General features: G+C 65.0%; 53 protein-coding genes, 1 other RNA gene and 1 pseudogene (1 of these 55 cut by a window edge). 29 read left to right on the top strand and 26 right to left on the bottom strand.

Going from position 1 to position 55,804, the window contains the following annotated elements; translation table 11 throughout:
• Window positions 1-747, top strand: the end of a protein-coding gene (locus N7590_RS01620) for an aminotransferase class III-fold pyridoxal phosphate-dependent enzyme (protein ID WP_279935008.1). Its footprint begins 750 nt before the window's first position; the window shows 747 of its 1,497 coding nt (coding positions 751-1,497); the start codon falls outside the window, past its left edge; the stop codon is at window positions 745-747.
• Window positions 748-848: 101 nt separating this feature from the next.
• Complete coding sequence (locus N7590_RS01615; protein ID WP_006434211.1) at window positions 849-1,442, top strand: TIGR00730 family Rossman fold protein; 594 nt, start codon at window positions 849-851, stop codon at window positions 1,440-1,442.
• 19 nt (window positions 1,443-1,461) lie between these two features.
• Here N7590_RS01615 and N7590_RS01610 read toward each other — a convergent pair whose 3' ends face one another.
• A complete protein-coding gene (locus N7590_RS01610) occupies window positions 1,462-4,305 on the bottom strand; it encodes an EAL domain-containing protein (protein ID WP_164242441.1) in 2,844 nt (947 codons plus the stop codon).
• Between the two features lie 247 nt (window positions 4,306-4,552).
• On the opposite strand from N7590_RS01610, the gene N7590_RS01605 reads away from it, so the two are divergent.
• From N7590_RS01605 to N7590_RS01585, 5 genes are all read left to right on the top strand, one after another.
• Window positions 4,553-5,071, top strand: coding sequence for an RNA polymerase sigma factor (locus N7590_RS01605; protein ID WP_230078993.1), 519 nt, complete (start codon window positions 4,553-4,555; stop codon window positions 5,069-5,071).
• Window positions 5,068-6,084: a hypothetical protein gene (locus N7590_RS01600; protein ID WP_279935005.1), complete on the top strand. Its 1,017-nt coding sequence runs from the start codon at window positions 5,068-5,070 to the stop codon at window positions 6,082-6,084. The genes N7590_RS01605 and N7590_RS01600 overlap by 4 nt, the downstream gene beginning before the upstream one ends.
• 40 nt (window positions 6,085-6,124) lie before the next feature.
• Window positions 6,125-6,721: a YigZ family protein gene (locus N7590_RS01595; protein ID WP_053451288.1), complete on the top strand. Its 597-nt coding sequence runs from the start codon at window positions 6,125-6,127 to the stop codon at window positions 6,719-6,721.
• Window positions 6,714-8,486: an ABC transporter transmembrane domain-containing protein gene (locus tag N7590_RS01590; RefSeq protein ID WP_164087928.1), complete on the top strand. Its 1,773-nt coding sequence runs from the start codon at window positions 6,714-6,716 to the stop codon at window positions 8,484-8,486. Before N7590_RS01595 ends, N7590_RS01590 begins: the two co-directional genes overlap by 8 nt.
• Window positions 8,487-8,562: 76 nt before the next feature.
• Window positions 8,563-8,757: a hypothetical protein gene (locus N7590_RS01585; RefSeq protein ID WP_005416191.1), complete on the top strand. Its 195-nt coding sequence runs from the start codon at window positions 8,563-8,565 to the stop codon at window positions 8,755-8,757.
• A gap of 250 nt (window positions 8,758-9,007) precedes the next feature.
• On the opposite strand, the gene N7590_RS01580 is transcribed toward N7590_RS01585, so the two are convergent.
• From N7590_RS01580 to N7590_RS01570, 3 genes are all read right to left on the bottom strand, one after another.
• A complete protein-coding gene (locus tag N7590_RS01580; protein WP_164242443.1) occupies window positions 9,008-10,132 on the bottom strand; it encodes a prephenate dehydrogenase in 1,125 nt (374 codons plus the stop codon).
• Window positions 10,129-11,037 carry a pyridoxal kinase gene (pdxY, locus tag N7590_RS01575; RefSeq protein WP_164242444.1) on the bottom strand — a complete coding sequence of 303 codons (909 nt, stop codon included), beginning with the start codon at window positions 11,035-11,037 and terminating at the stop codon, window positions 10,129-10,131. Before pdxY ends, N7590_RS01580 begins: the two co-directional genes overlap by 4 nt.
• Window positions 11,038-11,662: 625 nt before the next feature.
• Window positions 11,663-12,862 carry an MFS transporter gene (locus tag N7590_RS01570; protein ID WP_053449491.1) on the bottom strand — a complete coding sequence of 400 codons (1,200 nt, stop codon included), beginning with the start codon at window positions 12,860-12,862 and terminating at the stop codon, window positions 11,663-11,665.
• A gap of 72 nt (window positions 12,863-12,934) precedes the next feature.
• On the opposite strand from N7590_RS01570, the gene N7590_RS01565 reads away from it, so the two are divergent.
• Entirely contained in the window at window positions 12,935-13,732 is a 798-nt protein-coding gene (locus N7590_RS01565) for a helix-turn-helix transcriptional regulator (RefSeq protein WP_053510738.1), read from the top strand.
• Window positions 13,733-13,792: 60 nt separating this feature from the next.
• Here N7590_RS01565 and dnaJ read toward each other — a convergent pair whose 3' ends face one another.
• The 4 genes from dnaJ to hrcA form a co-directional block, all read right to left on the bottom strand.
• A complete protein-coding gene (gene dnaJ / locus N7590_RS01560; protein ID WP_279935001.1) occupies window positions 13,793-14,929 on the bottom strand; it encodes a molecular chaperone DnaJ in 1,137 nt (378 codons plus the stop codon).
• Window positions 14,930-15,082: 153 nt separating this feature from the next.
• Entirely contained in the window at window positions 15,083-17,008 is a 1,926-nt protein-coding gene (gene dnaK / locus N7590_RS01555) for a molecular chaperone DnaK (RefSeq protein WP_006434175.1), read from the bottom strand.
• A 155-nt stretch (window positions 17,009-17,163) separates the two neighbouring features.
• Window positions 17,164-17,679, bottom strand: coding sequence for a nucleotide exchange factor GrpE (grpE, locus tag N7590_RS01550; protein ID WP_006434173.1), 516 nt, complete (start codon window positions 17,677-17,679; stop codon window positions 17,164-17,166).
• Between the two features lie 63 nt (window positions 17,680-17,742).
• On the bottom strand, window positions 17,743-18,807 hold the full coding sequence (hrcA, locus tag N7590_RS01545; protein WP_008266321.1) for a heat-inducible transcriptional repressor HrcA: 1,065 nt from the start codon (window positions 18,805-18,807) through the stop codon (window positions 17,743-17,745).
• 114 nt (window positions 18,808-18,921) lie between these two features.
• Here hrcA and recN point away from each other — a divergent pair, with 114 nt between their 5' ends.
• Window positions 18,922-20,583 (top strand): DNA repair protein RecN, encoded by a 1,662-nt coding sequence (gene recN, locus N7590_RS01540; RefSeq protein ID WP_053449489.1) that lies wholly within the window; start codon window positions 18,922-18,924, stop codon window positions 20,581-20,583.
• Between the two features lie 105 nt (window positions 20,584-20,688).
• Here the strand turns inward: recN and N7590_RS01535 are convergent, their stop codons facing one another.
• Window positions 20,689-21,606, bottom strand: coding sequence for a LysR family transcriptional regulator (locus N7590_RS01535; RefSeq protein WP_164241852.1), 918 nt, complete (start codon window positions 21,604-21,606; stop codon window positions 20,689-20,691).
• A 97-nt stretch (window positions 21,607-21,703) separates the two neighbouring features.
• On the opposite strand from N7590_RS01535, the gene N7590_RS01530 reads away from it, so the two are divergent.
• Window positions 21,704-22,948: an SGNH/GDSL hydrolase family protein gene (locus N7590_RS01530; RefSeq protein ID WP_053510741.1), complete on the top strand. Its 1,245-nt coding sequence runs from the start codon at window positions 21,704-21,706 to the stop codon at window positions 22,946-22,948.
• A gap of 58 nt (window positions 22,949-23,006) precedes the next feature.
• On the opposite strand, the gene fur is transcribed toward N7590_RS01530, so the two are convergent.
• Window positions 23,007-23,414 (bottom strand): ferric iron uptake transcriptional regulator, encoded by a 408-nt coding sequence (gene fur, locus N7590_RS01525; RefSeq protein WP_005409235.1) that lies wholly within the window; start codon window positions 23,412-23,414, stop codon window positions 23,007-23,009.
• Window positions 23,415-23,517: 103 nt separating this feature from the next.
• On the opposite strand from fur, the gene bamE reads away from it, so the two are divergent.
• Window positions 23,518-23,910, top strand: coding sequence for an outer membrane protein assembly factor BamE (gene bamE / locus N7590_RS01520; RefSeq protein ID WP_006434042.1), 393 nt, complete (start codon window positions 23,518-23,520; stop codon window positions 23,908-23,910).
• 35 nt (window positions 23,911-23,945) lie between these two features.
• On the opposite strand, the gene N7590_RS01515 is transcribed toward bamE, so the two are convergent.
• Window positions 23,946-24,203, bottom strand: coding sequence for an RnfH family protein (locus tag N7590_RS01515; RefSeq protein WP_164241851.1), 258 nt, complete (start codon window positions 24,201-24,203; stop codon window positions 23,946-23,948).
• Window positions 24,204-24,206: 3 nt separating this feature from the next.
• A complete protein-coding gene (locus N7590_RS01510) occupies window positions 24,207-24,632 on the bottom strand; it encodes a type II toxin-antitoxin system RatA family toxin (RefSeq protein ID WP_032959119.1) in 426 nt (141 codons plus the stop codon).
• 57 nt (window positions 24,633-24,689) lie between these two features.
• Between N7590_RS01510 and smpB the strand changes: the two genes are divergently transcribed.
• Window positions 24,690-25,193, top strand: a complete 504-nt coding sequence (gene smpB, locus N7590_RS01505) for an SsrA-binding protein SmpB (protein ID WP_164241850.1) — start codon at window positions 24,690-24,692, stop codon at window positions 25,191-25,193.
• Between the two features lie 117 nt (window positions 25,194-25,310).
• Here smpB and N7590_RS01500 read toward each other — a convergent pair whose 3' ends face one another.
• Window positions 25,311-25,883: a hypothetical protein gene (locus N7590_RS01500; RefSeq protein ID WP_053449486.1), complete on the bottom strand. Its 573-nt coding sequence runs from the start codon at window positions 25,881-25,883 to the stop codon at window positions 25,311-25,313.
• A gap of 219 nt (window positions 25,884-26,102) precedes the next feature.
• On the opposite strand from N7590_RS01500, the gene ssrA reads away from it, so the two are divergent.
• From ssrA to N7590_RS01480, 4 genes are all read left to right on the top strand, one after another.
• Window positions 26,103-26,495, top strand: a transfer-messenger RNA (tmRNA) gene (gene ssrA, locus N7590_RS01495).
• 304 nt (window positions 26,496-26,799) lie between these two features.
• Entirely contained in the window at window positions 26,800-28,158 is a 1,359-nt protein-coding gene (locus N7590_RS01490) for a site-specific integrase (RefSeq protein ID WP_239683754.1), read from the top strand.
• Window positions 28,159-28,298: 140 nt separating this feature from the next.
• Entirely contained in the window at window positions 28,299-29,636 is a 1,338-nt protein-coding gene (locus tag N7590_RS01485; RefSeq protein WP_148708648.1) for a hypothetical protein, read from the top strand.
• Between the two features lie 4 nt (window positions 29,637-29,640).
• Complete coding sequence (locus N7590_RS01480; RefSeq protein WP_049441673.1) at window positions 29,641-30,531, top strand: DNA adenine methylase; 891 nt, start codon at window positions 29,641-29,643, stop codon at window positions 30,529-30,531.
• A gap of 119 nt (window positions 30,532-30,650) precedes the next feature.
• On the opposite strand, the gene N7590_RS01475 is transcribed toward N7590_RS01480, so the two are convergent.
• Window positions 30,651-31,172, bottom strand: a complete 522-nt coding sequence (locus tag N7590_RS01475; RefSeq protein WP_049441674.1) for a hypothetical protein — start codon at window positions 31,170-31,172, stop codon at window positions 30,651-30,653.
• A 35-nt stretch (window positions 31,173-31,207) separates the two neighbouring features.
• Window positions 31,208-31,507: a hypothetical protein gene (locus tag N7590_RS01470; RefSeq protein ID WP_148708647.1), complete on the bottom strand. Its 300-nt coding sequence runs from the start codon at window positions 31,505-31,507 to the stop codon at window positions 31,208-31,210.
• Between the two features lie 119 nt (window positions 31,508-31,626).
• On the opposite strand from N7590_RS01470, the gene N7590_RS01465 reads away from it, so the two are divergent.
• Together N7590_RS01465 and N7590_RS01460 are read left to right on the top strand one after the other, a co-directional pair.
• On the top strand, window positions 31,627-31,986 hold the full coding sequence (locus N7590_RS01465; RefSeq protein ID WP_315972411.1) for a helix-turn-helix transcriptional regulator: 360 nt from the start codon (window positions 31,627-31,629) through the stop codon (window positions 31,984-31,986).
• A gap of 62 nt (window positions 31,987-32,048) precedes the next feature.
• Window positions 32,049-32,459 carry a hypothetical protein gene (locus N7590_RS01460; RefSeq protein WP_049441681.1) on the top strand — a complete coding sequence of 137 codons (411 nt, stop codon included), beginning with the start codon at window positions 32,049-32,051 and terminating at the stop codon, window positions 32,457-32,459.
• 856 nt (window positions 32,460-33,315) lie between these two features.
• On the opposite strand, the gene N7590_RS01455 is transcribed toward N7590_RS01460, so the two are convergent.
• Window positions 33,316-35,094, bottom strand: a complete 1,779-nt coding sequence (locus N7590_RS01455; protein ID WP_239683753.1) for a MobA/MobL family protein — start codon at window positions 35,092-35,094, stop codon at window positions 33,316-33,318.
• Window positions 35,095-35,388: 294 nt separating this feature from the next.
• Here N7590_RS01455 and N7590_RS01450 point away from each other — a divergent pair, with 294 nt between their 5' ends.
• The 3 genes and pseudogenes from N7590_RS01450 (at window position 35,389) to N7590_RS01440 (ending at window position 37,460) form a co-directional block, all read left to right on the top strand.
• Entirely contained in the window at window positions 35,389-35,718 is a 330-nt protein-coding gene (locus N7590_RS01450; RefSeq protein WP_080355294.1) for a conjugal transfer protein TraD, read from the top strand.
• 2 nt (window positions 35,719-35,720) lie between these two features.
• Window positions 35,721-36,215, top strand: a pseudogene (locus tag N7590_RS01445) (type 4 pilus major pilin); the annotation flags it as partial.
• A gap of 636 nt (window positions 36,216-36,851) precedes the next feature.
• Complete coding sequence (locus N7590_RS01440) at window positions 36,852-37,460, top strand: hypothetical protein (RefSeq protein ID WP_239683755.1); 609 nt, start codon at window positions 36,852-36,854, stop codon at window positions 37,458-37,460.
• Between the two features lie 202 nt (window positions 37,461-37,662).
• Here the strand turns inward: N7590_RS01440 and N7590_RS01435 are convergent, their stop codons facing one another.
• Complete coding sequence (locus N7590_RS01435) at window positions 37,663-38,244, bottom strand: hypothetical protein (RefSeq protein ID WP_115804042.1); 582 nt, start codon at window positions 38,242-38,244, stop codon at window positions 37,663-37,665.
• Window positions 38,245-38,502: 258 nt separating this feature from the next.
• Complete coding sequence (locus N7590_RS01430) at window positions 38,503-38,964, bottom strand: isoprenylcysteine carboxylmethyltransferase family protein (protein ID WP_164241849.1); 462 nt, start codon at window positions 38,962-38,964, stop codon at window positions 38,503-38,505.
• Between the two features lie 153 nt (window positions 38,965-39,117).
• Between N7590_RS01430 and N7590_RS01425 the strand changes: the two genes are divergently transcribed.
• The 6 genes from N7590_RS01425 to N7590_RS01400 all read left to right on the top strand — a co-directional run bounded on the left by N7590_RS01425 (window position 39,118) and on the right by N7590_RS01400 (window position 44,497).
• Window positions 39,118-41,127, top strand: a complete 2,010-nt coding sequence (locus N7590_RS01425) for an alpha/beta hydrolase (protein WP_164241848.1) — start codon at window positions 39,118-39,120, stop codon at window positions 41,125-41,127.
• Between the two features lie 84 nt (window positions 41,128-41,211).
• Window positions 41,212-42,084 (top strand): glyoxalase III HchA, encoded by an 873-nt coding sequence (hchA, locus tag N7590_RS01420; protein ID WP_053449416.1) that lies wholly within the window; start codon window positions 41,212-41,214, stop codon window positions 42,082-42,084.
• 5 nt (window positions 42,085-42,089) lie between these two features.
• Entirely contained in the window at window positions 42,090-42,794 is a 705-nt protein-coding gene (locus N7590_RS01415; protein ID WP_053510745.1) for a PA1136 family autoinducer-binding transcriptional regulator, read from the top strand.
• A gap of 86 nt (window positions 42,795-42,880) precedes the next feature.
• The gene (locus N7590_RS01410) at window positions 42,881-43,114 is read left to right on the top strand and encodes a hypothetical protein (RefSeq protein ID WP_006433851.1); all 234 of its coding nucleotides are present in this window, start codon (window positions 42,881-42,883) and stop codon (window positions 43,112-43,114) included.
• 130 nt (window positions 43,115-43,244) lie between these two features.
• A complete protein-coding gene (locus tag N7590_RS01405; protein ID WP_164241847.1) occupies window positions 43,245-43,487 on the top strand; it encodes a hypothetical protein in 243 nt (80 codons plus the stop codon).
• 155 nt (window positions 43,488-43,642) lie between these two features.
• The gene (locus tag N7590_RS01400) at window positions 43,643-44,497 is read left to right on the top strand and encodes an endonuclease/exonuclease/phosphatase family protein (RefSeq protein ID WP_053449414.1); all 855 of its coding nucleotides are present in this window, start codon (window positions 43,643-43,645) and stop codon (window positions 44,495-44,497) included.
• A 19-nt stretch (window positions 44,498-44,516) separates the two neighbouring features.
• On the opposite strand, the gene N7590_RS01395 is transcribed toward N7590_RS01400, so the two are convergent.
• The 7 genes from N7590_RS01395 to N7590_RS01365 all read right to left on the bottom strand — a co-directional run bounded on the left by N7590_RS01395 (window position 44,517) and on the right by N7590_RS01365 (window position 52,852).
• Window positions 44,517-44,780 (bottom strand): hypothetical protein, encoded by a 264-nt coding sequence (locus N7590_RS01395; protein ID WP_053510746.1) that lies wholly within the window; start codon window positions 44,778-44,780, stop codon window positions 44,517-44,519.
• Window positions 44,781-45,028: 248 nt separating this feature from the next.
• Window positions 45,029-46,450, bottom strand: a complete 1,422-nt coding sequence (locus N7590_RS01390; protein ID WP_164241846.1) for an efflux transporter outer membrane subunit — start codon at window positions 46,448-46,450, stop codon at window positions 45,029-45,031.
• Window positions 46,444-47,181, bottom strand: a complete 738-nt coding sequence (locus N7590_RS01385; RefSeq protein ID WP_006433769.1) for an SDR family oxidoreductase — start codon at window positions 47,179-47,181, stop codon at window positions 46,444-46,446. The genes N7590_RS01390 and N7590_RS01385 overlap by 7 nt, the downstream gene beginning before the upstream one ends.
• A gap of 64 nt (window positions 47,182-47,245) precedes the next feature.
• The gene (locus tag N7590_RS01380; protein WP_164241845.1) at window positions 47,246-50,416 is read right to left on the bottom strand and encodes a multidrug efflux RND transporter permease subunit; all 3,171 of its coding nucleotides are present in this window, start codon (window positions 50,414-50,416) and stop codon (window positions 47,246-47,248) included.
• 126 nt (window positions 50,417-50,542) lie between these two features.
• On the bottom strand, window positions 50,543-51,766 hold the full coding sequence (locus tag N7590_RS01375; RefSeq protein ID WP_053449411.1) for an efflux RND transporter periplasmic adaptor subunit: 1,224 nt from the start codon (window positions 51,764-51,766) through the stop codon (window positions 50,543-50,545).
• A gap of 91 nt (window positions 51,767-51,857) precedes the next feature.
• On the bottom strand, window positions 51,858-52,628 hold the full coding sequence (locus N7590_RS01370; RefSeq protein ID WP_053449410.1) for an SDR family NAD(P)-dependent oxidoreductase: 771 nt from the start codon (window positions 52,626-52,628) through the stop codon (window positions 51,858-51,860).
• On the bottom strand, window positions 52,625-52,852 hold the full coding sequence (locus tag N7590_RS01365; RefSeq protein WP_049456214.1) for a hypothetical protein: 228 nt from the start codon (window positions 52,850-52,852) through the stop codon (window positions 52,625-52,627). Before N7590_RS01365 ends, N7590_RS01370 begins: the two co-directional genes overlap by 4 nt.
• Window positions 52,853-52,999: 147 nt before the next feature.
• On the opposite strand from N7590_RS01365, the gene N7590_RS01360 reads away from it, so the two are divergent.
• The gene (locus N7590_RS01360) at window positions 53,000-54,031 is read left to right on the top strand and encodes a LysR family transcriptional regulator (RefSeq protein ID WP_005416157.1); all 1,032 of its coding nucleotides are present in this window, start codon (window positions 53,000-53,002) and stop codon (window positions 54,029-54,031) included.
• Window positions 54,032-54,062: 31 nt separating this feature from the next.
• On the opposite strand, the gene N7590_RS01355 is transcribed toward N7590_RS01360, so the two are convergent.
• Window positions 54,063-54,953: a LysR family transcriptional regulator gene (locus tag N7590_RS01355; protein WP_053510752.1), complete on the bottom strand. Its 891-nt coding sequence runs from the start codon at window positions 54,951-54,953 to the stop codon at window positions 54,063-54,065.
• Window positions 54,954-55,071: 118 nt separating this feature from the next.
• Between N7590_RS01355 and N7590_RS01350 the strand changes: the two genes are divergently transcribed.
• A complete protein-coding gene (locus N7590_RS01350) occupies window positions 55,072-55,797 on the top strand; it encodes an SDR family oxidoreductase (RefSeq protein WP_053449408.1) in 726 nt (241 codons plus the stop codon).
• The last annotated feature ends 7 nt before the right edge of the window (window positions 55,798-55,804 follow it).

The following is a 55,804-nucleotide window of genomic DNA, read 5'->3' as shown; positions in this document are numbered from 1 at the left end:
GGCCTGCGCAAGGTGTTCGAAGATGCTGCGCGCAACCACTGGTTCGTCGAAGCCGTGTTCCTGGAACCGGTGATGGGCGAAGGCGACCCGGGCCGTTCGGTGCCGCCGGCGTTCTATGCGCTGGCCCGTGAACTGACCCGTGCACACGGCAGCCTGCTGCTGCTCGATTCGATCCAGGCCGGCCTGCGCGCGCATGGCGTGTTGTCGGTGGTCGACTACCCGGGCTTCGAAGGCCTGGACCCGCCGGACATGGAGACCTACTCCAAGGCCCTCAACGCTGCACAGTACCCGTTGTCGGTGCTGGCGGTGACCGAGCATGCCGCGCAGCTGTACCGCAAGGGCATCTATGGCAACACCATGACCAGCAACCCGCGTGCACTGGATGTGGCCTGCGCCACCCTCGCCCAGCTGACCCCGCAGGTGCGTGCCAACATCGCCGAACGGGGTACCGAAGCGGTGCGCAAGCTGGAGCAGCTGAAGGGCGAACTGGGCGGGCTGATCACCAAGGTGCAGGGCACCGGCCTGCTGTTCTCCTGCGAGCTGGCCCCGCAGTTCAAGTGCTACGGCGCCAATTCCACCGAGGAATGGCTGCGCCAGCACGGCATCAACGTGATCCACGGTGGCGAGAACTCGCTGCGCTTCACCCCGCACTTCGGCATGGACAGCGAAGAGCTGGACCTGCTGGTGGGCATGGTCGGCCGCGCCCTGCGCGAAGGCCCGCGCCGCGAGCAGGCCGCCGCAGCGTAACGCCGCCCAACGCGTCATACTCCATGGACACCCCGCCCGCGACCGCTGACCCGGTCGCCGGCGGGGCGTTTTCGTTTCCGCACCAAGAGACAGGAACCCCCATGAAGTCCATCTGCGTCTACTGTGGCTCCAACGCTGGCAGCAAGCCGGCCTATACCGAGCGCGCCATTGCCCTGGGTGACCGCATCGCCCGCGACGGCCTGCGCCTGGTGTACGGCGGCGGCAACGTCGGCCTGATGGGAACCGTGGCCAACGCCGTACTTGCCGCCGGCGGTGAAGTGACCGGCGTGATCCCGCGCCAGCTGGCCGACTGGGAAGTGGCCCATCGCGGCCTGACCGAACTGGAGATCGTCGGCTCAATGCACGAGCGCAAGTCGCGCATGTTCGACCTGGCCGATGGCTTCGTTGCCCTGCCCGGCGGCTTCGGGACAATGGAAGAAATCTTCGAGATGCTGACCTGGCGCCAGCTGGGCATCGGCAACAAGCCGTGCGCGTTCCTCGATGTGGATGGCTTCTATGCACCGCTGATCGGCATGATCGATCGCATGGTGGAGGAGCGCTTCCTGCATCCGGACCAGCGCCAGGACCTGTGGTACGGCTCGGACATCGAAGAGATGCTGACCTGGATGCAGAACTACCAGCCTGCCCAGGCCTCGAAGTGGATTGACGAAAAACGCCGCGCCGCCCTGCGCTAATGCAACAGCACGCGGCGGCTCAGGCCACCGCGTGCACCCAGGGCGCGGGCCGGCCCAGCAGGTAGCCCTGGCCGTAATCACAGCCGAGTTCGCGCAGGGTCTGCCGCTGCGCCTCGGTCTCGATGCCTTCACCGATGGTCTCGATGCCCAGCGTGCGCGCCAGCGACAGCACGCCTTCAACCAGCGCGCGCGTGCTCTGCACTTCCGGGCCGTGCAGGCCGGCGATGAAACTCTGGTCGATCTTCAACGTGCTGATCGGGAAGCGGTGCAGGTAGGACAGCGCCGAGAAACCGGTACCGAAATCGTCCAGCTGCACCTGAATGCCACGCTCGCGCAGGCCCTGCAGGATGCGCAGCGTATGCGGGCCATCGTCCAGCAGCGCCACCTCGGTGATCTCCAGGCGCAGCCGGCGCGGATCGGCACCACGGGTGTCGAGCAGGCCGAACAGGCGATCACTGAATTCCGCTGAACGGAAATGGCGCGGCGACACGTTCACCGAGACGTAGCCCTGGCCGCCCTTGCCCAGGCCGGCGATGACCTGCTCGTAGATCAGCCAGTCGACCTGTTCGATCAGCCCGCTTTCCTCACCCAGTTCCAGGAACGCACCCGGCAGCAGCAGGCCACGGCGCTCGTGCTGCCAGCGCAGCAGCGCTTCGTGCCCGACCACTTCGCCATCGGACAGGCGCACGATCGGCTGGTAGAAGGGAACGAAATCGCGGTTGTTGATCGCGCGGCGCAGATCGGCTTCCAGGTCGAGGCTGCGCATTGCCTGTTCGCGCATGTCCTCATCGAAGATCGAGCAACGATCGTGGCCCTGTGCCTTGGCCCGGTACATCGCGGCATCGGCATCGCGCAGCAGTTCTTCACCGGTGCGGTAGCGCGGGTTCCACAAGGCGATGCCCAGGCTGCCGGACGGGAACAGCTCGCGCCCGGCGATCCACATCGATTCCTGCAGCGCCAGCAGCAACCGCTGGCCGAAGTCCAATGCCTGTGCCAAGCCCTGCGGGCACTGCAGCAACACGGCAAACTCGTCGCCGCCCAGCCGCGCCACCACATCCTCGGGGCCGGCCATCGACACGATGCGTTTGGCCACTTCCACCAGCATGCGGTCGCCGGCCGCATGGCCGATGCTGTCGTTGACCAGCTTGAAACGGTCCAGGTCGAGGAACAGCACGGCGAACACCGGGCCGCCCTCGCGCCTGGCCAGCGCCAGCGCATCCTGCAGGCGGTCGAGCAGGTGCAACCGGTTGGGCAGGCCGGTCAACGCGTCATGCATGGCCTGATGGGTCAGGCGCTGTTCGGCACGCAGGCGCTCGCCGATCTGGCCGAGCAGTTTTTCGTTCACCTCGGCCAGTTCGCGGGTACGCTCCTCCACCCGCTTTTCCAGCTCGGCATGCGCCGAGCGCAGCCGCTGCTGGTCTCGCTGGCGGGCCAGGCCGGTGCCGATGTTCTGCGCGACGAAGGTCAACAGGCGCTGGTCGTGCACGCTGAACGTGCTGCTCTCGCTGTAGCTCTGCACCACGATCGCGCCCACCACTTCATCGTCGCGCAGCAGGGGCACGCCCAGCCAGCAATGCGAGCGGGCGCCGGATTCGCGCACTTCGCCGGTGGCCAGCAGCGCGTCGATCTGCGCACGCGAGGCCAGCAGCGGGCGCCGGTTGCGCACCACGTACTCGGTCAGGCCGCGGCTGAACGGTCGCGGCGCACGACTGGCATTGTGCTCGTCCACCGAATAGACGAAATCCAGTCCATTGCCCGCCGGGTTGACCAGTGCGATGTAGAAGTTGCGCGCATCGAGCAGGCGCCCGACCACGCCATGCACCTGCCCGTAGAACTGGGCCAGGCTGTCGGCCGACATCGCCATCTCGGCAATGTTGTACAGCGCGGTCTGCAGCTGTTCGGCGCGACGGCGCTCGGTCACTTCATCCTGCAGGCTGCGGTTGGCGCGCCGCAGTTCCTGCGTGCGCCGTTCTACCTGCTGCTCCAGCCGTACCTGCGCCTGGCGCCGGTCCATGGCGGTCTGCACGTGCTGGGCCACGAACCCCAGCAGGGCCCGCTCGGCCTCACCATAGCGGGCAGCCTGTTCATAGCTCTGCACCACGATGGCGCCGCATACGCGGCCATCGCGCAGCATCGGCACGCCCAGCCAGTCCAGGCTTTCCGGCCCGCGCTGGGGGTCGTGCTCCTGCTCCATCACCCGCGCCAGCAGTTCGCGCGACGGGCCACTGAGCGGCCTGCCATGGCGCAGCAGCGCTACGGTCAGACTGCGAGGCATCTCGCTGGCGGCGTGGCTCTGCGATGGATCGGCAACGAAATCATCCACCTGGTCGGCGAAGTACAGGAAGCGGATCTGGTCCCGCACATCGTCGTACTCGACGATGTAGCAGTTCTCCGCGTACATCAGCGTGCCCAGCACGCCGTGCACGTGGCGCAGCATCTCGCCCATCTCAAGGTCGGCACCGGCCAGGTCGGCGATCTGGAACAACGCCTGCTGCAGGCGCTCGGCCTCTTCCAGCGCCTTGATCTGCCCGGCCTGGCGGCCACGCTGCAGGGCCAGTTCCATCGCCTGCCGGGCCAGCCCCCACCACGCGGACGAGGGCGCCGCGCCGGCCACCGACAGCAGCAGCCGCGCACCGTCGTACTCCCAGCCGTGCTGGCCATCGCCGATGCCGGGTTCCCCGGAGGCGCACCCCGTCACCGCCAGCAAGGGCCATCCGCCCTGGCCACAGCCCAGCTGCGGGTCATCCCAGCCCACACGGACCACCGCCGATTCCGGCAACAGCGCATGCAGCGCGCGCACCAGCGCCGTGCTCAGCACGACCTCGTGTGGTGGCTCTTCCGCCGGTTCAGCATACGTGGACAAATGACAATCTCTTGGCGCCGTCTGTGCGTCGCCTCCCCTGAGCCGTCGAGCATAGCGCGCCACCCGGGGGGCAATGGAAGCCCGCAAACCCCGAATCGTGCGCCCGTACGTTTTTCCTGCTGTCCGTAGCCCCTTGCGCGCCATGAACCCTGCCCTGCCCGCCCTCGCCACCGGCTATGCGCCATCGCCTGCAAGCCTTACCCTGTACGCCGTGGAAGCCAGCGCATTGCCAACCGATGAAGCCTTGATGCTGGCCTGGGCCGGTGGCGACCTGCGCGCGTTCGAAAGCCTGTATGCGCGCCATCGCAAGCGGCTGTTCGGGTTCCTGCTGCGGCAACTGCGCGACAACGCGCTGGCCGAGGAGATCTTCCAGGACGTCTGGCAGCGGGTGATCAGCGCCCGCGCCGGCTGGCAGCCCGAGGCGGCATTCAGCACCTGGCTGTTCCGCATCGCCCATAACCGCTTGAACGATCACTGGCGTGCCGCCCGCCATCGTCCCTCCGCACCGGCCGACGCCGAGCTGCGCCTGGCCGCGATCGAGGATGGGCAGACCCCGGAAGCCGAACTTTCCGAATTCGAACAACGTCGCCGCATCCAGCTGGCGATGGAACAACTGCCGCCCGAGCAGCGCGAAGTGCTGCAGCTGCGGCTGGATCAGGAACTGAGCCTGGAGGAGATCGGCCAGATCACCGGCGTAGGCCGGGAAACAGTGAAATCGCGGCTGCGCTATGCGATGGACAAGCTGCGTGCGGGATTGAACGCATGAACCGAGACGAACCGCTGACGCCGGAAGAACGCGAGCTGGCCCGCCTGCTCGGCCGTCGCGCCGAACAGGCGCCGCCGGCCCCGCTCGACGCCGCCATCCTGGCCGCGGCGCGCGCCGCCGTGGACGCACCGGCCGCCGCAACCGCCGCCTCCCCGGAAGCACCCCGCGCACGGCGCTCACGCTCGCGCTGGCCGGCCGTGTTCGGTATCGCCGCCTCGATGGTGTTCGCCATCGGCATCGCCTGGCAGCTGCGCCCGGAACCACCACCGGTCCCGGCAGGTGAAGCAGCCGTCGCTGCCGCGCCTGCTGCTGCCGAGATCGCAGCCGATGCGCCGCCTGCTGCAGGCGGAGCTGCGGACCGGACGGCGGCAGCCGCAGAACCGGCTGCACCGCCGGCAACGCCCGAGGCTGCTCCGATGGCAACTCCGATGGCCGCCCCCACGCCCGCACCGGCTTCCGCCGCGCGTGCACCCGCAGTGGCGGCAGCACCCAAGCCTGCACCCGTGGACGCACCGGCACGCGCCGCGCGCTCAAGGGCGGCAGAGGCCGCCGCCGATACGCCTTTTGCCACACCGTCAGCCGCACCAGCAGCGGCTCCGCCTGCGCCACCGGCCCCGGCAGCCTACTCGGCACCTGCTCCGGCATTCGCGCCCGCTCCGGCAGCGGCGCTCAAGGCACGCACGGCCGAAGCGGCCATGGACAACGCCGCAGCCAACGCCGAGCCGGCGCAGGCACTGGATCGGGTACAGATCACCTCGATGAAGCGCGAGGCCGCCAGCCGTTCCGCGGCGGGCGTCATGCGCCGCAGCAGCGATGCCAGCCTGAGTGCCGATGCGGTGCAGGCAGAAGTCGGCGCCGACGCGCGCCTGCCACGCCGGCAGTGGCTGGAAAAAATCCGTGACCGCCGCGATGCGGGCCAGCGCGACCTTGCCCGCGCCAGCCTGGAACGCTACATCGAGCAGTATCCAGAATCGCGCCTGCCGCGCGACCTTCGCCCGTTGCTGGACGACTGAGACCCACGGAGGCCGGGCGCAACACCGTAGAATGGTGGAGATGCCCGATACCCTCGCCCAGCCGGTCAGTCACACGCTGGAAGTCAAACACAGCCGCTTCATTGCCCATGCCACGCCGATTGATGGCGCCGCGGCGGCGATGGCGTTCCTGCAGCAGGTTGCAGTGGCCGATGCCACGCACAACTGCTGGGCTTACCGCCATGGGCAGGACTACCGCTCCAGCGACGATGGCGAGCCCGCAGGCACCGCCGGGCGGCCGATCCTGGCCGCCATCGATGGCCAGGGTTTCGACCGGGTGATGGTGGTGGTGACGCGCTGGTTCGGCGGCATCAAGCTCGGTGCCGGCGGCCTGGTCCGCGCCTACGGCGGTGCCGCCGCCGAGTGCCTGCGTACCGCGCCACGCCTGCCATTGGTCACCATGGCCCGCCTGCAGCTGCTGGCCGGCTTCGAGGACCTGGGCAGCCTGCATGCCACCCTGCCCGCCTTTGGTGCCGGGAAGCGTGATGAACAGTTCGATGCCAATGGCGTGTGCCTGCGGATCGAATTGCCTGCCGATCAGGTCGACGCATTGAAAATCCGCCTGCGCGACGCCACCCGTGACCGTATCCGCATAGAAGACGACGACCAGGATGACTGACAAGGACGACGCCCCCGCTTCGACCCCGCCGCTGCGCCGCCTTGGCAGCCTGCGCACGCTATGGCCGTTCGTGCGCCGCCACAGCGGCCTGTTCACCGCCTGGCTGCTGGCCCTGGCTGTCTCTTCGGCCGCCACGCTGAGCCTGCCACCGGCCGTGAAGCAGATGATCGACCACGGCTTCAGCAGCGGCGGCCAGATCAACCGTGCCTTCGCCCTGCTGATGCTGGTGGCGGTGGTGATGGCGCTGGGCACCGCCGCGCGCTTCTACTTCGTGTCGCTGCTGGGCGAAAAGGTCGTCGCCGACCTGCGCAGCCAGTTGTACGCGCATCTGATCCAGCTGGGCGCGGGCTTCCACGACCGCAGCCGCAGCGGTGAGCTGGTCTCGCGCCTGACCGCCGACACCGAGCTGCTGCGCAGCGTGGTCGGTTCAACGATGTCGGTCGCTCTGCGCAGCAGCGTGACCGTGGTCGGCAGCCTGGCGATGCTGTTCGTCACCAGCCCGAGGCTGGCAGCGTGGTCGCTGCTCGGCATCCCGCTGGCGGTGCTGCCGATCATCATCGGTGCGCGCAAGCTGCGCACCGTCGCGCGCAACAGCCAGGACCGCATCGCAGATGCCAACAGCCTGGCCAGCGAGACCCTCGGTGCGGTGCGTACAGTGCAGGCCCATGCCCGTGAGCCGTACGAACGCGGCCGCTTCGACCATGCGCTTGGCGACGCGATCAAGGCCGCACGCCGCCGCATCGGCGCGCAGTCGCTGGTCACCGCCAGCGCCATCCTGCTGGTGTTCGGCGCCATCGTGGGAGTGCTCTGGCTGGGTGCACACGACGTGATCGACGGGCGCCTGAGCGCCGGCACCCTCGGCCAGTTCGTGCTGTATGCGCTGATCGGCGGCGGCTCGGTCGGCGCGCTGGCCGAAGTCTGGAACGAACTGCAGCGTGCGGCCGGTGGCATGGGCCGCATCGGTGAGCTGCTGCAGGAAGACATCGAGATCCGCGCGCCGGCACAGCCGCACGCGCTGCCGCAGCCGCTGCGTGGCGAAATCCAGTTCGACGATGTGGTGTTCCATTACCCGCAGCGGCCGGACCAGGCCGCGCTGGATCATTTCACCCTGCACGTGCGGCCCGGCGAGACCGTCGCCCTGGTCGGCCCGTCCGGCGCCGGCAAGAGCACGGTGCTGTCGATGCTGCTACGTTTCCACGATCCGGCCAGCGGCCGCATCTGCGTGGATGGCGTCGACGTGCGCCAGGCCGACCCTGCCGAACTGCGCGCGCAGCTGGCACTGGTACCGCAGCAGCCGACGTTGTTCGCGGCCAGTGCGCGCGAGAACATCCGCTATGGCCGTCTGCAGGCCAGCGACGACGAGGTCGAGCAGGCCGCACGCGCGGCCGAGGCCGATGGCTTCCTGCGTGCATTGCCGCAGGGCTACGACAGTGAACTGGGTGAGCGCGGCGCCCGCCTCTCCGGCGGCCAGCAGCAGCGCGTGGCAATTGCCCGTGCCCTGCTGAAGGATGCACCGATCCTGCTGCTGGACGAAGCCACCAGCGCGCTGGACGCGCAGAGCGAGTACAGCGTGCAGCAGGCGCTGGAGCGGTTGATGGCCGGCCGCACGACGCTGGTGATCGCCCACCGCCTGGCCACCGTGCTCAAGGCCGACCGCATCGTGGTGATGGACCAGGGCCGTATCGTGGCCGAGGGCACGCACGCACAGTTGCTGGCCGAAGGCGGTCTGTACGCTGAACTGGCACGCTTGCAGTTCATCGATTGATGACGGTCGCCTAACATCGGCCGGACCAAGCTGGCGACGAACAGCAGCGTCCGTAGTCCGTAGAAGGAGGTGCACGATGTCGTTCCGTCAGTTTCCGGCCGTCGACAGCAATGGCGAAAGCCACATCATCATCGAGTTCAAGCCCGAGGCGAATGGCAGCGGGCACCACTCCGAGGCCACGCCGCGCTACGAGCTGGATGATGGCCGCCAGCTGGTGCGCAACGGCCGCGAGTTCACCACCAGCGGCGGCGAGCTGCGGCTGACGATCTGAGGTTTGCCGGGCATGGCCCGGCGCCACCGGATTCCGCATCGCCCCGCGCTGGGGATTCCGCATCGCCCCGCTCTGGTAGGTGTCGACCTTGGTCGACACGCTTTCTGCCAAGGGCGGTCGAGCATGTCTCGACGCAACAAGAGGCGTGGCCAATTTATCGCCAGGCATCTTGACAGCCTTGCATGCCAAGGCCTGCATGCGGTTATCCACACGTTTGCGCAGAAATCATCCACACTGCCTGTGGATGAATTCAGCCGAGCACCCGGCCGATGCCGCTGGCGTCCACCTCGGCCGCAGCCGCTGCGATCGCTGCCGGGTCGCTACCCGCCACGAACCCGATACGGAAATGCACTTCGCCCCCTGGCGTGCGCGAGGAGTGGATCGAGGCCAGGCTGATGCGGTGCTGCTCGAACACATTCAGCAGCTCACGCAGCGAACCGGGCCGGTCTTCTGGTAGATGCACCGACAGCGCATTGCGCTCGGTCAGGTCCGCCAGCAGGTAGCCCACCCGCTCGAAGGTGTAGTTGCCGTCAGCCAGTGCCTGCTCGCCGAAGGCGCTGCGGTTGGCCGACAACAGCTGCTCACGGAATGCGCCGCGTGCGCCGTCGTCGCCCTGCCCGATCTGTGCCTGCAGGGACTGCAACTGGCCGATCAGCCGCTCCAGCATCGGCGCCACGTACGGGTTGCCGAACTGGATATCTTCGTAGATGGCCGGATTCAACGACAGGATGCGCGAAATGATCGCGGTATCCAGCTCGAACGACGCCGAACGATACGGCATCATCGCGGCCAGATCGCCCAGCTGCGGCTGGTACTGGCGCAGCACGCCAGCCTGGGCCAGGTGGCTGGCATGCACCATCGCCTGTACCAGCGCCATCATCTGGTCGTGGTGCTGCGGGGTGGCGCGCACGCACTCGGCCTGCAGCGCCGCGCACAACGCGTCGACCCACGGCTGCCAGTGCTGCAGCCGCGCTTCGCACACCACCATCACCCGGCCTTTCAGCGTCGGTGCCTTGGGCGGCGCGGTCATCGGATGCAGGCCGACCACTTCAGCCTGCGAGGCCAGCATCGCCTGCACCGGCGCTTCCTTCACCGACGTCACGTCCAGCCACAGGCGGTCCTGCTCGCGCCCCGCCGACTGCTGCACGTACTGGGCAATCAGCGCAGGCGTGTGCCGGATCGGTGCCGAGAACACCAGCACGTCAGCCTGCGCCAACAGCTGCTCCGGCGCGTGCGACGCCGGGTCCGCGGGATCATGGCCGATCACCTGCAGCTGCATGTGCTGCTGGAAGAAGCGGCTCAACCAGCGCCCGTAGGCGCCGGCGCTGCCGACAATGCCGACCGTGCGCGGCGTGCGTTCGTGCAGATCGCTCATGCCACGCGTTCGGCGCGGAAGCGCGTGCCTTCGGCCAGTGCGGCAGGCGCCGCGGCGATCACGTCGAACTCTTCGAAGCCGTTGTCCAGGGTCGCCTCCAGCGCTGCATGGGTACCGGCAATGGCGCGCGAGATCGCCTGCTGCATCGATTCGCCGCGCAGCAGGAACGACACCACCAGTGACATCAGCACATCGCCGGTGCCGGCCACATCCACCGGCAGCAACGGCGAGGTCCAGCGCCAGGTTTCCCCGCGACCGACCGCCAGGGTCACCAGCTCGCCGGGGTTTCCACCGACGCTGTGCGCGATCACCCATTGCGGACCACGGTCGAGCAACGTACGGGCGGCGGCGATGGCATCGGCCTCCGCCAACGCCGGCATGCCGGTGAGGCGGTTCAGTTCGAATGCGTTCGGCGTGACCAGCCAGGCATGCGGCAGCAGGCGCTCGGCGAAGATCGCTTCCAGGCCAGGCTCGACATAGGGCCCGGTATGGGTATCGCCGATCACCGGGTCCAGGCAGTAGCGCAGCTGTGGGCAGTCCGGCAGGATCTCGTCCAGCCAGTCGGCGAACGCGGCACCGTTGGCGGTACTGCCGAAGTAGCCGGACACCAGCATCCTGGCCCGCTGCGGCAGGCCGCGTTCGTAGGTACCGAGCAGCAGGTCGGCGAACCAGTCGACGGGCAGCACGCGGCCGCGGGTGGTGTCGTAGAACGGCGCGTTGCTGAGCAGCACGGTCGGGATTTCCGCCACGCGAACGCCGAGCGCGCGCATCGGCGGAACGGCGGCGCTGTTGCCGGCGTGGCCGTAGACAAGTTGCGACTGGACCGAGATGACATCGATCGGCGATGGGCCGTCGGGCCGCTGGCGGCGGCCGTGGACCAGGTGGTTGTCAAGGGATTCGCTCATGCCAGCATTCTACGCCCGGTGGAGGGTTCGGCAGGTCTTGCAGCCCTGCATCCGCTTGCAAGCCAAATCAACGTCAACGTCAAAAACGGGCATTCCGTGGGGAGGCGGGGCGGTGTCAGAGTGCGGGGACGCCGTGAACCCCGCTCCGCGGTCCGGCCCAACCGCTGGCGGCTGTGCGTTCGGGCGCTTGCGAAGCAGTGCTTCGCAAGCAAAGCGCCCTCACCCATGGGGGCTTGGCCGCGGCATCCATGCCGCGGACACCCCGCACTCCGACACCGCCCCACCTCTGACAGATTCCGTGTGCTGTTGGTAGGTGTCGACCTTGGTCGACACATCTGTGAGACATCGAATGAATTCATCCGTGTCGACCAAGGTCGACACCTACCAGAGCAAAACGCCGCTCTGCCAGATCGCGGAAAACTGTCGAAGGCTGGGTGGGTCCGGTTGAGGGGGTGTGAGCGGCATGGATGCCGCGACCAAGCCTACATGGACGTATTCACGGCGTCCCCCTCAACCGGACCCACCCCGCCAACCCACGGAAAGCCAGCTCTTGCTGTTGAGGTTGCCGGCCAGCGGCCGGCACTACCGCAGGCGCAGGGCTGCAAGCCCTGCAAACCCAAACCCCTCAGTGAGCAGCAGGCCGCGACGGCGGCAGCCACGCAGCCACGATGCCCAGCAGCGGCAGGAACGCGGTCAGCTGGTAGACGTACTCGATGCTGGTCTTGTCCGCCAGCAGGCCGAGCACGGCCGCGCCCAGTCCGCCCATGCCGAACGCGAAGCCGAAGAACAGGCCCGACACCATGCCGATGCGATGCGGCATCATCTCCTGCGCGTAGACCACGATCGCCGAGAACGCCGAGGACAGCACGAAGCCGATCAGCACCGCCAGCACTGTCGTCCAGAACAGATCCGCATGCGGCAACATCAGCGCGAACGGCGCCACACCCAGGATCGACGTCCAGATGATCGGCTTGCGACCGATGCGGTCACCCAGCGGGCCGCCGAGGAAACCACCGGCGGCAGAGGCCACCAGGAATGCGAACAGGTGCAGCTGCGCCTGCGCCACCGGAATGCCGAAGTGGTGGATCAGGTAGAAGGTGAAGTAGCTGCCGATGCTGGCCATGTAGAAGTACTTGCTGAAGATCAGCACCAGCAGGATCGCCAGCACCTTGGCCACGGTGCGCGGCGGATGCCGCGGCGCCATCGATGCGGTGCTGGCCGGACGCGGCGTGCCCAGGTGCAGCGCATACCAGCGGCCGACATAGGTCAGCAGCGCGATGCCGATCAGGGCGGCACCGGCGAACCACGAGGCGGCGTGCTGGCCATACGGCACGATCACCGCAGCGGCGATCAGCGGGCCGAGCGCGGTACCGAAATTGCCGCCGACCTGGAACACCGACTGCGCGAAGCCATGACGGCCGCCCGAGGCCAGCCGCGCGATGCGCGAGGCCTCGGGGTGGAAGATCGCCGAACCGATGCCGACCATCGCGGCGGCCAGCAGCACCACGGCGTAGCTCGACGCGAAGCCGAGCAGCAGCATGCCGCACAGGGTCGAGGCCATGCCGATCGGCAGCGAGTATGGCGCCGGGCGCCGGTCGGTGGCCATGCCGACCAACGGCTGGAAGATCGAGGCGGTGAGCTGGTAGGTCAGCGTGATCAGGCCGATCTGGGTGAAGCTGAGATTGAAGCCGCCCTTGATCACCGGATAGATGGCCAGGATCAGCGACTGCATCATGTCGTTGACGACATGCGAGGTGGAAATGGCAGCCAGCACACCGGGAGCCACCGGGCGTGAGGTCGTTGCGGGAGAAGCCAGGGCGGACATGGACGCAGTCAGGTTGGGGGCGAGCCACGCATGCTACGGTTGCCCTCCCCTCCCTTCTGCCGCGTTCGGGTCATGGCCTATCGCAAAAAGGACATTGCCAGCGACGTCGATCCGGCGGCACCCTGGCGCGACGTCCCCCAGCATCGCCCGGTCACCTATCGGGTCACCCAGTACCCGGCCGGTAGCCACATCGCAGGCCACAAGCACCAGCGCCACCAGCTGGTCTATGCCATCTCGGGGCTGATGGTGGTGCGCTCGGAAGTGGGCCGCTGGGTGGTGCCCTCGACCCGTGCGATCTGGATGCCGGCCGGCATGGTGCACGCGGTGGACTGCATCGCCGCCGTGCACATGCGCAGCCTGTACATCGACCCGTTGTTCGCGCCGCAATTGCCGGCCGAACCGTTCGCGGTACAGGTGGCCCCCCTACTGCGTGAGCTGCTGCAGGCCGCCACGCTGATCAAGGGCGAGCACGTCGAAGACAGCCGCGATGGCCGCGTGGTGCGCCTGCTGCTGGACGAACTGCATCGCATGGACGTGCTGCCACTGCATCTGCCCGCCGCGACCGACCCGCGCCTGCAGCGGATCTGCCAGCACATCCAGAAGCAGCCTGGCGATGACGCCACGCTGCAGGACTGGGCGCAGGCGCTGGAGGTGGACGTGAAAACCATCCAGCGGCGTTTCGGCAGCGAACTGGGCATGACCTTCGGCCAGTGGCGGCAACAGGCGCGGCTGCTGGCCGCGATGGAACGACTGGCAGTGGGGGACAAGGTCATTGATGTCGCACTGGCGATGGGCTACGACAGCCCGAGCGCGTTCACCAGCATGTTCAAGCGTCAGCTGGGGCAGACGCCGGCGGCGTTTTTCCGCTGACCGCATACGAAAACGCCGGGCTTGGCCCGGCGCTTTCGTTCAACGCTTCCGTTGAAAAACTCAGGACGTCATGCGGTCCCAGAAGCCCTTCACGCCATCCATGAAGGTGGCCGACTTCGGCGAGTGCTTGCGTGCTTCCTCGCCGACGAAGGTGGCTTCGAACTGCTCCAGCAGCTTGCGCTGTTCGTTGGTGAGGTTGACCGGGGTCTCCACCACCACGCGGCAGTACAGATCGCCCTCGCTGCGGCTGCGCACCGAACGCACGCCCTTGCCGCGCAGACGGAACAGCTTGCCGGTCTGGGTCTCGGCCGGGATGCGGATCTCCGCCTCGCCCCCCAGGGTGGCCACGCGCACGGTGTCGCCCAATGCGGCCTGCGAGATGCGGATCGGCACTTCGCAGTGCAGGTCGTCGCCATCGCGCTGGAAGATGGCATGCTCGCGCACGCGCACTTCCACGTACAGGTCACCCGGCGGGGTACCGGCCGGACCAGCCTCGCCCTCGCCCTGCAGGCGGATGCGGTCGCCGGTATCGACGCCGGCCGGCACCTTCACCGACAGCACCTTGTCTTCCTCGACACGGCCGTTGCCGTGGCAGGTCTTGCAGGGCTTGGCGATGATCTGGCCGCGGCCGCCGCAGTTGTGGCAGGCCTGCTGCATGGCGAAGATGCCGCGCTGGATGCGCACCTGGCCGCGGCCATGGCACACATTGCAGGTCTCGACCTTGCCGTCTTCGGAGCCACTGCCATCGCAGTCGCCGCATTCGGCCAGGGTCGGAATCTCGATGCGGCGCTCAACGCCACGCACCGCTTCTTCCAGGTCCAGCTCCATCACGTAGCCGATGTCGGCGCCGCGACGGGCCTGGCGCGGGCCACCGCCTGCTCCACCAAAGATGTTGCCGAAGATATCGCCGAAGATATCGTTCATGTCCGGGCCGCCCGGGCCGCCCGGACCGCCACCACCGCCCATGCCGTGCTCGAACGCAGCGTGGCCGTGGCTGTCGTACATGCGGCGCTTGTTGCCGTCGGACAGCACTTCGTAGGCTTCCTTGCACTCCTTGAAGGAGGCTTCGGCGGCCGCATCACCCGGGTTGCGGTCCGGGTGGAACTTCATCGCGCAGCGACGGTAGGCCTTCTTCAGCTCGTCGTCGGTGGCGGTGCGGGCAACGCCCAGCACTTCGTAGTAATCGCGCTTGCTCATATCGTGAATCTGGTTCCGGAAAGTCGGGATTCGTCAAAGCGGAAGAGCGGAACCAGGTCCGCTCTTGCGTCGGGCGCCCCGACACGCCGGTGGCGGCCAGGACCCTGATGCGACAACGGGACGCTGCCAGGCAGCGTCCCGCGTCGGTCCGGATCAGGACTTCTTGTCGTCCTTGACTTCGGTGAACTCGGCATCGACCACATCGTCGTTGCCCTTGCCAGCGTTGCCGGCATCGGCGCCCGGGGCAGCACCGCCCTGGTCGGCCGAAGCCGCGGCGAACAGCGACTGGCCCGCTTCTTCCAGCACCTTCGACTTGGCTTCGATCTGTGCCTTGTCGTCACCCTTCATCGCGGTTTCCAGGTCGGCCAGGGCCGCCTCGACCTTGCCGATCACTTCGCCGCCGACCTTGCTGCCGTGCTCGGTGATCGCGCTGCGGGTGCCGTGGATCAGGGCATCGGCCTGGTTGCGGGCCTGCACCAGCTCCTGGAACTTCTTGTCTTCCTCGCGGTTGGCTTCCGCGTCGGCGACCATGCGTGCGATCTCTTCCTCGGACAGGCCCGAACCGGCCTTGATCTCGACCTTCTGTTCCTTGTTGGTCTTCTTGTCCTTGGCCGACACGTGCAGGATGCCGTTGGCGTCGATGTCGAAGGACACTTCCACCTGCGGCAGGCCGCGCGGGGCCGGCTCGATGCCGGACAGGTCGAACTTGGCCAGCGACTTGTTGAAGCGGGCCTGTTCGCGCTCACCCTGCAGCACGTGCACGGTCACGGCCGACTGGTTGTCCTCGGCGGTGGAGAACACCTGCGAGGCCTTGGTCGGGATGGTGGTGTTCTTCTCGATGATCTTGGTGAACACGCCGCCCATTGTCTCGATGCCCAGCGACAGCGGGGTCACGTCCAGCAGCAGCACGTCCTTGACGTCGCCGCCGAGCACGCCGCCCTGGATCGCCGCACCCAGTGCCACGGCTTCGTCCGGGTTGACGTCCTTGCGCGGTTCCTTGCCGAAGAACTCGGTCACCGCCTGCTGCACCTTCGGCATGCGGGTCTGGCCACCGACCAGGATCACTTCGCTGATGTCGCTCGAACGCAGGCCGGCATCGTTCAGGGCGACGCGGCACGGCTCGATCGACTTCTTGATCAGGTCTTCCACCAGCGCTTCCAGCTTGGCGCGGGTCAGCTTGATGTTCAGGTGCTTCGGGCCCGAGGCGTCGGCGGTGACGTACGGCAGGTTCACTTCGGTCTGCTGCGCGCTGGACAGCTCGATCTTGGCACGCTCGGCGGCGTCCTTCAGGCGCTGCAGGGCCAGCGGGTCCTTGCGCAGGTCGATGCCCTGGTCCTTGTTGAATTCTTCAACCAGGTACTCGATGACGCGGTTGTCGAAATCTTCGCCGCCCAGGAAGGTGTCGCCGTTGGTGGCCAGCACTTCGAACTGCTTCTCACCGTCGACGTTGGCGATCTCGATCACCGAGACGTCGAAGGTACCGCCGCCCAGGTCGTACACCACGATCTTGCGATCCTTGTTGTCGCCCTTGTCCAGGCCATAGGCCAGCGCGGCCGCGGTCGGCTCGTTGATGATGCGCTTGACGTCCAGGCCGGCGATGCGGCCGGCGTCCTTGGTCGCCTGGCGCTGGCTGTCGTTGAAGTAGGCCGGCACGGTGATGACCGCTTCGGTGACCTTCTCACCGAGGAAGTCCTCGGCGGTCTTCTTCATCTTTTCCAGCACCTTGGCCGAGATTTCCTGCGGCGCCATCTTCTTGCCGTCGCTGGTCGACACCCAGGCGTCGCCATTGTCATGGGCCAGGATGCCGTACGGGACGTGCGCGATGTCCTTCTGCACTTCGGCGTCGGTGAACTTGCGGCCGATCAGGCGCTTCACCGCGTAGAAGGTGTTCTTCGGGTTGGTCACGGCCTGGCGCTTGGCCGAGGCGCCGACCAGGACTTCGCCGTCCTTGGTGTAGGCGACGATCGACGGGGTGGTGCGATCGCCTTCCGAATTCTCGATGACGCGGGCCTTGCCGCCGTCCATGATCGCCACGCACGAGTTGGTGGTGCCGAGGTCGATACCAATGATCTTGCCCATGGGGGAGACTCCTGAGGATGCTTGTTGGGGTCAGTCCGGCCGTTCGGCCGGTGGATGAATACGATGTGGGGGAGGCTCGTGGAACATTCAAGCCATCTGCCGAACGCTGTGTTCAGCGCCTGGAAAACGTTGCCGGGCAAGGCCCGGCGCTGCCGTCAGTCGGCGGCCACCACCACCAGCGCCGGCCGCAGCAGGCGCTCGTTGAGCAGGTAGCCCTTCTGGAACACGGTCACCACGGTGCCGGGGGCGGCGCCCGGGGTCGGAACCTGGCTGATGGCCTGGTGGTGTTCCGGGTTGAACGGCTGGCCGGTCGGGTCCAGCAGGACCAGGCCGTTGTCGGCGGCGACCTTCAGCAGCTGCTTGTAGGTCAGCTCCAGGCCCTCGCGCAGCGGGTGCGGATCATCGCCGGCGGCCTTGAGGCCGGCATCCAGGCTGTCGAATACCGGCAGCAGCTCGCCCAGCAGCTTCTCGTTGGCGAACTTGCGGGCCTGCTCGATGTCACGGGCGACGCGCTTGCGCTGGTTCTCCAGGTCGGCGCGCTCACGCAGCGCATCGGCCCTGACCTGTTCAACTTCGGCGCGCAGGCGCTCCAGTTCGTCGTTGACGCCGGCGGTGGCGGCCGCATCGGCGGCGGTCTGCTGGGATTCGATATCTGGATGTTCGTGGTTCATGTCTGGGTCCCTGGCGGTCAATCTCCGCCTCCACCCACCCTAGTGTGGGCGGGATGCTGCGTTTCAAGCGTCGGATGTCCCCGGCGTGCGACCGGCCGGCGAAAAGGCCGCGCCCAGCACATCAGCGGTGGCCTGGACCAGCGGGATCATGCGGTCGTAGGCCATGCGCTTGGGCCCGATCACGCCCAGCACGCCCAGCACCTGGCCGTTGGCGGTATAGGGGGCCGTGACCAGCGAAACGCCCTGCAGCGGCATCATTCCGGTCTCCTCGCCGATGAAGATGCGCACGCCCGGGGCCTGGATGGTCCGCTCCAGCAGCTGCAGGATCTCGCGCTTGCTGGAGAACAGCTCGAACAGCTCGCGCAGGCGCTCCAGGTCGGACAGGTCCTGCACGCCCATCAGCCGGGTCTGGCCGGCCACCAGCATGTCGTCGGCCGCTGGCTGCAGGGCCTGCTCGGCCAGCTCGATGCTGTGCGCCAGCAGCTGCTCCAGTTCGGAACGGGCGTCGCGCAGCTCCAGCAGCAGGCGGGTGCGGATCTCGGCCATCGGCAGCCCGGCGAAATGGGCGTTGAGGTAGTTGGCGACCTGTTCCAGCTGCCCCGGCGCGAACTCCTGGCGGGTCTCGATGACCCGGTTTTGTACCTCGTTGTCGGCGAACACCAGGATCGCCAGCACCCTGCGCCCGTCCAGCGCCACGAAATCGATCTGGCGGAAGGCGAACTGCTCGCGCCGTGGCGCGCTGACCACGCCGACGAAGTGGCTCATCGCCGACAGCAGCTCCGAGGCGCTGCCCAGCAGGGCCTGGGTGCTGCCGCCCCCGGCCAGCTCCTGGCGCAGGCGGGCCAGTTCGCCCTCCCCCGGCGGCTGCATCTGCAACAGGCTGTCGACGAACACCCGGTAGCCATGCGCGGTCGGAATGCGCCCGGCCGAGGTATGCGGCGAGGCCAGCAGCCCCAGGTCCTCCAGGTCACCGAGGATGTTGCGGATGGTGGCCGGGCTGACCTCCAGGCCGGCCACACGCGCCAGCGTCTGCGAGCCGACCGGCTCGCCGTCCTGGATGTAACGCGCGATCAGCGTGCGCAGCAGATGGCGCGCACGCGGGGCAAGCTGGTCGGGAGAACCGTGCATGGAATCAACCTGTGAGACACGGACACTAGATAATGGCGGCGCATCCCCTTGGCAAGTCATTGGACCTCCCTCGCCCGCGTGCTAGCGTTGCGCGGCTGCTGATACCTCTTACCCATGCTCAGACATCTTTCGATCAAGGATTTCGCCGTCGTCCGCGCCACCGAACTGGAGTTCGGGCCCGGCATGACCGTGGTTTCAGGCGAGACCGGCGCCGGCAAGTCGCTGATGGTCGACGCGCTGGGCTTCCTGTCCGGCCTGCGCGCCGACAGCGGCGTGGTCCGCCATGGCGCGGCCCGCGCCGAGCTTTCCGCCGAGTTCGCGCTGGACCAGCTGCAGGCCGCGCGCCAGTGGCTGGCCGACAACGAGCTGGACGATGAAGATCAGTGCCAGCTGCGCCGCGTGATCCGCGCCGACGGCGGCTCGCGGTCCTGGATCAATGGCCGTCCGGTCACCCTCGCACAGCTGGCCGACCTGGCCGCGCTGCTGGTGGAGATCCATGGCCAGCATGAACAACAGGCGTTGCTGACCCGTCCGTCGCAGCTGGCCCTGCTCGATGCCTACGCCCGCAACGAGGACGCGCGCCGCCAGGTGCGCCGCGCCGCCGCCGCGTGGCAGGCACTGGTCGACGAATCACTGGCGCTGTCGCAACAGGGCGACGTGAGTGACCGGATCGGCTTCCTGGAGCACCAGCTGCGCGAACTGGACCGCGAGGACCTGGAACCGGAGTCGATCGCCGCGCTCGGCGCCAGCCACCGCCGCCAGGCCCATGCCAGCGCCCTGCTGACCGCCTGCCAGGCAGCCAGCAACCAGCTCAACGGCGACGACGGCAGTTCCGCGCTGGACCTGCTGCAGCAGGTGCGCCACGAGCTGTCGCGCCTGATCGAACATGACCCGCGCCTGGGCGAGGTGGACGGCCTGATCGAGAATGCCTCGATCCAGCTGCACGAAGCCCTTTCGCTGCTGGACCGCGTGCATGACGACCTCGACGCCGACCCCGAGCAGTTCGAAGAGAACGAGCGGCGCCTCGGCCGCCTGCACGACCTGGCGCGCAAGCATCGCGTGCCGATGGACGAGCTGGGCGCGCAGCGCGAACGCATGCATGCCGAAGTGGAACAGTTGCGCGGCGCCGACGAGCGCCTGCAGCGCCTGGCCGGCGAGATCGACAAGGCCGCCGCCGCCTGGCGCGTACAGGCCGAAGTACTGACCGCCAGCCGTCGCGGTGCCGCCGCCGAACTGTCGGCCACCACCACCGGCATCATCGCCGAGCTGGGCATGGGCGGCGGCCAGTTCCTGATCGAACTGGAGCCGCAGGACAACGGCAAGCCCGATCCGCAGGGTGCCGAGCGCGTGGAGTTCCTGGTCGCGGCCAATGCCGGCCAGCCGCCGCGCGCCCTGCGCAAGGTCGCCTCGGGCGGTGAACTGTCGCGCATCTCGCTGGCCATCGAAGTGGCGGCGCTGGACCTGGATGCGGTGCCGACCATGGTATTCGACGAAGTCGACTCCGGCATCGGCGGCGCGGTGGCCGACATCGTCGGCCAGAAGCTGCGCGCGCTGGGCGAGAAGCGCCAGGTGTTGTGCGTGACCCACCTGCCGCAGGTCGCCTCCAAGGGCCACGCGCATTACCGGGTGAGCAAGGCGCCGGTGGAAGGCATGACCCAGAGTGCGGTGGAGAAGCTGGACAGCAAGGCACGCGAGGAAGAACTGGCGCGCATGCTCGGCGGCGTGGAAGTGAGCAAGGAAGCGCGCGCCGCCGCGCGCAAGCTGCTGCAGGTCTGACGCCGGCCGAGCCCATGCTCGGCTTCCACACGGTAGTGCCGGCCGCTGGCCGGCAGCCCGATGCGGGTCGGCGAAGATCGTGAGGTTGCCGGCCAGCGGCCGGCACTACCCCCGTGGCTGCGTCAGATCGACGTTTTCCACCAGGAAATCGAGGAACGCGCGCACTCGCAGCGGCAGGTAGCCGCCCTGCCCCAGGAACACCGCGTGCACCTCCTCCAGGTCACCGGGATTGGCCTCTTCCAGCACCGGCAGCAGCCGCCCGGCGGCGATGTCGGCCTGCACCTGGAACGCGGCCAGCCGCGCCATGCCCAGCCCGCCCAGCACCAGTTGGCGCAGCGCATCGCCATTGCTGGCACGGGCGTTGCCGCTGGGCAGCAGCATGCGCTCACGACCATCCTGCAGCAGCGGCCAGCCCTGCATCGCCCGCGCATGGCCGATGTCCAGGCGGTTGTGCGCCTGCAGCTCCTCGTCGCTGGCCGGCAGGCCGTGCCGCTGCGCGTAGGCCGGTGCGGCCACGATCATCATCCGCGTCGCGCCCAATCGCCGCGCCACCAGGCTGGAACTCTTCAGCGGGCCGGCGCGCACCGCCACGTCGGTGCGCTGCTCAAGCAGGTCGATTACCTCGTCATTGAGCGTCAGGTCCACCCCCACCTGCGGGTTGCGCTCGAGGAACGCCGGCAGCAGCGGCAACAGGAAGTGCTGGCCGAACGGCACGTTGGAATTGACCCGCAGCCGCCCGCGCGGCTCGGCGTGGGCGCTGGCACAGCGCTCGGCTTCCTCCAGGTCGGCCAGCACGCGCAGGCCGCGCTCGTAGAACGCGCAGCCTTCCGGGGTCAGCTGCAGCTGGCGGGTGGACCGCTGCAGCAGGCGGGTGCCCAGCCGCTGTTCCAGCCGCGCCACCAGCTTGCTGACCGCCGACGGGGTCATGTCCAGGGTGCGGGCGGCCGCGGAAAAGCCACCGGTCTCGATCACCCGCACGAAGACTTCCAGTTCGCCGGATCGGTTGATGTCGGGTCGCGCCATGGCGATGAATCCAGTTCACAGATGATTGTCCATGCGCAGTCTAGTTCACAGATGAGGGCGGAATCACCATGGCGGCTCCTTTCCCCGGAATCGCTCCATGGACCGCCTCCGCAAGCTCGCTGCCAGCACCCTGCTCGCCCTGTCCGGCGCCGCCAGCGCAACCCCTGCCCCGCACTGGGTGGCCAGCTGGCAGGCCAGCCCGCAACCGGTGTGGGGCGCAGACTTCCTGTTCCCGGCCCTGATCCCGGCATCGCTGCACGACCAGACCTTCCGCCAGGCCGCGCGCATCAGCCTGGGCGGGCCGCGCCTGCGGGTAAGGTTGAGCAATGCCTACGGCACGCAGCCGCTGCGGATAGGAGCGGCCAGCGTGGCCGCACGACCGGGCGCGGCACCACGGCCGCTCCACTTCGACGGCCAGCCCGGCGTGCTGATCGGCGCGGGCCAGGAACGGCTGAGCGATCCGCTGGCACTGCCCACCGGCAATCAGCAGGCCCTGCAGGTCAGCGTTTTCGTGCCGGGGCCGACGCCGCTGCAGACCTTCCACTGGGACGGCCGCCAGACCAGTTGGATCGCCGGCGGCAACCAGAGCCTGGCGCGCGACCTGGATCGAGCCACCCCCACCACCGCACGCCTGTTCCTGACCGGGATTGAAGTCGAGGCCGCACCCGGCGCACGCAGCGTGGTGGTGATCGGCGACTCGATCACTGACGGCGCCACCGCCAGCCTCGACCAGGACCAGCGCTGGACCGACCATCTGGCCGCGCGGCTGGCACCCCGAGGCGTCGCGGTGGTCAACGCTGGCATCTCCGGCGGCCGGCTGCTGCGTGACGGCATGGGCGAGTCGGTTCTGGCCCGCCTGCAGCGCGATGCATTGGATCAGCCCGGCGTGGCCAGCGTGATCGTGCTGATCGGCATCAACGACATCAGCTGGCCCGGCACCGCCTTCGCCCGGCAACAGGCGCGTCCTACGCTGGCCGAGCTGCAGGACGGCTATCGGGCGCTGGCCGAACAGGCCCATCGGCGCGGACTGCGCATCCTGGGCGCCACCCTGCCGCCCTTCGCCGGCGCCCTGCCCGGCACGCCGCTGGACGACTACTACCAGCCCGGCAAGGAGGCGCTGCGCCAACAGCTCAACACCTGGCTGCGCACACGCAGCCCGTTCGACGCGGTGATCGATCTGGACACGGCCCTGCGCGACCCGGCCGATCCGTCACGGATGGCCGCCGCCTACGACTCCGGCGACCACCTGCATCCGGGCGATGCCGGCAACCAGGCGATGGCCGAGGCGGTGGATCTGGAGGTGCTGATGGGGCCGTCCACGCATGGCGTGGATCTACTGTGAACAACGAAAAACCCCGGGCAAGCCCGGGGTTCTGTCGCGTCCGGCTGGCCGGAACGGCTTACTTGCGCTTCTTGCGCACGTACAGCACCAGCGAGTGCTCTTCCAGCTCGTAGCCGTGATCGGCCGCGATCTTGCGCTGCAGCTCTTCGATCTCGTGGCTTTCAAACTCGATGATCTTGCCGCTGTCCACGTCGACCATGTGGTCGTGGTGGCCGCCGCGGTCCAGCTCGTAGACGGCCTGGCCGCCTTCGAAATTGTGCTTGAGCACGAGGCCGGCAGCCTCGAACTGGGTCAGCACCCGGTAGACCGTGGCCAGGCCGATCTCGTCACCATGCTCCAGCAGCTGGCGGTAGATGTCTTCGGCGGTCATGTGGTGCTGGGCATTGCGCTGCTCGAGCAGCGCCAGGATCCGCATCCGCGGATGGGTCACCTTCAGGCCGACTTTACGCAGGTCGTGGGTTTCCATAGGTCTCCGTTCATTGGCGATTTAGCGCCAGCTGCCTCGGATTGGGTCGCGGTGGCACGCCGGGAGTGTATCATCGGTTTGATTTCCCCAACCGCCAGTCCCGATGCGCAATCTTCTGTTGGTCGCCGCCGTCGCCCTGTCCACCACCGGGTGCGGCATCATCTACAAGCAACCCATCTATCAGGGCAACCTGATCCGGGAAGATGCCGTGGCCAAGCTGCAGGTCGGGCAGAGCAAGCAGCAGGTCACCGCGCTGCTGGGCACCCCGTCCATCCCCGACCCGTTCCACGCCCAGCGCTGGGACTACACCTCCAGCCAGCGCGTGAACCGCCTGGGCCGTACCGAGGTGAAGAATTTCGTCGTGTTCTTCGACAACGACACCGTGACCCGCTGGGAAGGCGACTACTTCCCGGGCAACGACAAGGCCCTGGCCCAGCAGACCGTGCGCCAGTTCGGCCGCAACCTGCCGAAGGACAAGAAGAAGAAGGGCCGCTGAGGCGCCCTGCCCGTCCACTCGGACGGGCGCGGGCATCAACCGCCGAGCGCGCGCCGCCGGCGGTTGTCCTTGGGGTCGGCCAGCAACGGGCGTAGCAGCTCGATGCGGTCGCCTTCCAGCAACACCTGCTGCGGGCGCGCCAGCACGCCATGCACCGCCATCGCCGGGCATCCGGCAGTGCCGTCCAGCGCGGCGGCGGCAATGGCATCGGCCACGGTCGCGCCCTCTTCCAGCTGCAGCCGGCGCGACAGCACCCGCTGCGGCCAGGCCAGCACCACCTCGACCTCGATCATCGCTCAGCCCTCGTCGGCGACGCGGACGAAATCGTTGACCATCCGATCGGCCAGGCCCTGGAAGCCGATCGCCAGGGCCGGGCCCAGCAGGCGCGAACTGGGCTCGAACTCCAGGGTCAGAGTGACCTTGCAGGCATCCTCGGCCAGCGCATGGAATTCCCAGCGGCCGTGCAGTTGCTTGAACGGGCCATCGCGCAGCTGCATGTCGATGCTGTGCGGGCGCTGCAGGGTGTTTTCGGTCTGGAACCAGGTGCTGAACGAGCCCAGGCCCAGGTCCAGGCGCGCCACCAGCCGGTCTTCGCCCTGCTCCAGGATCTGGGCGGCCGAACACCAGCGGAAACGGCGCGGATAGGCCTGGACATCGTTGACCAGGTCGAACATGCGCGCGGCCGAATGTTCGACCAGGGCGCTGCGGCGGATAGTAGGCATGAATACAGGACGTTTCGGCAATCGACCGGGCGGGCCCGAATCGGAGACAATACGGAAATGAGCAAGAACAGCGGCAAGGATAAAGCAAAGAGCGCGACGGCCAACAAGACCATCGCGCTGAACAAGCGTGCCCGCCACGAGTACCACATCGAGGATCGCTTCGAAGCCGGCCTGGCCCTGCAGGGCTGGGAAGTGAAATCGATCCGTGACGGCCGCGGCAACATCGTCGACGCCTACGCCTACGTCAAGGATGGAGAGATCTTCCTGATCGGCGCGCAGATCACCCCGTTGATCCAGGCCTCGACCCATGTGGTGGCCAACGACCGGCGCGAGCGCAAGCTGCTGCTGCACCGGAGCGAGATCGACAAGCTGGTTGGCAAGGTCGAGCGCGATGGCTACACGATCGTGCCCACCGCGATGTACTGGAGCAAGAACAAGATCAAGCTCGAAGTCGCGCTGGCCAAGGGCAAGCAGACCCACGACAAGCGCGATGCCGCCAAGGACCGCGACTGGGCGATCGAGAAGCAGCGCGTGATGCGTCGCGGCAACCGCGACGCGTAAGCGGTTGCGCATGCCCCCGTAGAGTCGAGCTTGCTCGACTGCCTTGGCCTTCTGTAGAGCCGGGCCATGCTCGGCTTGGACAAGAATCAGTCGAGCAGGCTCGACTCTACAAGCGGCTCAACCGGCCAGCGCGCCCAGCTTCCGCATCCGCGGTACCAGCGCCGCGTGCATCACCGCCAGGTGCATCACCACCGCCAGTTCCGGCGCGTGGCGCTCATCGCCCGCGCGCCACCGCTGTGCCAGCTGCGCCGCATCGGGTGGCAGCAGCGCCAGCAACTGCGCATCGTCCAGCGCGTCGGCCGCGACCTGCAGCTGCCTGGCGACCTGCCTCGACTGCCACACATGCACGCCGATGCTCAAACTGGCCAGCGACATCAGCACCACGGCCAGGCCGTGCTCGAACCACTGCGACAACACCTCCGGCCCCCACAGCAGGGCCGCCAGCACCGCCAGGCCCGGCAGCCGCCACCCCAACCAATGGATGCGACCGCGCTGCGCCCAGTGCACCACCACCGCGCTGGCCACCAGCGCCGCCGCCGCCGTTGCCGGCAGCTCGGTCAGCCAGGTGGCTGCGAGCAGCAGCCCCAGCAGCGCCCAGACCCAGCCGGGGGGCAGCGCGCGCCGCTGATAATCGGCACCGACCGGTCCGACCAGCTGTCGCAGGCTGCGTTGTTGGCTTGCCTCAGTCACCCACCGTCTCCGTGTCTGCTCTAGCCTGGATGGTCGTCGCCAGTGTGTCGCAAATTCGTGCCAATGAAGTTACCAATCCGCTATGCCAGCCGCACTACAACTTCCTGAGGATTGCCAAGGTGACTGTTCAGCTGTTTTGCCGTAGCATTGCCAACGTTGGGCAGGCCCTGACCGTGGCGACACGGAATTGGCCCTGTACCTTGCAGCACTGTAGAAACCGGGGGTGCATTGGTTTCGACGGGGGTTGTGAAGTCGCCTGGCGCATGCCGAGGGGGTAGCTTTCCTCGTAAATCCAGCTGCAAAACTCTAGTTGCCAACGACGACAACTACGCTCCGGTCGCTCTCGCAGCCTAAAAACTGCGGTGCGTGACCTTCTGCCGACTTAGGCGGAGCCTCGAAACTGCTTGTGTCCATGCTCGCAGCGTAGAGTCATTATCATGGAATCGCGCTGGGCGGCTGCCTGTCAGTCCGGCACTAGAACACAACAGGCTGGTTCCCGGATGCGCTTTGCACGCCGTGCTGTTCGGGGACGAGATTTAACGGCGAGCTAAGCATGTAGTGCTGGGGATGGAGTGCCTTCGGACGGCGGTTCAATTCCGCCCACCTCCACCAACTGCTTGCAAAATCTATCACTAAGTGGCTGATTTTGCAAGGGTTTTGGCATCGGAGTGATACACGAACTGAGCCTGTCTGCAGGTATCAAAGTAGGTATCACTCCGTGCCAAAGCCATTTTTTCTGCGCAGACCGAGCGGGCTATACGTCCGTTTTTTTGTGCCTACGGATCTGCAGCCTCTTGTCGGCTCCCGCTATCTGGTGCGACGCCTGCCCCCTGCTTCAATCGATCTGATGCGTCTTACAGCCGCAAGCGCCGCTGTGGCACTCTCTCAGGCATTCGACCGCATGAGACGCAGCCCAATGACCGAGAAGGATCGGGACGCCCTGCTGAGAGCGTTGACGGGAACCATTGACCGCTGGACCGGGAACATTGAGCTGCCTAACGGCGCGAGATTGACCGACCTACAGGTGAATGGACGCGAGGACGCCAAAGCTCTGCTGGACACCATCAAGGGACTCGCGAGCTCAGGCTTTGCCCAAAGTTCACCGCTGCCCGGAGCCGGGGACACCCTGAAAAAGCGTGTTGATCTCTACCTGGAAGACCTTAGGAACGCTAAGACATCGCCAGGCAACCTGCTCGACAGTGAAAACACGCTCACCATCTTCCGCGAAATAGCAGGGCTCGACCTGCTCATGTCGCAAGTGGGGGAGACCCAAGTGCGCGCCTTCCTAAATGGGCTTCATGACTGGCCGAGCAATGCGCGCAAGAAAGCAGAATACAAAGGCCTGAGCGCCGCGCAAATCATCGCCAAGGTGAAGCAACAACGCACCAAAGGGCTCGTTATCGCGGGCCTGTCTGATCGGACTCTAGGCAAACATCGTGACCGACTGGCCAGCTTCCTCAATGCACAAGTAGCCGGTGGACTGCTCACACGTTCGCCGCTCGATGGAATTAAGCGCCAGAGCTCGGCCACCGCAGTCGCCACGCTCCCCCGTCGCCCCTTCAGCATTGAGGAAATCAACCAACTCTTCGATATGGAGAAGTTCCTTCCCTGGTCAGAGGAGCGGCCTGATCGATACTGGGGAGTCCTGCTAGCAGCGGGCACTGGGGCACGGGTCAACGAGCTCGGGCAACTCTATGCCGACGATGTGGCCGAGGTGAATGGCATTTGGGGCATCCACATTCGTGCGGGCCGGCGGGATCAAAAGCTGAAAAACGCAAACTCTTTGCGCTTCATCCCGCTCCACCCGCGCTTGTTGGAGGCAGGCTTCTTAGCTTACGTCGAAGATGTAGCGCAGTCGGGCCATGAGCGACTTTTCCCGCACCTGCCTTGGAACAAGAAGGCAGGCTACGGCGATGCGCTAGGCGATCAATTCCGCGCCTACTTGACGAGCCTGAAGATGATGACGCCTGGTATGGGGTTTCATTCGTTCAGGCACACTGCAAGCACAAGGCTGCACTACGCCGGAGTGCTGAGTTCGATCATTGCCGCGATCACAGGACACAAAGTTCATCTGCCAGGCGAACTCGGCACGTATGTAGACACCCCTACCCTCCAAGCTCGAGCGGCAGCGGTCGCTTCGCTGCCAGTCCCCACGACATTGCCGCTCTATCAGGCAGGCCAAGCTCTAACGGCACTAAAGAAGGCGCACCTGAGAGCCAAGCAACGAACGGCAAACTCATCTGCCCGGAAACGTCAATTGCCCAGAAGACCATGATGGACGCCCGTTGAATTCTTGTTGAAATCCGACGAGTCAACGCCCAACATATCATCAGAGGAAACGCGCAAAGGCAATGATTGGCGGCGACCAGGCACTTACCTGCACTTCAGTAGCCACATTAATTTCCAGGGGGAAGAATGAGTAGCACACTAGAACTCAACATTGACGAACTAGAACTCGACCTCAAGAACCCACGATTCGCGGGGCTTAGCAGCCAGCGAGAGGCACTTGAGAAGATAGTAGTTAATCAGGGGATCAAGCTGGTTAATCTAGCCGAGGATATCGTCCTTAACGGATTGAGCCCGGCACATCGCATGCTCGTAATGAAGGCCCCCGGAAAGAAAAGCTCCACCTACATCGCCTTGGATGGGAACAGGCGTCTAGCAGCCCTGAGGGTCCTTTCCAATCCTTCCGTGCTTGATGGCATGGATGGCGTGGGTGACATTACCGCCCGCCGGTTGCGAAATCTTGCGAAGTCTTTCACTCCATCCGACGTTCAGCCTATTGACGTTTCTGTATGCAGGGACGAGGAGGAGGCAAGGCACTGGATTGAAGCTATTCATACAGGCGCAAATGACGGCAGAGGTGTAGTGGATTGGGACGGCATTGCGACAGCCCGCTATCGAGGCCATACAAATTCCCTCAAAGTTCTGGAATTTGTTCGCACCGCAGGAAAACTCTCAGATGAGGAGGATGCTGCTCTCGAGCGCTTCCCCATCACAAACTTGGATCGCTTGCTTGGAACACCTGAAGTCCGCGAACGTCTCGGCCTTGTATTTGAGAATGGCGAATTCCTTTCGGACCTGCCGCAATCAGAACTGATAAAGCCGCTCAAGAAAATAATATCGGACATCGGGCTGAAGAAGGTTCGTGTCAGTAAGATCAAGGGGAAGGATGATCGAATCAAATACCTAGACTCACTTGGATCAGCGTTGCCCGACCTCAACAAGCGCACGGGAACACTAGAGCCGCTCGACCAGCTCTCGGCACAAAGCAAAAAGGCAGCATCGAAATCTGGAGCAGGCTCCAAGAGTAAGTCTCTGATCGACAGAAAAACTCTCATCCCACCCAACTCTCAGTGCCCGCTGAACATCAATGATCACAAACTTCAGCAGATGTGCAAGGAACTGAGAAAGCTTCCGCTTGATAACTACCCAGTGGCAATTGCGGCATCGTTCAGAGTATTCCTTGAACTATCTCTGGACCATTACGGATCTGAAAATAAAGTCCCCAAATACAACAGCGATCTGAGCCTAAAACAGAAACTAGAGAGCGTGGCTGCAGATCTGCAGCAAAATGGCGCAACGAAGCGCGACCTCCAAGAATTCCGCGCCCTTGCATCGAACCCAAATAAGGCTTTGAGCATTGATCGACTGCATGGCATAATTCATAGCAAATATTCGCTGCCAACCTCTTCCGAACTGCGCTCCGGCTGGTCAGAAGTCCAGGTAGCGTTCACTAAGATTTGGGCATGATGAAATGAAGAGCGAACCACGACCATCATTTTACACACCACTGCGTTATCCTGGCGGTAAAGGCAAGCTAGCTCCCTACGTAAAGAGCATCATGGAAGCTAACGAGCTAGTTGATGGTGCGTATGTCGAACCTTATGCCGGCGGCGCTGCAGTTGCCATGGAACTAGTCCTCCAAGAATACGCCAAAAAAGTTTACATAAACGATATTAGCGATGGCGTCTCTGCCTTTTGGCGATCCATCCTGGAAAATACCGATAGCATTTGCGCGCTCATTCAAAACACGAACGTCACGATTGAGGAGTGGCATCGCCAGAAGAATATTCAAAACAACACTTCTGAGCACGGCGACTTGGAACTCGGGTTTTCCACATTCTTTTTAAACCGCACAAATCGTTCTGGAATTCTGGGGGCCGGGGTGATTGGTGGAAAATCACAGTCCGGCAAATGGAAGCTTGACGCCCGATTCAACAAGCCAGACCTTATCCGTCGCATTCACGCGATAGCGCGTGTGCGAGATCGGATTGAATTCCACCAACTGGATGCCATCAAGTTTATTGACCTAGTCTCCCCAAGACTCCCCGCAAAAAGCCTAATTTACTTAGACCCTCCTTACTACGTGAAAGGCAGTGACCTCTACCTGCATCACTACAAGCATGAAGATCATGTAAAGATCTCCAAGCGGGTATCGAGACTTAAAAGTAAGAACTGGATAGTTTCCTACGACAATGCTGAGCCCATCCATGGAATGTATAGGAATTTCAGAAGCATCGTTTACGGATTGAGCTATAGCGCACAGGACAGATATAAAGGCGCGGAGGCGATGTTCTTCTCTGACAGCCTCGCCATTCCTGACGCTGTCCAGCCTATGCACCTCCTTGAGAGCACCGGAACTTGATCTTTAGCTCGGCGAATTGCCGAGCAATGACGCCCCAAGAATGCGTCGCTGCCCAGCGATCCGGGATGCCGCGCCCCAACCACTAGTCTTTGGGCTATCGGAGTAGGAGCGAGCTACCCTCAAGATAGCCAGGCCTTTATCCTTGCGAACCACTCATCCCTCTCAGCCTCGTTGACCGCTGTGCTCTTTAGCCAACGGTCAGAGTGGCGCACGAAAGGAACCAGCCAGAGCGGGTGAACAACGTCCCGCACCTGGACTTCCAGGCGATGAGTGACTACCCCTTTGTAGTTGTATTCCCCAGTGCGGATGGCGAGCACTTCAGACCGCCGCAGATAGCGCTCGCCCTTCATGGGGTCCCGAACCCAGATAGTGTCCCTGCCCACGTCCAAGGCAATGTGATCATGGGATACCGTGGGCTCGAACTCTTCAGGCCTATGCTTCTTCAGTTTTGGAGTTCGGCGACGGAACAGCCACGGCAAGCCCCACAGCAGCGCAAGCGGCCAGAAGACCAACTGCCCGAACAGCATCAGGCCTAAGACTGCCCCGTCAGCCGTCGTGCCCTTTTCGAACACCACACCGCACAGCCACCAAAGTGCAAGACCGGTGATGATCCAGCGGACTGCCTTGAACAAGGTCCACATACGAGCTTCCTAGCGATGGTTGGGGAGGACCAGCGTCAACGACGGTCTACGACAGTCCAGTTGCCGCCAACTTTGTCGATAACGAAGGTGCCAACAAGCTGCTGTTGCTCAATGCGAGTGCCCAGCTGATACCGCGCAATTCCAGTGACACTGCACGCGTAGCCGGGACTGCCGCCTCGCACACACTCGCCCACCTTCAACCGCTCAAACGTCACCGTCGTTCCTGTGGCCTCTCTGAAATACGCGGTCAGCGCCGTCTCAACATCGCTACTACCAGGCCCACCCGAGCAAGCAGCCAGCAGGGCTGCTGCGGAAACCATCCAGACCTTCTTCATTTCAGCTCCCTCATATGTGATGAACTCCCATGAGCCGAGCAACTCTAGGCTCTCGCGCAATCATTTGCGCTCAGTGCAAATGACCAGTTAAGCTTAGGCGGGCACACTTCGGGTAGTCAATGCCTTTCTTGATGCCCCGAATGCCCGCGCCGCTACCAACAACCACTGCCCTTGGCCAACGCCTCCGCGCCGCACGCGCAGCCAAGGGCTGGACTCAGGCCCAGCTAGGGGAACTATTGATGGGAGTGGATGACCCAAACACCACTGCGCCCCGCATCAGCAGGTATGAGAGGGGCCTTCATAAGCCTGATCTGGAGACCATTGAGAAGCTCGCGGAGCTTCTGGATCTCCCAGCCGCTTACTTCCTTGCTGCCTCTGACGTGGTTGCGGAGGCAATCTTGGTGCTGACACAGCTTGATGCCCGAAAACAGAAAGAAGCACTGGCGCTTCTAAAAAGCCTCGCCCCCGCTAGCAAGTGACGCGCACCGAACGGCCTGGCGACTTCCTACGCTATGCCTAGGTGCCAGCAAGGAAGACCCTAATGGCAAGCCTCGCCTACGACCTCCTGATGGCATTGATTCCCGGCACGGCCGCTGGATACTACTCGGGCTTGCTGATGGCCAAGCTCTCAAAGTTCAATGCGCTGAAATACGAAGCACTTCGAGCTATTCGATCAATCAACTACATGGGCGATGCCAGTAACACACAGATCATCAGTTCAGATAAGAGTGAAGAGCTTCAACTGATAGCATCCGAGCTCTTCCTTCTCAAGCACAAGCGCGCCGGAGTTTCTTTGATGGAAGTTAACAATGAGCTTCTAAATTCAATAGCAGCATGCAAGCACTCTGCGTATCCAGTCGATACCTTCATTAAGCAGCTCAGTGACTGGCAAGCTCGAATTCGCAGCCTGAAGGTAGGGCGACGCTTCTTCCTTCCCTGGGGTCAGATCTGATATCTCTTTGAACCAGCATTGAAAAATTCATCGGCGCCCGAAAATTCTCGGCGCGCTCCGTTTTTCTGCTGAAGAACTCCAAGTGCTCTTTTACCGACAAGGCCACCTACGGCATCTGATTCAGGACACATCCTCCTGCTGACTCAGGACACTATGGGCCCGCTGTTTTGCCTCGGTCTTTGCTTCTAACCGCCGACCGACCGAGGCAAAGTCTCCCCCAACCCGCAATAAGCGAGTCTGGGGACCTTTGCCGGGTCGGTCTACTCTTGCCTGGGCAGAGGACCATCGTCGGCACTGTGATCACTGTCAATACACAGCTGCGGCAGGTTCACGCCTGACATGGCGCCGGGGCTGGGGTCCTGCCACCAGCATTCACTGCACTGGCGTCTCTCCCATGGGCTTTGCCCCGTGATCAGGCTGTCGCCTGACGCTATCCAATCTTGCCCTTCGCATACATGGCCGACCCGAGACGGGGCACACAATCCAAGACCAGCTAGGGAACCCATGCCTTGGAACCTCCGCGACGCAGAAGCCATGCTGCCGGATGTGGACGTATTCCTCCACGGTTTAAGGCCGCCACCCGCGTCCTACGGATAGCCCCGGATTGCCACCGGGCGCGAACTAATCGGACCTCCGTGCGATAGCCATTGCTTCTAGCTGGGTTGCGAGGGGTTGCGCTCTTCCCGATGTCGGCTATGTTGTTGCTTGGGGCCGATGCCTGGGTGTGTAGAGCTGCTTTCTACCTACTCGCAGCCGTTGCTGTTATCAACGAGCTGCCGCTAAAAAACAGCATGAGGCCAACGCCAATTCTGTCAATGCCCCCGAAGAATGTTCGGGGGCATTGTTTTTTTCAGCTTCAGACGCGAGGCCCGCGAGATCTTCTTTGATCCTTTTGCTGCAGATCGCTATCGTTCAGTTGTTCCGTAAGCGTGCGCGCTGAGGTCGCTCCAGGGCGCTGCGATTTGTGCGGCTGTGCTGTATCAGCGGTGATTGGATAGCGCTTCAGCATTGATGCTGCGAGCTTATCCAAAGCTTCTACACTCGCAACTGCCTGCGCCGCATACTTCACCTGGGCTTCCGGGCCTGTAGCTAGACGCGCAGCATCGCGCCGCGTCCTGCGCCGCTCAATGCGCTCTTCACCACTCCGACGCCGCTGCGCCCAATCGCGTCTGCTACCGCTCCAGAGCGACGGCTTGGGATTTTTCCTTTCCCACGTCTCCAGTTTCATTTTGGCTTCCGTGAGTGAAAGGTCTGCCTTAACTTCGGCCTGTAACCTGCGCTCCCATCGAGTGGTGTCACGAGCCACCTGTTTCAATGAACTGTGAAGCTCGCGCATATCGTTTCGATATGACGCCCTCTGGGGGTAGGCGCCCGCCCTGCTCGACATGTCAAAGAGCGTGGCGACCGTCGAAAGGCTTTGCCGAACGGTGGCATCTATACCCTCCAGCCACACCCGCCTCGCTTCCATCTCCAGCTGCTCTATTTCGGCTTCGTAACGAGCCATGGCCTCGTCTGCTTGCTTATTCGCAATCTTGCTACGAAGGCGGCTAGCCGCCTTCATCAAGGCTGGCTTGAGACTTGGCGGAAAGCGCGAGGCGCCCGACCCCACTCGCCCTGCGCGCTGCGCTACTGATACTGGCCTTGTTCGCGCTCGTGGGGGCGCCACCGCGACCTGCCCGAGGTGTGGCCGCTCTTCTTTGCCAACCGCTGCAAGCCTCTCACGTTGAGCTGCTTCTTGCGTATGGGAGTGTGGCGTCGCCATCACCCTTCCCTCTTTCTCCAAGCGTTCCAGGTAGTTACGCAGTTCAATGCGATTGGCTTCTTGGATTTGGTTGTTTACCGTGCCCCGCTCACTATCTTCCCCCCTCCTACGCATCGCGGTTGCTGCCTTACCCTCGTGCTGGGTGGCTTCACGAGCCAACACGGCTGCGAACCCAATATGGCCATCAGCTTCGGCGGCATGCGCTTGCTTAGCCAGACTGCGATGATCGACACGTTCAGCGACCTGTGCTCGTTCCAGATGCGAATTGATACGGTCAGCAACCGCTTCACGAAGAATGCGGATAGCCTCCGGACCTGCGCCACCACACGCATCAAATTCAGCACATGCACGTGCACCCAGGCCTTCAGGACCGATCTGACGCGGTGTCATCAGGAGATGCACATGGTGATTGCGCTCATCTCCCTTCTTATCGGGCTCATGGACTGCAACAAGCACCGCAACCTGATAGCGGTCAACCAACATCTGACCCAAATCGCACGCGAGCGCACGACGCTGCGCTTCGTTCAGTTCTGCAGGCAGAGCAACTTCAAGCTCACGCGCCGTCCTGGCGTTTAGCCGGGTCTCGGCCATTTCCGAGCGATTGAAACAGGCGACCGGATCTCGCGCCCATTCGGGGGCATTTTGCGGGGCCAACATATCAACCGAGGCAACGCCACTGCGCCTTGTGTAGTCGTGTTTGATACCGGTCAATTCGTCATTAATCACAATGCCCGCACGATACGCCGCAGCGGCAGTAGAGGAATGACCCTTGCCGCGCGAAAAGGCTTTGACGGTGGCGTGATAAATGGCCATTTCGATTTTTGTCCTTGCTCCTATTCTTGTTTTTGGCGACGCCCCCAAGGGGGCTAGCATCGGGGGCGGCCTGCGAAGCGGGCCGGGGTCTGGGGCGGAGCCCCGGCGCACGGTTTCCCGCAGGGAAACCATAAGTGCGCTCTTGCTTTGATCCTTGCCGCCACTATTCGTGACGGCTTCGGGCAAGAGACCGGGGCTCGCTTCGCTCGCGTTTCCCGCTGGGGCTGGCTCGCTCTCGCTCGCCTGTGCCCCTCTATTTCAGGATGACAGGGAATTGCAATATGACAAGTCAATGACTTGCCAATAGCCGATTTTCTGTTTGCATGAGGTGTAGGACATTAGGAGAACTCAACAATGGCAACACGCTCTATACAAGAACAAATCACCGCCGCCACTGAGCGTCTCGCAAAATTGAAAGCACGGGAGATGCTGGCCGAGCAAAGATCAAAAGCAAAGACAAGAGCGAGTGAACGCAAAGCAGACGCGCACCGCAAGATTCTCCTAGGCGGCGCGGTCATCGCCGCTGGGGCTGATTCACTGGATGAGGCTGAGCTTGTTGGCCTACTACTTGGGTATCGAGAGCACATCTCAAAGCCGGCCTTCGTTCAACAACGAAATGAGATGCGCACGCGCGGGCGAATGCATCTAGCCGAGCGAGAAGCATCCCGCGCAAAGAAGCGCTAACCATGAAGCCATCAAGCCGCCCACATCCGCAACGTGGCATCTCATTGATCGAGCTGATGTTGGCGACGGGTGCTATGACACTTCTTTCCGGTGCTGCCTTCGCTATCTATCAGTCATCGGCAAACAACACAGATGTTCGCGCGGAACAAGCGAATATTCACACCATTGCACGCAATGCAGACATGACGTATGGAGCGCTCGGCTCCTATGCGGGACTGACAATCGCTCAGGCTATTGCCGACCGCGTTCCACCCGTTTCAATGAACTCTGGCGTTGGCCTAACCAGCCGATGGGCGCAACCCGTTATTCTTGAGCCTACCTCTATTGATGGCCGCCCCAACGCAGGGTTGAAGATTGTTTACCATGCGGTTCCAACGCGTGCGTGCCTAAAGCTAGCCGCTGCAGCGAGTGGAGGCATGTATGACCTCGAAATAGACGACACATCGGTCTTTCATCGAGGCAACAATGGTCGTCCGACCATTTTGGACATCCAGGCCGCTACTCAACGATGCAGGAATCCAGCAAGGCTCGCGTTCACATACTACGGCGGCGCTACTGGCCTGTCAGCGCAAGTTCTCACACCCGTTGCGCTGCAACCGCCCCCTCCAACATCAGCTCCGCCACCACCGGCGCCGGTGGTGGCGCCACCGCCCGTAACTGTTACTCCACCTGCTCCATCTCCTGGCTGCGCAGCGGCTCCCACGACTCCAGCCACAGGAACGACACCTGCGGGTCAAACGTGTTCGTTTATTTGGAATTCGGTAGCTGCTCCTGCTTGCTGGTCTCCGCTGGCGCTATGCGTGCCAATCGCCGCTCAACCTCCAATTCCAACCGCACCACCGGCGCCACCCGCCGTCACTCCTCCTATTGTCCCTCCCGTCATCACACCCGCCTGCTCAGCGCCATTACCGTTGAGCGAAAGCGCGGCGCAAACGGGCGTTTGTCCTTCAGGCACTCTCACCATCAGTGGCGCCACTTCTTTTCCGCAGACCCGCACCCGCACTACGACGTATTCATGCCCCGACCCGTTCGCAAGCCCAATCGCGCTGACGGGACCATGGTCAGCCTGGTTACCGGCAGCAGCGAGTATGTGTGCTCCCGCATGCACGTCTGCGCCGCCAACCAGCGTTGCAATGACGCGCGCCGCGCCAGCAGAGAGCCAGAACGTGGGTTGCCCGGCTGGGCATGCAGGTCAGCACTGGCAACAACGCAACCGCGTTGAGAACGGCACGCGCACCACGTCCTGGTCCTGCCCGGCGGCGACCGGGTCCCCGGTGTCGAGCACCTCAGAGAGCTGGAGCGGCACCTACACGGCATCCAGTGGCTGGGTTACCACCTCCAACACCTGCACGCCTCCGGCAAGAACCTATCCGACCTACACCGGAAAATCGTGGATTTCCTGGGGCGACGGTGGGCTTTACGGCTGGGGCGTGTTCTGCTCGGTGTCGCAGTTCCTCGCTGACCAATTTCACTGCACGCAGAGCGTTAATACCAACGATGACGCGACGTTTTCGGGCGGCCTCGCGAGGCCTCAAGAACAGACTTTGACGCCAGAGCGCCGGACCTGCGTCGCCGCACTTAAACAGAAGCTGACACCAATGCCTGGATTTGGCTCCCCAAGCACCGGGTCAGTTAATTGGCCGACAGAGTGCGCCTGTGATGTGGTCGGAGCTGGCTCGGTGTTCTACTGGCAGACCGTGGGAGCATCGGACTGGTCAGCCTTCGAGTTCCAATGCCAGTAAACGGCCATTGGTTCACTCCGTGGAGAGGGAGACCGGGCCAAGCCGCGCCAAGCCAAAAAAGCAAAGCCCCCGTTTGAGCGAGGGCTTTGGGTGTCGGCGGGCAAAGCAATTTCTCTAATTTTCTAAGCTGCCCATAGGGCAGTGAACTGCCGACGTTCCAAATCTAAGGCAGCTCAAGGCAATGTCAAGCCATCGACCTACATCACTCCGTGGAGAGGAAGACCGGGCCAAGGCGCTCGGTCTTTCCGTTGACCAGATGCAGCAACTGCCCGCCAGCAATCAGCCAACCGTCTCCGTTAGCGCGGTCGGCTCTGCTGAACCCTACTGCTCCGTCGTTGCGCAGGGTCGGAGCCCCGGCATTGCCATCCTTGTAGAAATGGCTCCACGCCCTTGCGGCCGGCGTCATCGTCAGCACCTTCTGCCAAGGATGGCTGTGGATGGTTTCGCCGGTGAAAGCAGAACCGTCCATCACCTCGCTGGTCCGTATGGCACAGCCGTGTGGCACACCATCTGTGTAGAGGCGCAGGGAAAAACGCTGGCCGTCGCTGGCAATCGCGCCACAGGCCTCGTTCCCGCTCTGGCGGGTGTAGTCGTGGAGCACTCGCCCGGTGCGTCGGAGGAAGTCCGGTAAAGCCTCGCCGGGTTCGCTGACATGGTCGCCCAGATGCTGGCGCTCCCAACCCTGTTTGGTTCCGGTGGGCGGAATTGAGCCTGCCTGCGCCACGGCCTCACCGGACGCTCCAAGCCAAACGGCCAACATCACCATCACCAATGCAATGCGCACAACTGCTCCTAAGCAGTTGTGCTTTGCACCTCAGCCCTATGCCGGGTATCATCGGAGGTATCAGAATTTGCACCTTTTGAAAGCTGAATTTCTTTTACTTTCAATGGGTTGCAAACGGGCGCAAATGGCTCCGCCCACCTCCACCATCTGTATGGCCTGTCGAGGCCACAAGAAGCCGGAACTTCCATCAGCGGGATTCCGGCTTTTTTGTGCCTGTTTTTCGTGCAGGCAGTGTGCCGCGTGACCACCCGGCCCGCGCTACAGCCAACGGCGTACGCGTTGGCGGAACAGCGCATACGCTTCGGGAAAACGAGCCGACAGCACCCGCTCTTCCGGCACGATCTGCAACCGGGTGATGTACAGCACGAACAGCGGCACGGCCAGCCACGCGACCGGGTTCTGCAGGTACAGCATGGCGCCGGCCAGAACGATCGCCTGGCCGAGATACATCGGATTGCGCGTGTAGCGGTATACCCCGTGCGTGACCAGCGCGCTCGAGGCCGACGGGCGCAGCGGATTGACCGTGGTGCGCGCACGGCGGAAGGCCAGCTTCGGCAGCAGGTTCAGCGTCACACCGAGCGTCACCAGAGCACCTGCAAGCAGCGCGGGCATCGGCAGCGGCACCGCCAGGCCCGCTGCCAGGCGGCTGGCCAGGTAGCCGATGCCACCGCACAGCAGCATCACCAGCGGTGGTGGAATCCGTGTCTCAAGCCAACGCATCGCCGTCCTTGCATGCCTCCATTCACCCTAGTGTCACACGCGAATGCCTGAATCGCTTGCATGGCGGCGGTTTCAAGGCACAAACCGACCGCCCGGTATCTTCCGCTTTGACTGGCCGGACGCTAGAGTGGCGCCACCGCGCAGGAGGATCGTATGGCTACCACGGGCTTGGGCTTCATCGGCCGCACGACCCTCATCATCACCGTGCTGCTCACCCTGGGCGGTTGCGCGACGCTGCGCCAGTTCGGGCCGTCGGTACAGGTCGCCTCGGTCACGCCGGGGCAGTACATAGCCCTCAAGCGCGGCGACATCCTGACCTCCGGCAAGCTCAGCGCGGCGACCACCGAGACGCTGCGCGTGGCCGGCCTTGATGAAGGCGTCTGTGCCAAGCCCGGCCTGCCCTGCATCGAGGCGATGGAAGGCAGCATCGTGGTACGCGAGGAAGACAAGCGTTCGAGCCTGGCCGAACTGTGGCTGCAGTACGCGATGACCCTGCCCGCCCCCAAGCGCGAGTACTCCGCGTCAGGCCGCGCGAAGACCGCGATCACCGAACTGGACGCCGACTTCCAGCCGCGCCTGGACGCATGGATGCAGGTCGCACGCCAGGCCTATGCCTATCTGTTCTTCACCGAACGCACCGCCAACCAGCGCGGCTTCGAAGACCGCCAGACGCAGGTGCGCGACTACTACAACCTGGCCGTGCAGGAAGCCTCGGTGCAGCTGTACAACGCCTACGCGACCGGCCGCGTGCACAGTGAGGCCAGTCATTTCCAGCTGGGCCGCTGGACCTTCGTGCTGGCGCCTTCCACCGAGGCGTCGCCGCTGGACACGCGCACGCCGACCGAGCTGGTGCCGGCCGCTTCGCTGTCATTCACCGGCACGCTGCGCAGCGTGCACCGCCGCGACGGCTTCGGCGCCGAGCTGGTGGCGGTGATGGATGATCCGGCAGGCACCACCGCCACCACGGCACCCCCCACGCACACCGCCCCTGCGACCACGCAGAGCTGGAGCGAGATGCCTTCGCCGTCGATGACGGTGCTGCTGCGCTTCTCCGGAAAGAATCTATGGGAAGTGCTGCACGACGACGAGCCGGAACTGGAGATCCACGATCCCTACCAGGTCACCGAAGTCACCCTGCACGGGCAGGAGGTACCGCTGGCGGCGAACTTCACCGCCGGCTACGCGCTGTGGCTGGCGAGATCCAACTTCAGCCACCAGTCGCTGCGCTCGCTGTTCGGCGGCAAGGGCGGCATCGACACGCCGCACCTGTACATGATGCAGCCCTACGATCCGAACCGGCGCGTGCTGCTGATGATCCATGGCCTGGCCAGCAGCCCGGAAGCCTGGGTCAACGTTGCCAACGAGCTGATGCGCGACGACGAGATCCGCCAGGATTTCCAGATCTGGCAGTTCTACTACCCGACCAACATGCCCATCGCGATGAGCCACGATGCGATGCGCCACACGCTGGCCGACGTGTTCAGGCACTTCGACCCCAGCGGCAAGGCACAGGCCTCGCATGACATGGTGCTGGTCGGGCACAGCATGGGCGGGGTGATCGCGCGGCTGATGGTCTCGTCGTCCGGCGACCACCTGGTCGATACCCTGCTGGCCACTGCGCAGATGACACCGGCGCAGCGCGAACTGCTGCGCACCCGCGGGGCGCCGGTACTGACCTTCCTGCCGGAGCCGGAAGTATCACGGGTGGTGTTCATCGCCACGCCGCACCGTGGCACCGACGTCGCCGGCACCCGTCTGGGCCGCTGGATCGGTCGCCTGGTGCGGCTGCCGCTGACCGTGCTGGAGGATGTCGCCACCATCGCCAACGATGGCCAGGTCGACCGCAACGATGGCAAGCACGGCTACCAGATGAACAGCATCCAGAATCTGGACAAGGACGACGCGTTCGTCCGCGCCGTGGCTGACCTGCCGATGGCGCCCAAGGTGCAGTACCACTCGATCATCGCCCGCGCCAAGGCCGACGGGCCGTTGGAAAAGACCGATGACGGGCTGGTGCCGTATTGGAGCTCGCACCTGCCCAACGCCGTGTCGGAGAAGGTGATCGTGTCCGGGCACAGTGTGCAGGAAGCCACGCCCGCGATCATCGAGCTGCGGCGGATCCTGCACGAGGACATGCAGCAGCACGGGGCAGCAGCCAGATAGCCTCGGGCGATTGAGGGAAATCCCTCATCGCGCGTGCGCATCCACGCTTCTATGCTGGCCTTACGTTCCCCGCAGGAGGTCCGCATGAACACGCAAGAGCCCAGTCGCCAGCCCAGCCCCGATCCGGCCGAGCGCGATGCCTTCTTCCCCTCGCCGTACTCGCTGTCGCAGTTCACGTCGCCGAAGAGCAACCTGTCCGGTGCCGACTATCCGGACGCACGCCGCGATGGTCGCTGGAAGGTGCTGATGATCGCCGCCGACGAGCGCTACCTGCCTACCGCCAACGGCCATCTGTTCTCCACCGGCAACCATCCGGTGGAAACCCTGCTGCCGATGTATCACCTGGACCAGGCAGGTTTCGACATCGACGTGGCCACGCTGTCGGGCAACGCCACCAAGTTCGAGTGGTGGGCCTTCCCGCGCGAGGACAAGCAGATCGGCGGGTTGTACGAACGCTATGAAGAACGCTTCCGCCAGCCGCTGGCGCTGGACGATGTCGTGGCCGCACTGGGAGCAGGATCGGACTATGCGGCAGTGTTCATTCCCGGCGGCCATGGCGCGCTGATCGGGCTGCCGCAGAGCCGCGCGGTGAAGGCGGTGCTGCATTGGGCGATGGCCGAGCAACGCCACATCATCACCCTCTGCCACGGCCCTGCGGCATTGCTGGCCGCAGGCGTCGACGAAGCCGATGGCGGCTCGCTGTTCCGCGGCTACCGCATCTGCGCCTTCCCCGATGCAATGGACCGGCAGACACCGGAGATCGGCTACATGCCGGGCCAGCTGCAGTGGTTCTTCGGTGAGCGGCTGGCGCAGCAGGGTGTGCAGATCGTCAACGAGGGCATCGATGGCAGCGTGCTGCAGGATCGCCTGCTGCTGACCGGCGACAGCCCGCTGGCGGGCAATGCGCTCGGCAAGCTGGCTGCACGCACCCTGCTCGACGCACTGGCCGGGCGCTGATCCGGATGACCGCGCTGGTGCAGGCGTTGCTGAAGCTGGAGCGCGCCCGCTCGCTGGACGCGGTGGGCGCGGTACTGCGCAGCATCGCCGCACCGCTCGGCTACGACCGCGTGCTGGTGTTCGCCACCGGCACCGGACTGGAGCGCGGCACGCAGCGCGTGTACTGGATCGACGGCGACTGGTTCGGCGATGGCAGCGATACCGACCTCGCCCGCTATCTGCATGCCTGCCCGGTCAATCGCCACGTGCTGGACAGCGACGCGCCGTTCTTCTGGAGCAAACGCCAAGGTCTGCGCGGTGAGCGCTACCAGGTGGTGAAGCAACCGCGTGGCGAAGGCCTGCACGGCCTGCAGGTGCCGGTGTTCGGTACCACCGGGCTGGAGGGTGCAATCAGTTTCGCAGGCACCTCCATCGATGCATCCGCCAGCGCACGCCTGCAGCTGGAGGCTGCTGCAACCGCAGCATTCCGCGCCGCGCGCGGTCTGGCTGAAGTTCCTGCAGAACTTTCCGGAAGCCTGCTGAGCACGCGCGAGCGCGAGGTGCTGCGCTGGGTCGCTGCCGGGCGTCGCCAGGCGGAAATTGCCGCCACGCTCGGGCTTTCCGCACGCACCGTGGAAAACCACCTGCGCCATGCACGCCAGCGCCTCGGTGTTGCGACTACCGCGCAGGCGGTACGCGCTGCAACTCGTCGCGGTGAGATCGAGGACTGATCGCAGCGAGGCACTTCCGATGGTCGGGTTCGCGTGATACACACCCCGTGCGCATGTGCGCGATTGCAGAAGCAAGGATGATGCTTATGAAACTGCAACTGGCCGCAATGGCCGCGTTGGTGGTAGCCACTGCAACCCTGGCACCGGTGGCGGACGCCAACACAGGGGTCCCGAGAGAAAACGTTTCCTGTGTGCCGGTGAATGTGGACCGCAACCGCGTCCACCACCACTGCACGGAAACCTACACCGATGAATTCGGCAACGTCTACACGGCCGAATATTGGATCGACGAGTACGGCAACCCCTACCTGCGCGACTGAGCCGGGGAAATGCGCCGGGTCGCCCATGGGCCGGCGCGCATGCAGCAACTCCCGCACGTCAGCCTGGCGTCGCGCGGGACGTTGCACGACAACGCGCAGATGCGCGATTGCAGACACAAGGATGATGACCATGAAACTGCACCTGGCCTCGATGGCCACACTGATGCTTGCCGTTGGAGCTCTCTCCTCGCCGTCCCAGGCCGCCGCCAGCGGTGGTGGCGGTGGTCCGGAGAACACGAACTGCGTCCGGGTCAAGATGGGGCCCTACTACCATCAGCGTTGCGAAGTGACGTATTTCGAAGAGGACGGCACTCCCTACATCCGGGTGTACTGGATTGACCAGAATGGCCAGTGGTACCTGCCCGCCGACTGAGTACCCGTGATCTCCTGACCGCGCTCACGCGATCCGCCGGGCGGCGCTCTCACCGCCCGCCCGGCATTGCCAGCCGCCCATCCCGGCATACCGCTGCCCTCGCCTTCCATGGCATGCTCCATGAAACCGTTTTCATGGAATGGAGGGATTCCACGATGTTGCCGCGTTTCCATCGCCGGGCGCTGTGCGCGCTGCTGGCACTTGCTCTGCCTGTCTTCGCTTGCGCGGCCACGCCTGCGCCGCTGAAAGTGATGTCGTTCAATGTCCGCACCCCGGCCGATACCGAGCCTGGCAAGCGCTGGCCGGACCGTCGCGATGCGATGGTCAAGGTCATTCTCGATGCGCACCCGGCGGTGATCGGCACCCAGGAACTGGTGAAGGAACAGGCCGATTACCTGTCCGAGCACCTGCCCGGCTACCGCTGGTTCGGCGAAGGCCGCCGGGGTGGCAGCGGCGACGAGCACATGGGCGTGTTCTACGACAGCAAGGTGCTGGCCATCGAGGCGTCCGGCAACTTCTGGTTGTCCGATACGCCGGACGTGCCCGGCAGCATCACCTGGGGCAACCTGTATCCGCGCATGGTCACCTGGGCGCTGTTCCGGCGCCTGGAGGATGGTCGTCGCTTCTACTTCATGGATACCCACCTGCCCTACCGCGACGAGGACGAACCGCGCCGGGTGAAGGGTGCCGAGCTGATCGGCAAGCGTCTGGCCACCCTGCCGGCCGACCTGCCGGTGGTGCTGACCGGCGACTTCAACAGCGAACCCGGCGGCGATACCTACAAAGCGTTCACCCACGTGCTGGAGGACACCCGCCCCCAGGTGAAGGCACCGCAGGGCCCGCGCCTGACCTTCCATGATTTCACCGGCAACGCCACCGCACAGCTGGACTGGGTGCTGGTGCGCGGCTTCCATGCGCGCAGCTTCCTTACCGACGACCGCCGCATCGACGGCGTGCTGCCATCGGATCATTTCCCGCTGGTGGTCGAGCTGGACTGGCCGAAGCGCTGAACCTGCACGGCAGCCGCGGCTACGGCGGCGGCTGCCGTGACAGCAGGCGGTACAGTGCCTGATGCTGGTCGCGTGCCTGGCAGATGCGGGCACCGACGGCCAGAAACACGGACACGCCGATCAGCCCCAGGCCGAGCAGCGGATCCGGCAGCCGTATGAACCCGATCGCAGCCGCCATCGACGCGAGCACCATCAGTACCACCACCGCCACCGAAAGCCCCGCGCCGGGTGGCCCCGGATCTCCGAACAACCTGCGCTGGGTATCGTGTTTGCCATCGGTCATCACCTGTCCTCCCAAGAGCCTGTCCCACTAGTTACACGGCGGACACGGCTTCCGGCAGAGTCAGAAACGTCATGACTGTGACAACGTGCACAGCCTGCACGGTGCTTCCCTGCCCCGGTTGCCGAACTGCGGATTCATCATCCACTGCCAGGCGCTGGCTGCCGGAGAAGGCGGCACGATGGCGGGGGGCCGATCAACGGCCCTGAAACAAGAAGGGGACGGACGCTACCGCCTCCGTCCCCTCGGGGTTACTGCAGCTGCGCCACGCTGGGCGGCTGCGGCGACTGTCCCCAGCCGCCCAGTGCCTTGTACACACCCACCACGCTGACATTCACTTCTGCCTCGGCCGCGGCCAATGCATCGTCGGCGGCCAGCTGCGTGCGCTGCGCGTCCAGCAGGGTCAGGAAGTCCTCCGATCCCTCGCGATAGCGGATCTGTGCCAGCGATTCGGCACGTCGTGCCGCCTGCGCCTGCTCGACCACGATCGCCAGCCGCGCCTGCTGCTTGGAGTAGCGGGTCAGCGCGTTCTCGGTGTCTTCCAGCGCCAGCAGCACCGCCTGCTCATACTGCGCGGCCACACCTTCGGCCTCGGCCTTGCTGGCACGCAGGCGTGCACGCACGGTGCCGAAATCGAAGGCCGCCCAGCTCAGCGACGGGGTCAGCGACCAGGCCTTGTTGTTGCCGTTGACCAGGCCGCTGGCATCGCCACCAAGGAAGCCGACGAAACCGGACAGCGACAGCCGCGGGAACAGATCGGCGGTGGCCACGCCGACGCGTGCGGTCGCGGCCGCCAGTCGACGTTCGGCCACGCGCACGTCGGCGCGCTGGCGCAGCAGTTCGCGGGTGTCACCCAGCGGCAACGCCTTGGCGAACGCCGGCACGTCCTGCGGCGCCAGCATCGCGGTCAGCACTTCCGGACGCTGACCCAGCAGCACCGCCAGGCGGTTGCGCGACTGTGCCTCGGACACTTCCAGCAGCGGGATGTCGGCCTCGATCGCCTTCAGGCGGGCGCGGCTGCTCTGCACATCCAGTTCGCTGCCGGCGCCCAGTTCCCAGCGCGCCTCGGTCAGCTTCTGCGTATCGCGCAGGTTTTCCAGCGTGTGCTGGGCCACCGCGATGCGCTTCTGCGTGCCACGCAGCTCGAAGTAATTGCGCGCCACTTCGGCGGCGACCAGCACCTGGGCATCGGCCAGGTTGGCCTGCTCGGCACCGAGATCGGCACGCGCGGCTTCTGCAGCGCGGCGCTTGCGGCCGAACAGATCCAGCTCCCAGCCGGCGTCGAAGCCGAGCTGGTAGCTTTCACTGAACACCCGCTGCCCACCCAGCTGCGGATCGGGTTGCATGCGGCGGTCGTAGCTGCCGCCTGCGGTGACGTGCGGGGCCTGGTCGAAACGGCTTTCGACGAACACCGCGCGGGCCTGGCTGACGCGGGCCACGGCCACGCGCAGGTCGAGGTTGTCCGACAGTGCGCCATGCACCAGTTCTTCCAGCACCGGATCATCGAACTGCGCCCACCAGCTGGCCACCGGCGACGTGCTGGTGAACACCGGCTGCTGTGCGCCCTGCAGGACGACCGGTTCCTGCACCGGCGCCTTGTAGTTCGGGCCGACGCTGACACAGCCCGCCAGCACCAGGCTGGAGACGGCCATCGCCAACGTACGGATCACCATGGCAGCACCTCGCCCAGGTAGGTGAAGCTGCCGCTGGCACCGGATTCGCCGATCAGCGCCATTTCCACGCTGGAGCGTGCACCTTCGCTGATTTCGATTTCGCCGTTGCCGCCGTTCATGTCGGTCTTCACGTAGCCCGGATGCACGGTGTTGACCTTGATCGGGGTGTTGCGCAGTTCGTAGGCCAGGCTCAGGGTCCAGCTGTTCACCGCCGCCTTGGAGGCGTTGTAGGCCGGAATCTTGAAGTCGTAGATGCCCGACGCCGGGTCGGCGTGCAGCGTCTGCGAGCCGAGCATGCTGGACACATTGACGATGCGACCGGACTTGGCCTGCTTGACCAGCGGCAGGAACGCCTGGGTCACGGCCACCAGTGCATACACGTTGGTATCGAAGGTGCGCTTCCAGGTATCGAGCGACTGTTCCGAGGGTGCCTGCGCCGGGTTCTCGATCATGATGCCGGCGTTGTTGACCAGGATATCGAGCCGGCCATGGCGCTGGCGCACCTGCTCGACCGCCTCGGCGATGCTCGCTGCATCGGTCACGTCCAGCTGGATGGCTTCCACCGGCAGGCCTTCGGCCTGCAGCTTCAGCGCCTGCTCCACGGCGGTCTCGCGCTTGCGGCCGGCCAGCAGCGTGTGCACGCCGGCCTGCGCCAGCTGGCGCACGGTCTCGGCACCGATGCCGCGGGTAGCGCCGGTGACCAGCGCGATCTTGTTCTGATGGGTATTCATGGATGCATGCCTTGTGAGGGGAAAGCCGCCACCGGCCAGCGACCGGCGGCGACGGGGTTCCATGTCAGTGATGGATGGTCGGCTCGCCGTGCTGCACCAGCTGGCCACCGCCGTTGCGGGTGACGAACTTGCGCAGGGCGACGTAGAACACCGGGGTGAGGAACAGGCCGAACAGGGTCACGCCCAGCATGCCGGCGAACACGGTGATACCGGTCACCGAGCGCACTTCGGCGCCTGCACCATGCGACAGCACCAGCGGCACGGTGCCGGCGATGAACGCGATGGAGGTCATCACGATCGGGCGCAGACGCAGGCGGCAGGCTTCCAGCGCGGCTTCGACGATGCCCTTGCCGCCCATCTCCAGCTCTCTGGCGAATTCGACGATCAGGATCGCGTTCTTGCACGCCAGTCCCATCAACACCACCAGGCCGACCTGCACGAACACGTTGTTGTCACCGCCGGTCAGCCACACGCCGAACAGCGCCGACAGCAGGGTCATCGGCACGATCAGGATCACCGCCAGCGGCAGCGACCAGCTCTCGTACAGCGCGGCCAGCACCAGGAAGGCCAGCATGATCGCCACCGGGAACACGATGAAGGCCGCCTTGCCCTGGGTTGCCTGCTGGTAGCTCAGGTCGGTCCATTCGGTGGTCATGCCCACCGGCAGCACCTTGCCGGCAATCTCGGTCAGCTTGTTCATCGCCTCGGCCGACGACAGCAGGCGCGGGTCGGCTTCACCGGCCAGGTCCGCTGCCGGATAGCCATTGAAGCGCAGCACCGGGTCCGGGCCGAAGGTCTGCTTGATGGTGACCATCGAACCGATCGGCACCATCTCGCCACGGTCGTTGCGGGTACGCAGCTTGCCGATGTCCTCGACCGTCTCGCGGAACGGACCGTCGGCCTGGGCGATCACCTGCCAGGTACGACCGAACTGGTTGAAGTCGTTGACATAGGCCGAACCCAGGTAGGTCTGCAGGGTGTCGAACAGCTCGGTGAGCTGCACGCCCTGCGCCTTGGCCTTGACGCGGTCCACTTCCGCATCCAGCTGCGGCACATTGGCCTGGTAGCTGGAAATCGGGAAGGCCATGCCCGGGGTCTGCGCAACGGTGCCCTGCATCGCCTGCACGGCATTCTGCAGTGCGCCGTAACCCAGGTTGTCGCGGTCCTCGACGAACATCTGGTAGCCGTTGCCGTTGCCCAGGCCGAGGATCGGCGGCGGCATCATCGCGAACGCGAAGCCCTCCTGCAGCCCAGCGATCTTCTGGTTGATCTCGGCATTGATCTGCGCGGCGGTACGGCCATGACGCTCGGCGAACGGCTTGAGCGGAATGAACGCCACACCGGTGTTCGGCGTGTTGGTGAACTGCAGCGCGTTCAGGCCCGGGAACGAAATGGTGTGGGCCACGCCGTCGGTTTCCTGGGCGATCTTGGCGACCTTGCGCAGCATTTCATCGGTACGCGCGATCGACGAGCCTTCCGGCAGCTTCACACCGGCGATCAGGTACAGCTTGTCCTGGGTCGGGATGAAGCCCGGCGGCACCAGCTTGAAGATCACGCCGGTACCGACCAGCAGGATCGCGTAGACCACGAACACCGCGCCACGACGGCCGAGGATGCGGGCCACGCCACGCTCGTACTTCTCCGAGCTGGACTTGAAGAAGCGGTTGAACGGACGGAACACCCAGCCGAACAGGCGGTCGATCAGGCGGCTCGGGCCGTCCTTCGGCGCGCCGTGGGCCTTCAGAAGGCGCGCGGCCAGCGCCGGCGACAGGGTCAGCGAGTTGATCGCCGAGATCACCGTGGAGATGGCGATGGTGACCGCGAACTGCTTGTAGAACTGGCCGGTGACACCGGACAGGAAGGCCATCGGCACGAACACGGCACACAGCACCAGCGCGATCGCCACGATCGGGCCGGACACTTCACGCATGGCCTGGTGGGCCGCCGCAGTGGGCGACAGGCCTTCTTCGATGTTGCGCTCGACGTTCTCCACCACCACGATCGCGTCGTCGACCACGATGCCGATCGCCAGCACCAGCCCGAACAGGCTCAGCGTGTTGATCGAGAAGCCCAGCAGGTACAGCGCAGCGAAGGTACCGACCACCGACACCGGCACCGCGATCAACGGGATGATCGAGGCACGCCAGGTCTGCAGGAACAGGATCACCACCAGCACCACCAGCGCGATGGCTTCCAGCAACGTGGAGACCACGGCCTTGATCGAGTCGCGCACGAAGATGGTGGTGTCGTACACCGCTTCGTACTTCACGTCGGCCGGCATGGTCTTCTGCATCTCGTCCATCGTCGAGATGACCTGGTCACGGATCTCCAGTGCATTGGCACCCGGCGACTGGAAGATACCGATACCGACCGCGTTCTTGCCGTCCAGCTGCGAGCGCAGCGTGTAGTCGCCGGCACCCAGTTCCAGGCGGGCCACGTCGGCCAGGCGCACGATCTCGCCATCGACGCCGCTCTTGAGCACGATGTCGCCGAATTCCTTTTCGGTCTTCAGTCGGCCCTGGGCGTTGATCAGCGTCAGGAACTGGCTGTTCGGCAGCGGTTCGGCGCCGAGCTGGCCGGCCGAGACCTGCACGTTCTGCTCGCGCATGGCGCGCACCACGTCGCTGGCGGTCAGGCCGCGCGAAGCCACCTTGTCCGGGTCCAGCCAGGCGCGCATGGCGTAGTCGCCGCCACCGAAGATCTGCGCGTCACCCACGCCCGGAATACGCGCCAGCGCATCCTTGACGTGCAGGCGTGCGTAGTTGCGCAGGTACAGGGTGTCGTACTTGCCTTGCGGCGAGGTCAGGTGCACCACCATCAGGAAGGTCGGCGACTGCTTCTGCGTGGTCACGCCCTGCCGGCGCACGTCCTCGGGCAGGCGCGCCTGCGCCTGCGCCACGCGGTTCTGCACCTTCACCGCCGCCGCGTCCGGGTCGGTGCCCGGGCGGAAGGTGACGGTCATCTGCAGCACGCCATCGGAGCCGGCGACCGACTTCAGGTACATCATGCCTTCGACGCCGTTGATCGCTTCTTCAAGCGGCGTGGCAACAGTCTCGGCAATGACCTTGGGGTTGGCGCCCGGATACACCGTGCGCACCACCACCGACGGCGGCACCACTTCGGGGTACTCGCTGATCGGCAGGATGGGAATCGTGATCAGGCCTGCGGCGAAGATCACGATCGACAGCACCGCCGCGAAGATCGGCCTGTCGATGAAGAAACGGGAAAAGTCCATGGAGGAATTCCTGGGAAATGCCGTCGGCGGGCAACAGCCACCCTGCCCCTCGCCAATATGACGAAGGCAGGGAAGGCTGCCGCTGGCGCCGGCAGCTAAGCGGGGACGCGGATCAGGAGACGCGGATCAGTGGTTCAGTGCGGCGGTGGCATCGCGGCCCGGTGCCGGCGCGGCCTGTGGCTGCATCGCCACGGCCTTGGCCTGCACCGGCATGCCCGGCATGAAGACCTTCTGCACGCCGTCGATGATCACCTTGTCACCGGCAGCCAGCCCGTGCTCGACGATGCGCAGGCCTTCGGCGGTACGGCCGAGCTGGATGTCGCGGCGCTGCGCCTTGCCATCCTTGTCGACCACGTAGACGTACTTGCGGTCCTGGTCGGTCAGCACGGCCTTGTCATCGATCAGCATGGCCTGGAACTGGCCGCTGCCGAGCAGCTGCACGCGGGCGAACAGGCCCGGCGTGAACTGGCGGTCGGCATTGTCCAGCAGCGCGCGGACGCGGATGGTGCCGGTGCTGCGGGCCACCTGGTTGTCGAGGAAGTCGACCTTGCCGGAGTGCGGGTAGCCTTCTTCACCGGACAGGCCGACCTTCACCGGCAGATCGCTGTCACGCTCGCTCGGGCGCTCGCCCTTGCGTGCCATCTGCGCGTAACGCAGGAAGGTGCTTTCGTCGGCATCGAAGTAGACGAACACGGTATCCAGCGAGACCAGCGTGGTCAGCACACTGGCGCTGTCGCCGGCGGTGACCAGGTTGCCGGCGGTGACCATCGCGCGGCCGGCGCGGCCGTCGATCGGTGCACGCACCTTGGTGAACTCCAGGTTGAGGCGGGCCGCGTCCAGCGCGGCCTGCGCCGCCTGCACGGCGGCACCGGACTGGTCGGCGGCAGCGCGACGCTGCTCGGCGGTCTCGGTGGAGATCGCCTGCTGCTCGGACAACCGCTTGGCACGCTCGGACTCGCTGCGGGCCAGCGTGGCCTGGGTGCGGGCGCGGGCCAGTTCGGCGGCGGCACGATCATATTCGGCCTGGTAGCTGCGCGCGTCGATGGTGAAGAGCACTTCGCCCTTCTTCACTTCCTGGCCTTCGACATAGTTGACCTTGTCGATGTAGCCGGACACGCGCGGGCGCAGTTCAACGCTCTGCACCGCTTCGACGCGGCCGCTGAACTCGTCCCACTGGCTGACCTGCTTGACCAGCACCGGCGCGGCGCTGACCTGCGGCGGCGGCGGTGCACCGGCTTCTTCGGCATGGCCGCCGCTGCAGGCTGCAAGCACGGCCGCGGCGAGGATCGACACGCCGGCCATCGCGATGCGATGGCCGAAACGATGTGGGGTGGTATTGGGGGAAGTCATGGCATGCATCCGTACGGAGGGGTGGTACAGCTATATGAAAAGGTGTTGCGAAAATCGGCGGCGCATACTGCGACCTCAACCATGGTCGAGGTCAAGCGACGCCTGCGGTATCGCGCCAGAGCGGGGGAACTTCCAGGTGCAGCAGGCCGCGCGGCAGTTCGGCATCGCTGCTGTCGCAACGGACGATGGCGCGGTTGTCGCGGCACCCGTCGAGCAGCGAGACCACGCGACGGCCGACCAGCAGCGAGCTGGGCCACTCGATGCAGGCGTTGGCCGCGTTGGCCGGGGTACAGACCGGGCTGCAGACTTCCAGCATCTGCGCACGCACGCCCAGCGCCTGCGCTTCCTGATGCACCACCTGCGCATACATGCGCAGCGCGGCGGTGGTGATCGAGGTCTCGCCGTAACCCGCCCACGGCTTGGCATTGGCCGGGCTGCCGATCATCACGTAGCGGCGCGCGTGCACGTTGTCCTGCAGCAGCGGCAGCAGGTGGCGAACCGCATGCACGTGCGGCATCAGGTCGGCCTGCATCGCGCCCATCAGCTCGTCACCGTTGCGATCGGTCACGCGGCCACGGCGGTAGGGACCGCCCATTGCGGCGATCACCGCTGCCAACGGACGCGGACGCTGCGCGATGCGCTCGGCCAGCGCCCGTGCCGAGCCGTCATCACTGAGCGAACCCAGCAGCGTTTCCAGGCCCGGCTCATCGGCGAACTGTTCGTGCAGTGCCGCCAGCCGGCCCGGATCGCGACCGACCACCAGCACCGGGCTGCCGGCTTCCAGCAATGCACCGACCACGCCCTGGCCCACGGCGCCGGTGCCGCCGAGGACCAGGACTTCGGGCGTCAGCATCCCATTCACGGGACATTTCCTCCCAAATCCGGGATAGTCCCAATTCGACGCAGCCGGTCACCCTTGTGCGGGGCCAGGCGGATGACGCCGCCACGCTGCTGACGCATGGGCGCGGTAAACTCCCGGAAATCCTTGTGCACCAAGGAACTCGGACGGGCTTCAACGGTCATCGCCAGGTCCAGGGTGTTCTGGCCGGCATTCCGGAGACGGGCAAGAATGTTGCGCAGGCTCATGGCGGACGGGCTCCAAATAACGAATGGCGCCACGATAGACCTCAAACCTTTACTTGATTAGTCCTGATTAAGGGGAATAATCATCCCGTTCCCGGTCCAATCGTTCTGTCACGATTGTCCCATCCCCGACGTCCAGGATCCCCGACCATGTCCCACGATCTCAACGAGACGCTGATCTTCGTCAAGGTGGTCGAGCAAGGCAGCTTCATTGCCGCTGCCAAATCGCTCGGCCTGCCCAAGACCACGGTCAGCCGCAAAGTGCAGGAACTGGAGACGCGCCTGGGCGCGCGCCTGCTGCACCGGACCACGCGCCGCCTCGGGCTGACCGAAGCCGGTTCGATCTACCACGAGCATTGCCAGCGTATCGCCCGCGAGCTTGAAGAAGCCGAGAGCGCGGTGAGCCAGCTGCAGTCCGGCCCGCGCGGCTGGTTGCGCTTCACCGTTCCCTATTCGATCGGCATCACCTGGATCGCGCCGCTGCTGGGCCAGTTCCATGCGCAGTATCCGGAGATCCGCCTGGACATGCACATGGGCAACGAGAAGCTGGACCTGATTGCCGGCGAAGCGGATCTTGCACTGCGCGTCGGTGCCCTGCCCGACTCCAACCTGGTCGCGCGCAAGCTCGGCAGCCTGCGCACGCAGGTGTTCGCCAGCCCGGCCTACATCGAACGCTATGGCGAGCCGCTGCATCCGGAAGAGCTGCAGTTCCACCGCATCCTGGCGATGCGCAAGCCGTACCACACCGGCAACTCGCCGCGCTTCACCTGGCAGCTGGGCGAGAACGGTGGCGAACTGCGTGACTTCCCGGTCACGCCGTTGATGACTGCCAACGACATGTCCGCACTGAACGGCGCACTGGTGTGCGGCGAAGGCCTGCTGCTGACTGGCGATGTGATGGCCAAACCGTTCGTCGAGTCCGGCATGGTGCGCCGCGTGCTGGCCGGCTGGACCGGCCCGGAGGTGGACTTCAACGCCGTGTTCGCCGGTGGCCGCCTGGTCTCGCCGAAGGTGCGTGCGTTCGTCGACTTCCTGGTCGAGAAGCTCAACTTCGACGCCAACTACATGCTGGCGCAGTGCCCGGGCGCGAAGCTGGCACAGCAGCAGAAGGCGCAGGAGGACGCCGCGCTGGAAAGCAGCGGCAAGCGGATCCTGGAGAAGGTTGCCGCGTCGGCGGCGTGATGCCGTCTGTAGAGTCGAGCCATGCTCGGCTCTACAGTTCGGAGAGCACGTGCTCGACCAGCGCACGTAGTTTCGGCTCGGCCTGCCGACGGCTGGGGTAGTACAGGAAAAAGCCGGCAAACCGCGGGCAATACGCGTCCAGCACGGACACCAGCTCGCCGCGTTGCAGCCACGGCCGCCAGGTGTCTTCCATGCCGATGGCCAGGCCTGCGCCGGCCAAGGCCAGCCTGACCATCACCCCCATGTCGTTGCTGGTGATTTCCGGCTGCACATCGACACTGAACTCGCGGCCCCGCTCTTCGAACTCCCAGCGATAGGGCGCCCTGCCCGGCGCACTGCGCCAACCGATGCAGCGATGGCTGGCCAGTTCCCGTGGGTGCGCCGGAAGCGCATGGGCATCACGATAGCCCGGCGAGCACACCACCAATTGGCGCTGCCGCGCCGATACCGGCACCGCGACCATGTCCTGGGCAATGACCTCGCCCAGACGCACGCCTGCATCGAATCCCGCGCCGACGATATCGAACGCTTCATCGGTCACGGTGATGTCCAGCTGCAACGCCGGATAGCGCGCGGCGAAACCAGCCAGCATCGGGCCGGCCAGGAACGCCTCGGCAATGGAGGACACGGCAAGCCGCAGTTGTCCGGACACGGCGGACTGCCGGCGCACGCTGGCCTCCAGCGCATCGCCCAGTTCCGCCAGCGCAGGGCTGACCGATACCAGCAGTGCCTGCCCGGCATCGGTGAGGCTGACGCTGCGGGTCGTGCGCAGCACCAGGGCTACACCCAGCGACTGCTCCAGCTTGGCGATGGTCTGGCTGACCGCCGAACGGGTCACGCCGAGTTGCTCGGCGGCGGCGGTGAAGCTGCGACAGTCAGCCACCCGCTGGAACACCCCCAGAGCGTTGAGATCGATGGCCATTGGTTAGCAACTCTGAACAAGGTGATCAGCAGTCGCCATCTTATCGCGACAAGGTCCGCCGTCTACCGTGGCAATGCCGGGCACACCCCGGCACTCCCTACCCTTCAGAGACACCGCCATGACCCCTTCCCGAACCATCCTGATCACCGGCGCCTCCAGCGGCATCGGCGCCGGCATCGCCCGTTCCCTCGCGCAACCCGGGGCACGCCTGGTACTGGGTGCACGCCGCGTGGATCGTCTGCAGGTGCTGGCCGACGAGCTGCGCCAGCAGGGGGCCGAGGTGCTGGTGCATGCCCTGGACGTGACCCGGCGCGCGCAGGTGGAGGCCTTCGCCGAAGCCGCCCGGCAACGCTTCCGCGCAATCGACGTCATCGTCAACAATGCCGGCGTGATGCCACTGTCGCTGATGGGCTCGCTGAAGGTGGAGGAATGGGACCGGATGATCGACGTGAACATCCGTGGCGTGCTGTACGGCATCGCTGCCGTGCTGCCCGGCATGATCGCCCAGCGCAGCGGCCAGATCATCAACATCGCCTCGGTCGGCGCACTGTCGGTGGTGCCGACCGCAGCGGTCTACTGCGCGACCAAGTATGCGGTGCGCGCGATTTCCGACGGCCTGCGGCAGGAGCACCGCGAGCTACGGGTGACCTGCATCCATCCTGGCGTAGTGGAAAGCGAGCTGGCCGACAGCATCACCGATCCGGCCGCCGCCGAGATGATGGTCGGCTACCGCGCGATCGCCCTGCAACCGGATGCGATCGGCCGCGCCGTAAGATTTGCAATCGAGCAGCCTGCGGACGTGGACGTGAATGAAATCGTGGTGCGGCCGACGGCGACGGTGTGAGCCGGGC

This window comes from Stenotrophomonas sp. GD04024 (assembly GCF_029837545.1).
GTDB classification, from domain to species: domain Bacteria; phylum Pseudomonadota; class Gammaproteobacteria; order Xanthomonadales; family Xanthomonadaceae; genus Stenotrophomonas; species Stenotrophomonas forensis.
Note: the sequence above shows the minus strand (reverse complement) of the source record. Positions and strands in the feature narration are given on the sequence as shown.

Excerpts from the sequence above, each read along its gene's own strand:
- N7590_RS01615 (WP_006434211.1), top strand. The coding sequence starts at position 849 with ATGAAGTCCATCTGCGTCTACTGTGGCTCCAACGCTGGCAGCAAGCCG.
- N7590_RS01605 (WP_230078993.1), top strand. The coding sequence starts at position 4,553 with ATGCTGGCCTGGGCCGGTGGCGACCTGCGCGCGTTCGAAAGCCTGTAT.
- N7590_RS01600 (WP_279935005.1), top strand. The coding sequence starts at position 5,068 with ATGAACCGAGACGAACCGCTGACGCCGGAAGAACGCGAGCTGGCCCGC.
- N7590_RS01595 (WP_053451288.1), top strand. The coding sequence starts at position 6,125 with ATGCCCGATACCCTCGCCCAGCCGGTCAGTCACACGCTGGAAGTCAAA.
- N7590_RS01590 (WP_164087928.1), top strand. The coding sequence starts at position 6,714 with ATGACTGACAAGGACGACGCCCCCGCTTCGACCCCGCCGCTGCGCCGC.
- N7590_RS01585 (WP_005416191.1), top strand. The coding sequence starts at position 8,563 with ATGTCGTTCCGTCAGTTTCCGGCCGTCGACAGCAATGGCGAAAGCCAC.
- N7590_RS01580 (WP_164242443.1), bottom strand. The coding sequence starts at position 10,132 with ATGAGCGATCTGCACGAACGCACGCCGCGCACGGTCGGCATTGTCGGC.
- pdxY (WP_164242444.1), bottom strand. The coding sequence starts at position 11,037 with ATGAGCGAATCCCTTGACAACCACCTGGTCCACGGCCGCCGCCAGCGG.
- N7590_RS01570 (WP_053449491.1), bottom strand. The coding sequence starts at position 12,862 with ATGTCCGCCCTGGCTTCTCCCGCAACGACCTCACGCCCGGTGGCTCCC.
- N7590_RS01565 (WP_053510738.1), top strand. The coding sequence starts at position 12,935 with ATGGCCTATCGCAAAAAGGACATTGCCAGCGACGTCGATCCGGCGGCA.
- dnaJ (WP_279935001.1), bottom strand. The coding sequence starts at position 14,929 with ATGAGCAAGCGCGATTACTACGAAGTGCTGGGCGTTGCCCGCACCGCC.
- dnaK (WP_006434175.1), bottom strand. The coding sequence starts at position 17,008 with ATGGGCAAGATCATTGGTATCGACCTCGGCACCACCAACTCGTGCGTG.
- grpE (WP_006434173.1), bottom strand. The coding sequence starts at position 17,679 with ATGAACCACGAACATCCAGATATCGAATCCCAGCAGACCGCCGCCGAT.
- hrcA (WP_008266321.1), bottom strand. The coding sequence starts at position 18,807 with ATGCACGGTTCTCCCGACCAGCTTGCCCCGCGTGCGCGCCATCTGCTG.
- recN (WP_053449489.1), top strand. The coding sequence starts at position 18,922 with ATGCTCAGACATCTTTCGATCAAGGATTTCGCCGTCGTCCGCGCCACC.
- N7590_RS01535 (WP_164241852.1), bottom strand. The coding sequence starts at position 21,606 with ATGGCGCGACCCGACATCAACCGATCCGGCGAACTGGAAGTCTTCGTG.
- N7590_RS01530 (WP_053510741.1), top strand. The coding sequence starts at position 21,704 with ATGGACCGCCTCCGCAAGCTCGCTGCCAGCACCCTGCTCGCCCTGTCC.
- fur (WP_005409235.1), bottom strand. The coding sequence starts at position 23,414 with ATGGAAACCCACGACCTGCGTAAAGTCGGCCTGAAGGTGACCCATCCG.
- bamE (WP_006434042.1), top strand. The coding sequence starts at position 23,518 with ATGCGCAATCTTCTGTTGGTCGCCGCCGTCGCCCTGTCCACCACCGGG.
- N7590_RS01515 (WP_164241851.1), bottom strand. The coding sequence starts at position 24,203 with ATGATCGAGGTCGAGGTGGTGCTGGCCTGGCCGCAGCGGGTGCTGTCG.
- N7590_RS01510 (WP_032959119.1), bottom strand. The coding sequence starts at position 24,632 with ATGCCTACTATCCGCCGCAGCGCCCTGGTCGAACATTCGGCCGCGCGC.
- smpB (WP_164241850.1), top strand. The coding sequence starts at position 24,690 with ATGAGCAAGAACAGCGGCAAGGATAAAGCAAAGAGCGCGACGGCCAAC.
- N7590_RS01490 (WP_239683754.1), top strand. The coding sequence starts at position 26,800 with ATGACCGAGAAGGATCGGGACGCCCTGCTGAGAGCGTTGACGGGAACC.
- N7590_RS01485 (WP_148708648.1), top strand. The coding sequence starts at position 28,299 with ATGAGTAGCACACTAGAACTCAACATTGACGAACTAGAACTCGACCTC.
- N7590_RS01480 (WP_049441673.1), top strand. The coding sequence starts at position 29,641 with ATGAAGAGCGAACCACGACCATCATTTTACACACCACTGCGTTATCCT.
- N7590_RS01475 (WP_049441674.1), bottom strand. The coding sequence starts at position 31,172 with ATGTGGACCTTGTTCAAGGCAGTCCGCTGGATCATCACCGGTCTTGCA.
- N7590_RS01470 (WP_148708647.1), bottom strand. The coding sequence starts at position 31,507 with ATGAAGAAGGTCTGGATGGTTTCCGCAGCAGCCCTGCTGGCTGCTTGC.
- N7590_RS01465 (WP_315972411.1), top strand. The coding sequence starts at position 31,627 with ATGCCTTTCTTGATGCCCCGAATGCCCGCGCCGCTACCAACAACCACT.
- N7590_RS01460 (WP_049441681.1), top strand. The coding sequence starts at position 32,049 with ATGGCAAGCCTCGCCTACGACCTCCTGATGGCATTGATTCCCGGCACG.
- N7590_RS01455 (WP_239683753.1), bottom strand. The coding sequence starts at position 35,094 with ATGCTAGCCCCCTTGGGGGCGTCGCCAAAAACAAGAATAGGAGCAAGG.
- N7590_RS01450 (WP_080355294.1), top strand. The coding sequence starts at position 35,389 with ATGGCAACACGCTCTATACAAGAACAAATCACCGCCGCCACTGAGCGT.
- N7590_RS01440 (WP_239683755.1), top strand. The coding sequence starts at position 36,852 with ATGACGCGCGCCGCGCCAGCAGAGAGCCAGAACGTGGGTTGCCCGGCT.
- N7590_RS01430 (WP_164241849.1), bottom strand. The coding sequence starts at position 38,964 with ATGCGTTGGCTTGAGACACGGATTCCACCACCGCTGGTGATGCTGCTG.
- N7590_RS01425 (WP_164241848.1), top strand. The coding sequence starts at position 39,118 with ATGGCTACCACGGGCTTGGGCTTCATCGGCCGCACGACCCTCATCATC.
- hchA (WP_053449416.1), top strand. The coding sequence starts at position 41,212 with ATGAACACGCAAGAGCCCAGTCGCCAGCCCAGCCCCGATCCGGCCGAG.
- N7590_RS01415 (WP_053510745.1), top strand. The coding sequence starts at position 42,090 with ATGACCGCGCTGGTGCAGGCGTTGCTGAAGCTGGAGCGCGCCCGCTCG.
- N7590_RS01410 (WP_006433851.1), top strand. The coding sequence starts at position 42,881 with ATGAAACTGCAACTGGCCGCAATGGCCGCGTTGGTGGTAGCCACTGCA.
- N7590_RS01405 (WP_164241847.1), top strand. The coding sequence starts at position 43,245 with ATGAAACTGCACCTGGCCTCGATGGCCACACTGATGCTTGCCGTTGGA.
- N7590_RS01400 (WP_053449414.1), top strand. The coding sequence starts at position 43,643 with ATGTTGCCGCGTTTCCATCGCCGGGCGCTGTGCGCGCTGCTGGCACTT.
- N7590_RS01395 (WP_053510746.1), bottom strand. The coding sequence starts at position 44,780 with ATGACCGATGGCAAACACGATACCCAGCGCAGGTTGTTCGGAGATCCG.
- N7590_RS01390 (WP_164241846.1), bottom strand. The coding sequence starts at position 46,450 with ATGGTGATCCGTACGTTGGCGATGGCCGTCTCCAGCCTGGTGCTGGCG.
- N7590_RS01385 (WP_006433769.1), bottom strand. The coding sequence starts at position 47,181 with ATGAATACCCATCAGAACAAGATCGCGCTGGTCACCGGCGCTACCCGC.
- N7590_RS01380 (WP_164241845.1), bottom strand. The coding sequence starts at position 50,416 with ATGGACTTTTCCCGTTTCTTCATCGACAGGCCGATCTTCGCGGCGGTG.
- N7590_RS01375 (WP_053449411.1), bottom strand. The coding sequence starts at position 51,766 with ATGACTTCCCCCAATACCACCCCACATCGTTTCGGCCATCGCATCGCG.
- N7590_RS01365 (WP_049456214.1), bottom strand. The coding sequence starts at position 52,852 with ATGAGCCTGCGCAACATTCTTGCCCGTCTCCGGAATGCCGGCCAGAAC.
- N7590_RS01360 (WP_005416157.1), top strand. The coding sequence starts at position 53,000 with ATGTCCCACGATCTCAACGAGACGCTGATCTTCGTCAAGGTGGTCGAG.
- N7590_RS01355 (WP_053510752.1), bottom strand. The coding sequence starts at position 54,953 with ATGGCCATCGATCTCAACGCTCTGGGGGTGTTCCAGCGGGTGGCTGAC.
- N7590_RS01350 (WP_053449408.1), top strand. The coding sequence starts at position 55,072 with ATGACCCCTTCCCGAACCATCCTGATCACCGGCGCCTCCAGCGGCATC.